This window comes from Burkholderia sp. NRF60-BP8 (genome assembly GCF_001522585.2).
GTDB lineage: Bacteria > Pseudomonadota > Gammaproteobacteria > Burkholderiales > Burkholderiaceae > Burkholderia.
The window spans coordinates 2,671,205-2,727,613 of record NZ_CP013373.1 but is presented as its reverse complement, the minus strand read 5'-3'; the positions used below and the strand labels follow the sequence as shown (position 1 = coordinate 2,727,613).

Annotated in this window: 54 protein-coding genes and 1 tRNA gene (2 of these 55 only partly in view); 33 read left to right on the top strand and 22 right to left on the bottom strand. The window is 66.8% G+C overall.

All coding sequences use genetic code 11. The features are described 5' to 3' along the window. Window positions 1-1,234, top strand: partial view of an NADP-dependent isocitrate dehydrogenase gene (icd, locus tag WS54_RS26185; protein WP_006478026.1) — the 3' portion only. Its footprint begins 23 nt before the window's first position; only the last 1,234 of its 1,257 coding nucleotides appear in the window; the start codon falls outside the window, past its left edge; its stop codon occupies window positions 1,232-1,234. Between the two features lie 283 nt (window positions 1,235-1,517). Then, complete coding sequence (locus WS54_RS26180) at window positions 1,518-3,746, top strand: NADP-dependent isocitrate dehydrogenase (protein ID WP_059782236.1); 2,229 nt, start codon at window positions 1,518-1,520, stop codon at window positions 3,744-3,746. A gap of 123 nt (window positions 3,747-3,869) precedes the next feature. Here the strand turns inward: WS54_RS26180 and WS54_RS26175 are convergent, their stop codons facing one another. Continuing rightward, on the bottom strand, window positions 3,870-4,094 hold the full coding sequence (locus tag WS54_RS26175) for a hypothetical protein (protein WP_034208193.1): 225 nt from the start codon (window positions 4,092-4,094) through the stop codon (window positions 3,870-3,872). Window positions 4,095-4,705: 611 nt separating this feature from the next. Between WS54_RS26175 and WS54_RS26170 the strand changes: the two genes are divergently transcribed. Further along, window positions 4,706-6,313 (top strand): multicopper oxidase family protein, encoded by a 1,608-nt coding sequence (locus WS54_RS26170; protein ID WP_059782336.1) that lies wholly within the window; start codon window positions 4,706-4,708, stop codon window positions 6,311-6,313. Window positions 6,314-6,494: 181 nt separating this feature from the next. Here the strand turns inward: WS54_RS26170 and WS54_RS26165 are convergent, their stop codons facing one another. Next, entirely contained in the window at window positions 6,495-6,698 is a 204-nt protein-coding gene (locus tag WS54_RS26165; protein ID WP_034208192.1) for a cold-shock protein, read from the bottom strand. Window positions 6,699-7,243: 545 nt separating this feature from the next. On the opposite strand from WS54_RS26165, the gene clpS reads away from it, so the two are divergent. From clpS to WS54_RS26140, 4 genes are all read left to right on the top strand, one after another. Beyond that, on the top strand, window positions 7,244-7,558 hold the full coding sequence (gene clpS / locus WS54_RS26155; protein WP_006398529.1) for an ATP-dependent Clp protease adapter ClpS: 315 nt from the start codon (window positions 7,244-7,246) through the stop codon (window positions 7,556-7,558). Next, window positions 7,555-9,855, top strand: a complete 2,301-nt coding sequence (gene clpA, locus WS54_RS26150; protein WP_059782238.1) for an ATP-dependent Clp protease ATP-binding subunit ClpA — start codon at window positions 7,555-7,557, stop codon at window positions 9,853-9,855. Before clpS ends, clpA begins: the two co-directional genes overlap by 4 nt. 103 nt (window positions 9,856-9,958) lie before the next feature. Next, the gene (locus WS54_RS26145) at window positions 9,959-11,338 is read left to right on the top strand and encodes an amino acid permease (RefSeq protein WP_059782339.1); all 1,380 of its coding nucleotides are present in this window, start codon (window positions 9,959-9,961) and stop codon (window positions 11,336-11,338) included. 136 nt (window positions 11,339-11,474) lie between these two features. Next, window positions 11,475-12,245: a COG4705 family protein gene (locus WS54_RS26140; RefSeq protein ID WP_059782240.1), complete on the top strand. Its 771-nt coding sequence runs from the start codon at window positions 11,475-11,477 to the stop codon at window positions 12,243-12,245. Window positions 12,246-12,297: 52 nt separating this feature from the next. Here the strand turns inward: WS54_RS26140 and dut are convergent, their stop codons facing one another. From dut to WS54_RS26115, 5 genes are all read right to left on the bottom strand, one after another. Then, window positions 12,298-12,744 carry a dUTP diphosphatase gene (dut, locus tag WS54_RS26135; protein WP_034208188.1) on the bottom strand — a complete coding sequence of 149 codons (447 nt, stop codon included), beginning with the start codon at window positions 12,742-12,744 and terminating at the stop codon, window positions 12,298-12,300. 54 nt (window positions 12,745-12,798) lie between these two features. Continuing rightward, the gene (gene coaBC, locus WS54_RS26130) at window positions 12,799-14,010 is read right to left on the bottom strand and encodes a bifunctional phosphopantothenoylcysteine decarboxylase/phosphopantothenate--cysteine ligase CoaBC (RefSeq protein ID WP_059782242.1); all 1,212 of its coding nucleotides are present in this window, start codon (window positions 14,008-14,010) and stop codon (window positions 12,799-12,801) included. 67 nt (window positions 14,011-14,077) lie between these two features. Further along, window positions 14,078-14,578 (bottom strand): signal peptidase II, encoded by a 501-nt coding sequence (gene lspA, locus WS54_RS26125; protein WP_059782243.1) that lies wholly within the window; start codon window positions 14,576-14,578, stop codon window positions 14,078-14,080. A 3-nt stretch (window positions 14,579-14,581) separates the two neighbouring features. Further along, a complete protein-coding gene (ileS, locus tag WS54_RS26120; RefSeq protein WP_059782245.1) occupies window positions 14,582-17,419 on the bottom strand; it encodes an isoleucine--tRNA ligase in 2,838 nt (945 codons plus the stop codon). A gap of 102 nt (window positions 17,420-17,521) precedes the next feature. Next, on the bottom strand, window positions 17,522-18,514 hold the full coding sequence (locus WS54_RS26115; protein ID WP_059782247.1) for a bifunctional riboflavin kinase/FAD synthetase: 993 nt from the start codon (window positions 18,512-18,514) through the stop codon (window positions 17,522-17,524). 123 nt (window positions 18,515-18,637) lie between these two features. Here WS54_RS26115 and purN point away from each other — a divergent pair, with 123 nt between their 5' ends. The 6 genes from purN (at window position 18,638) to nadC (ending at window position 25,781) form a co-directional block, all read left to right on the top strand. Next, the gene (gene purN, locus WS54_RS26110; RefSeq protein ID WP_034208183.1) at window positions 18,638-19,300 is read left to right on the top strand and encodes a phosphoribosylglycinamide formyltransferase; all 663 of its coding nucleotides are present in this window, start codon (window positions 18,638-18,640) and stop codon (window positions 19,298-19,300) included. Further along, on the top strand, window positions 19,297-20,562 hold the full coding sequence (locus WS54_RS26105) for an RsmB/NOP family class I SAM-dependent RNA methyltransferase (protein WP_059782249.1): 1,266 nt from the start codon (window positions 19,297-19,299) through the stop codon (window positions 20,560-20,562). Before purN ends, WS54_RS26105 begins: the two co-directional genes overlap by 4 nt. A gap of 17 nt (window positions 20,563-20,579) precedes the next feature. Further along, complete coding sequence (locus WS54_RS26100; RefSeq protein WP_059782251.1) at window positions 20,580-21,962, top strand: mechanosensitive ion channel family protein; 1,383 nt, start codon at window positions 20,580-20,582, stop codon at window positions 21,960-21,962. Between the two features lie 220 nt (window positions 21,963-22,182). Next, window positions 22,183-23,379, top strand: a complete 1,197-nt coding sequence (locus WS54_RS26095) for a DesA family fatty acid desaturase (protein WP_034208180.1) — start codon at window positions 22,183-22,185, stop codon at window positions 23,377-23,379. Window positions 23,380-23,682: 303 nt separating this feature from the next. Further along, window positions 23,683-24,819 (top strand): quinolinate synthase NadA, encoded by a 1,137-nt coding sequence (gene nadA, locus WS54_RS26090; RefSeq protein WP_034208752.1) that lies wholly within the window; start codon window positions 23,683-23,685, stop codon window positions 24,817-24,819. Then, window positions 24,819-25,781 carry a carboxylating nicotinate-nucleotide diphosphorylase gene (nadC, locus tag WS54_RS26085; RefSeq protein WP_236872775.1) on the top strand — a complete coding sequence of 321 codons (963 nt, stop codon included), beginning with the start codon at window positions 24,819-24,821 and terminating at the stop codon, window positions 25,779-25,781. Before nadA ends, nadC begins: the two co-directional genes overlap by 1 nt. 96 nt (window positions 25,782-25,877) lie before the next feature. On the opposite strand, the gene nadB is transcribed toward nadC, so the two are convergent. The 4 genes from nadB to radC all read right to left on the bottom strand — a co-directional run bounded on the left by nadB (window position 25,878) and on the right by radC (window position 29,057). Beyond that, a complete protein-coding gene (gene nadB / locus WS54_RS26080; protein WP_059782253.1) occupies window positions 25,878-27,464 on the bottom strand; it encodes an L-aspartate oxidase in 1,587 nt (528 codons plus the stop codon). A 163-nt stretch (window positions 27,465-27,627) separates the two neighbouring features. Next, window positions 27,628-27,795: a 50S ribosomal protein L33 gene (gene rpmG, locus WS54_RS26075; RefSeq protein ID WP_006478046.1), complete on the bottom strand. Its 168-nt coding sequence runs from the start codon at window positions 27,793-27,795 to the stop codon at window positions 27,628-27,630. 17 nt (window positions 27,796-27,812) lie between these two features. Beyond that, on the bottom strand, window positions 27,813-28,046 hold the full coding sequence (gene rpmB, locus WS54_RS26070; protein ID WP_004186391.1) for a 50S ribosomal protein L28: 234 nt from the start codon (window positions 28,044-28,046) through the stop codon (window positions 27,813-27,815). Between the two features lie 237 nt (window positions 28,047-28,283). After that, entirely contained in the window at window positions 28,284-29,057 is a 774-nt protein-coding gene (gene radC / locus WS54_RS26065; protein ID WP_059782254.1) for a RadC family protein, read from the bottom strand. Between the two features lie 135 nt (window positions 29,058-29,192). Here radC and WS54_RS26060 point away from each other — a divergent pair, with 135 nt between their 5' ends. The 8 genes from WS54_RS26060 to WS54_RS26025 all read left to right on the top strand — a co-directional run bounded on the left by WS54_RS26060 (window position 29,193) and on the right by WS54_RS26025 (window position 36,407). Then, window positions 29,193-29,648, top strand: a complete 456-nt coding sequence (locus WS54_RS26060; protein ID WP_034208176.1) for an FKBP-type peptidyl-prolyl cis-trans isomerase — start codon at window positions 29,193-29,195, stop codon at window positions 29,646-29,648. A gap of 2 nt (window positions 29,649-29,650) precedes the next feature. Then, window positions 29,651-30,631 carry a 4-hydroxy-3-methylbut-2-enyl diphosphate reductase gene (gene ispH, locus WS54_RS26055; RefSeq protein ID WP_034208175.1) on the top strand — a complete coding sequence of 327 codons (981 nt, stop codon included), beginning with the start codon at window positions 29,651-29,653 and terminating at the stop codon, window positions 30,629-30,631. 269 nt (window positions 30,632-30,900) lie between these two features. After that, entirely contained in the window at window positions 30,901-31,548 is a 648-nt protein-coding gene (locus WS54_RS26050) for a hypothetical protein (RefSeq protein ID WP_059782256.1), read from the top strand. Between the two features lie 211 nt (window positions 31,549-31,759). Then, window positions 31,760-32,710 carry a branched-chain amino acid ABC transporter permease gene (locus WS54_RS26045; protein ID WP_034208173.1) on the top strand — a complete coding sequence of 317 codons (951 nt, stop codon included), beginning with the start codon at window positions 31,760-31,762 and terminating at the stop codon, window positions 32,708-32,710. 19 nt (window positions 32,711-32,729) lie between these two features. Beyond that, on the top strand, window positions 32,730-33,899 hold the full coding sequence (locus WS54_RS26040; RefSeq protein ID WP_034208172.1) for an ABC transporter permease subunit: 1,170 nt from the start codon (window positions 32,730-32,732) through the stop codon (window positions 33,897-33,899). 23 nt (window positions 33,900-33,922) lie between these two features. Then, entirely contained in the window at window positions 33,923-34,699 is a 777-nt protein-coding gene (locus WS54_RS26035; protein ID WP_034178806.1) for an ABC transporter ATP-binding protein, read from the top strand. Further along, window positions 34,699-35,415, top strand: a complete 717-nt coding sequence (locus tag WS54_RS26030) for an ABC transporter ATP-binding protein (protein WP_006750046.1) — start codon at window positions 34,699-34,701, stop codon at window positions 35,413-35,415. Before WS54_RS26035 ends, WS54_RS26030 begins: the two co-directional genes overlap by 1 nt. Before the next feature lie 320 nt (window positions 35,416-35,735). Continuing rightward, window positions 35,736-36,407 carry a DUF2278 family protein gene (locus tag WS54_RS26025; RefSeq protein ID WP_034208171.1) on the top strand — a complete coding sequence of 224 codons (672 nt, stop codon included), beginning with the start codon at window positions 35,736-35,738 and terminating at the stop codon, window positions 36,405-36,407. Window positions 36,408-36,431: 24 nt separating this feature from the next. On the opposite strand, the gene WS54_RS26020 is transcribed toward WS54_RS26025, so the two are convergent. The 3 genes from WS54_RS26020 to WS54_RS26010 all read right to left on the bottom strand — a co-directional run bounded on the left by WS54_RS26020 (window position 36,432) and on the right by WS54_RS26010 (window position 39,409). Then, window positions 36,432-36,887, bottom strand: coding sequence for a GNAT family acetyltransferase (locus tag WS54_RS26020; protein WP_034208170.1), 456 nt, complete (start codon window positions 36,885-36,887; stop codon window positions 36,432-36,434). Window positions 36,888-36,900: 13 nt separating this feature from the next. Further along, window positions 36,901-38,085 (bottom strand): acetylornithine transaminase, encoded by a 1,185-nt coding sequence (locus WS54_RS26015; protein ID WP_059782258.1) that lies wholly within the window; start codon window positions 38,083-38,085, stop codon window positions 36,901-36,903. 292 nt (window positions 38,086-38,377) lie between these two features. Continuing rightward, window positions 38,378-39,409, bottom strand: coding sequence for a CDP-6-deoxy-delta-3,4-glucoseen reductase (locus tag WS54_RS26010; protein WP_034208168.1), 1,032 nt, complete (start codon window positions 39,407-39,409; stop codon window positions 38,378-38,380). Window positions 39,410-39,516: 107 nt separating this feature from the next. Here WS54_RS26010 and WS54_RS26005 point away from each other — a divergent pair, with 107 nt between their 5' ends. Continuing rightward, window positions 39,517-40,554, top strand: a complete 1,038-nt coding sequence (locus WS54_RS26005) for an NAD-dependent epimerase/dehydratase family protein (RefSeq protein ID WP_034208167.1) — start codon at window positions 39,517-39,519, stop codon at window positions 40,552-40,554. Here the strand turns inward: WS54_RS26005 and WS54_RS26000 are convergent. Further along, window positions 40,537-40,725, bottom strand: a complete 189-nt coding sequence (locus tag WS54_RS26000) for a hypothetical protein (RefSeq protein ID WP_059782261.1) — start codon at window positions 40,723-40,725, stop codon at window positions 40,537-40,539. The two genes, WS54_RS26005 and WS54_RS26000, sit on opposite strands and share 18 nt — an antisense overlap. A 106-nt stretch (window positions 40,726-40,831) precedes the next feature. Next, complete coding sequence (locus WS54_RS25995; protein WP_059782263.1) at window positions 40,832-41,548, bottom strand: 16S rRNA pseudouridine(516) synthase; 717 nt, start codon at window positions 41,546-41,548, stop codon at window positions 40,832-40,834. 114 nt (window positions 41,549-41,662) lie between these two features. On the opposite strand from WS54_RS25995, the gene copC reads away from it, so the two are divergent. From copC to WS54_RS25975, 4 genes are all read left to right on the top strand, one after another. Next, window positions 41,663-42,037 carry a copper homeostasis periplasmic binding protein CopC gene (copC, locus tag WS54_RS25990; RefSeq protein WP_059782265.1) on the top strand — a complete coding sequence of 125 codons (375 nt, stop codon included), beginning with the start codon at window positions 41,663-41,665 and terminating at the stop codon, window positions 42,035-42,037. Window positions 42,038-42,101: 64 nt separating this feature from the next. Further along, window positions 42,102-42,602: a DinB family protein gene (locus tag WS54_RS25985; RefSeq protein ID WP_059782267.1), complete on the top strand. Its 501-nt coding sequence runs from the start codon at window positions 42,102-42,104 to the stop codon at window positions 42,600-42,602. A 179-nt stretch (window positions 42,603-42,781) separates the two neighbouring features. Beyond that, window positions 42,782-43,555 (top strand): SDR family oxidoreductase, encoded by a 774-nt coding sequence (locus WS54_RS25980; RefSeq protein WP_059782269.1) that lies wholly within the window; start codon window positions 42,782-42,784, stop codon window positions 43,553-43,555. A gap of 186 nt (window positions 43,556-43,741) precedes the next feature. Then, a complete protein-coding gene (locus tag WS54_RS25975) occupies window positions 43,742-44,671 on the top strand; it encodes a LysR family transcriptional regulator (RefSeq protein WP_034208162.1) in 930 nt (309 codons plus the stop codon). A gap of 108 nt (window positions 44,672-44,779) precedes the next feature. Here WS54_RS25975 and WS54_RS25970 read toward each other — a convergent pair whose 3' ends face one another. Beyond that, window positions 44,780-45,667 carry a LysR substrate-binding domain-containing protein gene (locus WS54_RS25970; RefSeq protein WP_059782271.1) on the bottom strand — a complete coding sequence of 296 codons (888 nt, stop codon included), beginning with the start codon at window positions 45,665-45,667 and terminating at the stop codon, window positions 44,780-44,782. A gap of 112 nt (window positions 45,668-45,779) precedes the next feature. On the opposite strand from WS54_RS25970, the gene WS54_RS25965 reads away from it, so the two are divergent. Beyond that, window positions 45,780-46,670 (top strand): alpha/beta fold hydrolase, encoded by an 891-nt coding sequence (locus WS54_RS25965; RefSeq protein WP_059782343.1) that lies wholly within the window; start codon window positions 45,780-45,782, stop codon window positions 46,668-46,670. 30 nt (window positions 46,671-46,700) lie between these two features. Here WS54_RS25965 and WS54_RS25960 read toward each other — a convergent pair whose 3' ends face one another. Together WS54_RS25960 and WS54_RS25955 are read right to left on the bottom strand one after the other, a co-directional pair. Continuing rightward, window positions 46,701-47,600, bottom strand: coding sequence for an SDR family oxidoreductase (locus WS54_RS25960; protein ID WP_059782272.1), 900 nt, complete (start codon window positions 47,598-47,600; stop codon window positions 46,701-46,703). A 44-nt stretch (window positions 47,601-47,644) separates the two neighbouring features. After that, a complete protein-coding gene (locus WS54_RS25955) occupies window positions 47,645-48,382 on the bottom strand; it encodes an SDR family oxidoreductase (RefSeq protein WP_034208158.1) in 738 nt (245 codons plus the stop codon). 121 nt (window positions 48,383-48,503) lie between these two features. Here WS54_RS25955 and WS54_RS25950 point away from each other — a divergent pair, with 121 nt between their 5' ends. Next, window positions 48,504-49,406, top strand: coding sequence for a LysR family transcriptional regulator (locus tag WS54_RS25950; RefSeq protein ID WP_059782275.1), 903 nt, complete (start codon window positions 48,504-48,506; stop codon window positions 49,404-49,406). A 349-nt stretch (window positions 49,407-49,755) separates the two neighbouring features. On the opposite strand, the gene WS54_RS25945 is transcribed toward WS54_RS25950, so the two are convergent. The 3 genes from WS54_RS25945 to WS54_RS25935 all read right to left on the bottom strand — a co-directional run bounded on the left by WS54_RS25945 (window position 49,756) and on the right by WS54_RS25935 (window position 52,105). Next, a tRNA-Leu gene (locus WS54_RS25945) sits at window positions 49,756-49,840 on the bottom strand. Between the two features lie 95 nt (window positions 49,841-49,935). Beyond that, a complete protein-coding gene (locus WS54_RS25940; protein WP_059782277.1) occupies window positions 49,936-51,093 on the bottom strand; it encodes an ABC transporter substrate-binding protein in 1,158 nt (385 codons plus the stop codon). Between the two features lie 70 nt (window positions 51,094-51,163). Further along, entirely contained in the window at window positions 51,164-52,105 is a 942-nt protein-coding gene (locus WS54_RS25935) for a CysB family HTH-type transcriptional regulator (RefSeq protein ID WP_006478072.1), read from the bottom strand. 214 nt (window positions 52,106-52,319) lie between these two features. Between WS54_RS25935 and WS54_RS25930 the strand changes: the two genes are divergently transcribed. The 5 genes from WS54_RS25930 to WS54_RS25910 form a co-directional block, all read left to right on the top strand. Continuing rightward, on the top strand, window positions 52,320-53,999 hold the full coding sequence (locus WS54_RS25930) for a nitrite/sulfite reductase (protein ID WP_034208155.1): 1,680 nt from the start codon (window positions 52,320-52,322) through the stop codon (window positions 53,997-53,999). Window positions 54,000-54,024: 25 nt separating this feature from the next. Next, a complete protein-coding gene (locus WS54_RS25925) occupies window positions 54,025-54,567 on the top strand; it encodes a DUF934 domain-containing protein (RefSeq protein ID WP_059782278.1) in 543 nt (180 codons plus the stop codon). Next, window positions 54,564-55,316: a phosphoadenylyl-sulfate reductase gene (locus WS54_RS25920; RefSeq protein WP_034208153.1), complete on the top strand. Its 753-nt coding sequence runs from the start codon at window positions 54,564-54,566 to the stop codon at window positions 55,314-55,316. Before WS54_RS25925 ends, WS54_RS25920 begins: the two co-directional genes overlap by 4 nt. 75 nt (window positions 55,317-55,391) lie before the next feature. Then, on the top strand, window positions 55,392-56,354 hold the full coding sequence (gene cysD, locus WS54_RS25915; protein ID WP_006478076.1) for a sulfate adenylyltransferase subunit CysD: 963 nt from the start codon (window positions 55,392-55,394) through the stop codon (window positions 56,352-56,354). A gap of 22 nt (window positions 56,355-56,376) precedes the next feature. Next, window positions 56,377-56,409: the start of a sulfate adenylyltransferase subunit 1 gene (locus WS54_RS25910; RefSeq protein WP_034208152.1), read on the top strand. 1,284 nt of this gene lie beyond the right edge of the window; only the first 33 of its 1,317 coding nucleotides appear in the window; it begins with the start codon at window positions 56,377-56,379; the stop codon falls past the right edge of the window.

The following is a 56,409-nucleotide window of genomic DNA, read 5'->3' as shown; positions in this document are numbered from 1 at the left end:
TCCGGAGGGCGGTGACAAGATCACCGTCAACAAGGACTTCTCGCTCAACGTTTCCGATCAGCCGATCATTCCCTATATCGAAGGCGACGGTACGGGCTTCGATATCACGCCGGTCATGATCAAGGTCGTCGACGCGGCGGTCGCGCATGCCTACAAGGGCAAGCGCAAGATCCACTGGATGGAGATTTTCGCGGGCGAGAAGGCGACCAAGGTGTACGGTCCGGACGTGTGGCTGCCGGACGAAACGCTGCAGGTGCTGAAGGAATACGTGGTGTCGATCAAGGGGCCGCTCACGACCCCGGTCGGCGGCGGCATCCGTTCGCTGAACGTCGCGCTGCGCCAGGAGCTCGACCTGTACGTGTGCCTGCGCCCGGTCCAGTACTTCAAGGGCGTGCCGTCGCCGGTGCGCGAGCCGCAGAAGATCGACATGGTGATCTTCCGCGAGAACTCGGAAGACATCTACGCGGGCATCGAATGGGCCGCGGGCTCCGAGCAGGCGAAGAAGGTGATCAAGTTCCTGCAGGACGAGATGGGCGTGAAGAAGATCCGCTTCCCGGAAACCTCGGGGATCGGCGTCAAGCCCGTGTCGACCGAAGGCACCGAGCGCCTCGTGCGCAAGGCGATCCAGTACGCGATCGACAACGATCGCAAGTCGGTCACGCTGGTGCACAAGGGCAACATCATGAAGTTCACGGAAGGCCTGTTCCGTGATGCCGGCTACGCGCTCGCGCAAAAGGAATTCGGCGGCGAACTGATCGACGGCGGCCCGTGGATGCGCGTGAAGAACCCGAAGACGGGCAACGAGATCGTGATCAAGGATTCGATCGCCGACGCGTTCCTGCAGCAGATCCTGCTGCGCCCGGCCGAATACGACGTGATCGCGACGCTGAACCTGAACGGCGACTACATCTCCGACGCGCTGGCCGCGCAGGTCGGCGGCATCGGGATCGCGCCGGGCGCGAACCTGTCGGATTCGGTCGCGATGTTCGAGGCGACGCACGGCACGGCGCCGAAGTACGCGGGCAAGGATTACGTGAACCCGGGTTCCGAGATCCTGTCGGCGGAAATGATGCTGCGCCACCTCGGCTGGACGGAAGCAGCCGATACGATCATCGCCGCGATGGAGAAGTCGATCCTGCAGAAGCGCGTCACGTACGACTTCGCGCGCCTGATGGAAGGCGCGACGCAGGTGTCGTGCTCCGGTTTCGGCGAAGTGCTGATCGAGAACATGTAAGACCCCTTCCGGGGTGGGCCGGCAGGTTGCCGGCCGCCCCGGCGCTGACTGCCGGCGCCGGAGCGTTTCGTGGATGGCAGGTTTTGTTGGCAGGGCGGCCCGGCATGCGGGCCGCGGCGCCGCGATGCGGCCCGCAAGCCCTGCAAGGTAGACCATGACGGCCCTCGCAACACCACCGCCCGGCTGAACCGGCGCGCCCCTTTCGCGATCGACCCGGTCGCTCCCCGCCGGTTACCGCCGGCGCTCCTCAGTCCCATCATCACGTAGCAATGCTTTGACCACCATGTCCACTTCGCCCAAGATCATCTACACCCTCACCGACGAAGCGCCGGCGCTCGCGACCTATTCGCTGCTGCCGATCGTCAAGGCCTTCACGCGTTCGTCCGGCGTCGCCGTCGAAACGCGCGACATCTCGCTCGCCGGCCGCATCATCGCGGCATTCGCAGACGTCCTGCCGTCGGAGCAGAAGGGTTCCGACGATCTGGCCGAGCTGGGCCAGCTCACGCTGAAGCCGGAAGCGAACATCATCAAGTTGCCGAACATCAGCGCATCGGTGCCGCAACTGAAGGCCGCGATCGCCGAACTGCAGGCGCAGGGCTACGCGCTGCCGGCCTATCCGGAAGATCCGTCGACGGACGAAGAGAAGGCCGTCAAGGCGCGCTACGACAAGATCAAGGGCAGCGCGGTGAACCCGGTGCTGCGCGAAGGCAACTCCGACCGCCGCGCGCCGCTGTCGGTCAAGAACTACGCACGCAAGCATCCGCACAAGATGGGTGCGTGGAAGCCCACGTCGAAGGCCCACGTCGCGCACATGACCGAAGGCGACTTCTACGGCAGCGAGAAGTCGGCGCTGATCGCCGAGGCCGGCAGCGTGAAGATCGAACTCACGACCGCCGACGGCGCGAAGAAGGTGCTGAAGGAAAAGACGGCCGTGAAGGCCGGTGAAGTCATCGACGCGTCGGTGATGAGCCGCAACGCGCTGCGCAGCTTCATCGAGGCGCAGATCGCCGACGCGAAGGCGCAGGACGTGCTGTTCTCGGTGCACCTGAAGGCGACCATGATGAAGGTCTCGGACCCGATCCTGTTCGGTCACTTCGTATCGGTGTTCTACCGCGACGCGCTCGCGAAGCACGCGGACGTGCTGGCGAAGGTCGGCTTCAACCCGAACAACGGGATCGGCGATCTGTACGCGCGCCTGAAGGATCTGCCGGCCGACACGCGCGAAGCGATCGAAGCCGACGTCAAGGCCGAGTATGCGGTGCGCCCGCGTCTCGCGATGGTCAACTCGGACAAGGGCATCACGAACCTGCACGTGCCGAGCGACGTGATCGTCGACGCATCGATGCCGGCGATGATCCGCGATTCGGGCGGCATGTGGGGCCCGGACGGTCAACTGTACGACGCGAAGGCCGTGATTCCGGACCGCTGCTACGCGGGCGTCTACCAGGCCGTGATCGAGGACTGCAAGCAGCACGGCGCGTTCGATCCGGTCACGATGGGCAGCGTGCCGAACGTGGGCCTGATGGCGCAGGCGGCCGAAGAATACGGTTCGCACGACAAGACGTTCCAGATCCCGGCGGACGGCGTCGTGCGCGTCATCGACGAAGCCGGCAACGTGCTGCTCGAGCACGCGGTCGAGTCGGGCGACATCTGGCGCATGTGCCAGACGAAGGACGCGCCGGTGCAGGACTGGGTCAAGCTGGCGGTCAACCGCGCCCGCGCGACCGGCGCGCCGGCCGTGTTCTGGCTCGATCCGGCGCGTGCGCACGATGCGCAGATCATCGCGAAGGTCGAGCGCTACCTGAAGGATCACGACACGAACGGCCTCGACATCCGCATCATGACGCCCGTCGACGCGACGCGTTTCTCGCTCGAGCGCATCCGCGCGGGCAAGGACACGATTTCGGTCACCGGCAACGTGCTGCGCGACTACCTGACCGACCTGTTCCCGATCATGGAACTCGGCACCAGCGCGAAGATGCTGTCGATCGTGCCGCTGATGGCCGGCGGCGGGATGTTCGAAACGGGGGCGGGCGGCTCCGCACCGAAGCACGTGCAGCAGTTCGTCGAGGAAGGTTTCCTGCGCTGGGATTCGCTCGGCGAATTCCTCGCGCTGGCCGCGTCGCTCGAACATCTCGGCAACGCTTACCGGAACCCGAAGGCGCTCGTCCTCGCGAAGACGCTCGACCAGGCGACCGGCAAGTTCCTCGACGAGAACAAGTCGCCGGCGCGCAAGGTCGGCGGCCTCGACAACCGCGGCAGCCATTTCTACCTGTGCCTGTACTGGGCGCAGGCGCTGGCCGAGCAGACCGAGGACGCCGCGCTGAAGGCGCAGTTCGAAGGCGTGGCGAAGGCGCTGTCCGACAGCGAAGCGCGCATCCTGGAAGAGCTGGCGGCCGCGCAAGGCAAGCCGCAGGCGATCGGCGGCTACTACCGTCCGAACGTCGAGCTGACGAGCCAGGCCATGCGTCCGAGCGCGACGCTGAACGGCATCGTCGACGCGGTTGCCTGACGCCGGCCGCGCGATCGCGCGAGCCGATGCATGTGCGGGCGCGGCGCGTTGAACCGTTCGCCGCCCGGCACTCAAGAAAAACGCCCCGGTCGCCCGGGGCGTTTGTCGTTGCAGGCTTGCCATTCACACGTGAACGATTTCCCATTCGGCGATTTCGTCCGGCACTTCGAGCGTGGCCGTGTCCAGTTCGGACGGTTGCGCACAGTCGCCGCGGGAGATGTGGTCGGCCGCCGCTTCGGGGCACGAGAATGCGCCGAGCAGGGCGTTGCCGAACGTCGCTTCCCAGCCGCCGTTTGCCGGCAGGATGTAGAACGACCCGAGCGCTGAACCAAAGCGAAATCCCTTCATTTCCGTTCTCCCTTTCTGATCACGAGCGATTCTGTTGTGCCGCCTGCCGGCTCGGCCGGCTGTGGCCCGACTGGCTGCTTGCGCCGGGTTTCGTATCGAACGTCGCGGCGAAGCGTCAGTGCATGGAACAAAGTCTACGTCCGCGACCTGTTCGGATGGTGCAGGTAGAACGGCTTCTCCAAACAAAATTTTTCTTTTAAAAACAAATAATTATTTCTTTCTTTTTGTATTGCGGAACGTTTTTCGGCATCGCGAAACGGGAAATTTGTGCCCTGCACCACGAATTTTTATAACGCAGTGACTTGTTCCGCATCGTGAAAAATCGGCGGGTTTTCGGATCATCGATGCAGCGGGGGCAAGAGCGGGGCCGAGGCGGAAGGCGCCAAGCTCGTTTGCAGGCGGGTGCAAGGCACGGCTGGAGCGCAGCGGTGGTTGCCGAAGTGCCGCTCGGCGATGCCAAGCGTGGCGCCGTGTCCGGCCTTGTCGCGACGCTCTGCTGCGACGTATCGCCGCCCGCCCGGCGACGGCGCTTTTCGATGAAGGCCTGCGGTTATGATGACGCGACCGCCGCGGCTGTCGCGCGGCGCCGCATGAATAACGAGGATCGATTGATGAGACGGAGAACCTTCCTGTCGCACGCCGTCGGCGTCGCAGCCGCGTCGCTATGCGCACGCACTGCGTGGGCGCAGCATGCCGGGCACGCGGGCATGGCCGGCATGGATTCGATGAGCGACATGCCGGGCATGTCGGGTATGCCGGGGATGTCGGCGCACGCGCAGCACGGTCAGTCCGCGCCGGTCGCGCTCGCGGCAGCCGACGCGCTGCCGGCCGGCGCGCCGCTCGCGACGTTGCGTACGCTGGCCAACGAAAGTCGTGAGCCCGGCACGTTTCGCGCCACGTTGGTGGCGCAGCCCGTCGCGCGTCCGATGCTGCACGGTGCGCGGCCGACCCCCTTCTGGCAGTTCGGCGCGGGCACGCAAGGCCCCGTCGTCGGCCCGCTGATCGACGTGCGCGAGGGCGATACGGTCGAGATCCGGTTCGTGAACAAGCTGCCGCAGCCGTCGACGATCCACTGGCACGGCTTGCCCGTGCCGCCCGACCAGGACGGCAACCCGTCCGATCCCGTCGCGCCCGGCGCGTCGCGCGTATATCGCTTCACGCTGCCGAAGGGCAGCGCCGGCACCTACTGGTACCACCCGCATCCGCACATGATGACCGCCGAGCAGGTGTTCCGCGGGCTGGCCGGCCCGTTCGTCGTGCGCGCCGCCGACGATCCGCTTGCCGGCTGGCCCGAGCGCCACCTGTTCGTGTCGGACCTGAAGCTTGCGCGCGACGGCACAATTGCGCCGAACGACATGATGGACTGGATGAACGGCCGTGAAGGCCAGTTCGTGCTGATCAACGGCGCGCGTCGGCCGCACATCGACGTCGCGGGCGACGAACGCTGGCGTGTCTGGAACGCGTGCAGCGCACGCTACCTGCGTATCGCATTCGACGACGGCCGCGCGTTCGAGCACGTGGGCACCGACGGCGGGTTGTTCGACGCGCCGCGGCGCGCGACGTCGCTGCTGATTGCGCCGGGCGAGCGCGCGGAGCTGTTGGTGCGCGCCGGCGACCGCGCGTCGCGCGCGGTGCTGCAGGCGGCCGAGTACGACCGCCGCAAGATGGCTATGTCGCACGACGACGGCCACGGCAGCCTGCCGCCCGATCCGGCGCTGGCGCTGGCCGATGTCGCGTTTGCGCCCGCCGAGGCCCGTGCGGTGCCTGCCACGCTGCGCGCGGTGCGGCCGCTGGGCGAACCGGTGGCGCACAAGACGGTCGCGTTCGGCGAGGAAATGGACATGGACGCGATGATGAGCGGCGCGACGCACGGCCGCCCGGCCGGCATGCGCTTCACGATCAACGGCGACACCTACGCGCCGCACCGCGCGACGCTGACGAGCCGTCGCGGCGACGTCGAGCGCTGGGAGATCCGCAATACGACGGACATGGATCACCCGTTCCATCTGCACGGCACGCAGTTTCAGGTCATCGAGCGGGCGTCGGCCGGTTCGCGCACGAGCGAACCGTTCCGCGCGTGGCGCGATACCGTGAACGTGCGCAGCGGTGAAACCGTGTCGATTCTCGTCACGCAAGACATGCCTGGAGAGCGCATGTTTCACTGCCACATTCTCGAACACGAAGATCTCGGCATGATGGGTACGTTGAAGGTCGTGTAACGAAACCGCGAATGTGTTTCACGTGCGGATTCGACAGGCGATCCGCATGCGTGACGAGACAATGTGCGTTCAATTATCGGGATTGAACGAAAAGGCCGGCCAATCGATTATCGATGGGCCGGCCTCAAAAAAAGAAACCCGGCGCTGTGCGCCGGGTTTCTTCGTCCGATATCCGATGCCTTTATGCGGCCTGGATGTTCGACGCTTGCTTGCCCTTCGGCCCTTGAACGACGTCAAAGCTCACCTTCTGGCCTTCCTTCAGCGTCTTGAAACCATTCATGCTGATAGCCGAGAAGTGCGCAAACAGATCCTCACCGCCCTCGTCGGGAGTGATGAAGCCGAAGCCCTTCGCGTCGTTGAACCACTTAACGATACCAGTTGCCATTTTCCTACTTCCCCTGTCACACAGTCGCTGCTACTTACCACGAGCACGCTCGAAAAGCTAAACGACTGAAAATACAGCCGTTCCCCCCTCACAAGCTCACCTCGGCCTCTTTCGTTTCGCCAATCGGCGAATTGAAAAAAGTGCCAGCTTGATTGTTGGCGCTCTTTATTGGAGTGTCAAGTGGAATTTTTCGACGTTTAGAGGGTCGTTGTAAAGAACCCATTTTCAGGGTTTTTCCGGCTTTGCTTTGCAGCATGCGGCCAAGCGCGAGGGCTTGAAAAGCCGCATAATCGGCTCATATACCAGGCTCGAGTGACACGCGTTCGAGTCGTCCCGGCTTGTGGGATACTGGATGCGGACACGACGTTCCGGTGCGATTCCCCCTGACGGTTCGTGTTCCGCGCCATGCGTGAAAGCCGGCACCGCAGCCGGCTTTCGTATGGCGCGAGGGCGATCGCGTGTTCCGGGATACCGGGGAGGGCGCCGGCCGGTCGGTCGGGTAATGGCAGGATTGCGGGCCTGTCCGAGTTGTTTAGAATGGGTGTATGGCGATTATCCCGGACAAGCAGGACAGCACCGTCCTGGAACGCAAGCAGCAGAAGCTCAAGCCGCCTTCGATGTACAAGGTGGTGCTGCTGAACGACGATTTCACGCCGATGGAATTCGTCGTGATGGTGGTCCAGGAGTATTTCAAGAAGGATCGCGAGACGGCCACGCAGATCATGCTGAAGGTCCATCGCGAAGGGCGAGGGGTTTGTGGGGTCTATACGCGGGACATCGCGTCGACCAAGGTTGAGCAAGTCGTTACCCATGCGCGGCAGGCAGGGCATCCGCTGCAGTGCGTGATGGAGGAAGCATGATTGCCCAGGAATTGGAAGTCAGCCTGCACATGGCGTTCATGGAAGCACGCCAGGCGCGCCATGAGTTCATTACGGTCGAGCATCTGCTGCTGGCCCTGCTGGATAATCCGACGGCGGCCGAGGTGTTGCGCGCGTGCGCGGCAAACATCGAGGACCTGCGTCAGAACCTGCGCAATTTCATCCACGACAACACACCTACCGTCCCGGGCACCGACGATGTCGATACCCAGCCGACGCTCGGTTTCCAGCGCGTGATCCAGCGCGCGATCATGCACGTCCAGTCGACGTCGAACGGCAAGAAGGAAGTGACCGGCGCGAACGTGCTGGTCGCGATCTTCGGCGAGAAGGATTCGCACGCCGTTTACTACCTGCAGCAGCAGGGCGTCACGCGCCTCGACGTGGTGAACTTCATTTCGCACGGCATCGCGAAGACGAACAGCGGCGAAGCCGCGAAGTCGGCCGACGCGAATGCGGAAAGCGAAGACGCGAACGCGCAGAAGGAAACGCCGCTCGCGCAGTTCACGCAGAACCTGAACCAGATGGCGAAGGACGGCCGCATCGATCCGCTGATCGGTCGCGAGCCCGAGGTCGAGCGCGTCGTGCAGGTGCTGTGCCGCCGCCGCAAGAACAATCCGCTGCTCGTCGGCGAAGCCGGCGTCGGCAAGACCGCGATCGCGGAAGGGCTCGCGTATCGGATCACGCGCGGCGAGGTGCCGGACATCCTCGCGAACGCGCAGGTGTACTCGCTCGACATGGGCGCGTTGCTGGCAGGCACCAAGTATCGCGGCGATTTCGAGCAGCGTCTGAAGACGGTGCTGAAGGAGCTGAAGGAGCGCCCGCACGCGATCCTGTTCATCGACGAAATCCATACGCTGATCGGCGCGGGCGCCGCATCGGGCGGCACGCTCGACGCATCGAACCTGCTGAAGCCGGCGCTGTCGTCGGGCACGCTCAAGTGCATCGGCGCGACCACGTTCACCGAATATCGCGGGATCTTCGAGAAGGATGCGGCGCTGTCGCGGCGCTTCCAGAAGGTCGACGTGACGGAGCCGAGCGTCGAGCAGACGGTCGCGATCCTGCGCGGGCTGAAGTCGCGCTTCGAGGAGCACCACGGCGTCAAGTATTCGTCGGGCGCGCTGTCGGCCGCGGCCGAACTGTCGGCGCGCTTCATCACCGACCGTCACCTGCCGGACAAGGCGATCGACGTGATCGACGAAGCGGGCGCCGCGCAGCGCATCCTGCCGAAGTCGAAGCAGAAGAAGACGATCGGCAAGAGCGAGATCGAGGAAATCATCTCGAAGATCGCGCGCGTGCCGGCGCAAAGCGTGTCGCAGGACGACCGCAGCAAGCTGCAGACGCTCGATCGCGACCTGAAGAGCGTCGTGTTCGGCCAGGATCCGGCGATCGACGCGCTCGCGGCGTCGATCAAGATGGCGCGCGCGGGCCTCGGCAAGATGGACAAGCCGATCGGCGCGTTCCTGTTCTCCGGCCCGACGGGCGTCGGCAAGACCGAAGTGGCGCGTCAGCTCGCGTTCACGCTCGGCATCGAGCTGATCCGCTTCGACATGTCGGAATACATGGAGCGTCATGCGGTCAGCCGGCTGATCGGCGCGCCGCCTGGCTATGTCGGGTTCGACCAGGGCGGGCTCTTGACCGAAGCCGTCACGAAGAAGCCGCATTGCGTGCTGCTGCTCGACGAAATCGAGAAGGCGCATCCGGACATCTTCAACGTGCTGCTGCAGGTGATGGACCACGGCACGCTGACGGACAACAACGGCCGCAAGGCGGATTTCCGCAACGTCATCATCATCATGACGACGAATGCGGGCGCCGAATCGATGCAGAAGGCGACGATCGGCTTCACGACGCGCCGCGAAACCGGCGACGAGATGACGGACATCAAGCGGCTGTTCACGCCGGAGTTCCGCAACCGTCTGGATGCGATCATCAGCTTCCGCTCGCTCGATGAGGAAATCATCATGCGCGTGGTCGACAAGTTCCTGATCCAGCTCGAGGAACAGTTGCACGAGAAGAAGGTCGACGCGCTCTTCACCGACGCGTTGCGCAAGCATCTCGCGAAGCACGGTTTCGACCCGCTGATGGGTGCGCGGCCGATGCAGCGGCTGATCCAGGACACGATCCGGCGCGCGCTGGCCGACGAACTGCTGTTCGGCAAGCTGCTGAACGGCGGCCACGTGACGGTCGACGTCGACGAGGCCGACAAGGTGCAGTTGTCGTTCGACAAGCTGGCGAATCCGCCGCACAAGCCGAACGAAGAGACGGTCGAAGTCGAGTAAGCGATAATTTCGTTGTTCATGCGAACGGCGCGGGAAGTTCTCCGCGCCGTTTCGTTTTATCCGCGCCGGCGGCGCGATGGTGGTGCAGGGGAGTGGTGACGCAGTGACACAACAACAACGGTCGTTCGACGATATCGTCGCGCGCGAACAAGGGTTGCGCCATGCGCTGACGTCGGGGCAGATGGCGATGATCGCGATCGGCGGCGCGATCGGCACGGGGCTGTTCCTCGGCAGCGGGTTCGCGATCGGGCTCGCCGGCCCGAGCGTGCTGGTTTCCTATGCGATCGGCGCGCTGATCGCGTTGCTGCTGATGGGCGCGCTCGCGGAAATGACCGTCGCGCATCCGACGGCCGGCTCGTTCGGTGCGTACGCCGAGCACTACGTCGGCCCGCTCGCGGGTTTTCTCGTGCGTTATGCGTACTGGTTCGCGGTCGTGTTCGCGATCGGCACCGAGATCAGCGCGATCGCCGTGTTCATGAAGTACTGGTTCCCGGCCGTGCCCGGCTGGTACTGGGTGATCGGCTTCTCCGCGCTGCTGATCGCGGTGAACCTCGCGAGCGTGACGTTGTACGGGACGGTCGAATACGCGTTTTCGCTGCTGAAGATTGCGGCGATCGTCGTGTTCATCGTGCTGGGCGGCTATCTCGTCTGGTCGGCGCCGGCCGCAGCGGGCATCGGTTTCGCGAACTACACCGCGCACGGCGGCTTCATGCCGAAGGGGCCGTGGGGTACGTGGGTCGCGGTGATCGTCGCGATCTTCAGCTACATGAGCATCGAAGCCGTCGCGATCGCGGCCGGCGAGGCGCGCGATCCGCAGCACGCGGTCACGCGCGCATTTCGCTCGACCGTGTTCCGGCTCGTGCTGTTCTACCTGTTGACACTCGCGCTGATGCTCGCGATCGTGCCGTGGACGCAGGCCGGCACCGACGAAAGCCCGTTCGTGAAGGTGATGGCCGCGACGCACGTGCCGTACGCGGCGGGCGTGATCAATTTCGTGCTGCTGATCGCGGCGCTGTCGGCGATGAACAGTCAGCTGTACGTGACGACGCGGATGATGTTCAGCCTGTCGCGCGCGCGCCTCGCGCCCGCGGTGTTCGGCCGGCTCGGCGCGAACGGCGTACCGCGCGCGGCGCTGTGGATTTCGACGAGCGGCGTCGCGGTGGCGGCCGTGCTGGTCGCGCTGGCGCCCGACACCGCCTTCACGGTGATGATGGCGATCGCGATGTTCGGCGCGCTGTTCACATGGCTGATGATCTTCGTCACGCATCTGCGGTTCCGTTCGCGGTATCGCGGCCCCGCGCTCGCGTTCCGGATGTGGGGACACCCGTTCGGCAGCCTGCTCGGCGCGGGGCTCGTGGCCGCGATCCTGCTGACGACCGCTTTCACGCGCGAATTCCGGATGACGATGGTGGTCGGCGTCGTGTTCGTCGTGCTGCTGACGCTCGCCTACGCACTGCATTACCGGCACCAGCACGCGCGCTGACTGCGCGGGCGTGGCGGCCGATACCGTTCTTCACACTTGCTAAGGTTCCGTTAAGCGAACGGCGACTACATTCGATCCTGTCTGCACGGCGCGCGGGCCCGCATCGGCGCGCCATTTCCTGCAAAAAGGGGTTCGAATGAACAAACTTCCCGAAATCACGCTCGCGTTCTGGATCATGAAGATCTGCGCGACGACGCTTGGCGAAACGGGCGGCGACTTGCTGTCGATGACGCTGAACGTCGGCTACGCGGTGAGCTCGATCCTGCTGTTCGGTTTCTTCGTCGCGACGCTGGGCGCCCAGCTCAGGACGACGCGCTATCGCCCGGCGATCTACTGGGCCGTGATCGTCGCGACGAGCACGGCCGGCACGACGATGTCCGACTTCATGGATCGCACGCTCGGCCTCGGCTATGCGGCCGGCTCGTCGATTCTGGTCGCGATCCTGCTGGCGATCTTCGCGGTCTGGCGGCTCAGCGGCGAATCGCTGTCGGTCGACCTGATCCGTACGCGTAAGGTCGAGCTGCTGTACTGGATCGCGATCCTGTTCTCGAACACGCTCGGCACCGCGCTCGGCGACTTCCTCGCCGACAGCTCGGGGCTTGGCTTCGGCGGCGGCGCATTGCTGATCGGCGGCCTGCTGGCGGCGATCGTGCTCGCGCACTACTTCACGCGCATTTCCGGCGTGCTGCTGTTCTGGGCCGCGTTCGTGCTCACCCGTCCGTTCGGTGCGACGGTCGGCGACTTGCTGACGAAGCCGGTCGCAAAGGGCGGCCTTGCGCTCGGCACGGTCGGCTCGTCCGCCGTGCTGCTCGGCGTGCTGGTCGCGATGGTCGTCTATGCGAGCATCGCGCAGGCGCGGCGGCGTGAGCCGGCGCTCGCGCGAATCGCGCAACCGACCGGCAAGTGACGGCGCGTGAAAAGGAAAAGGGGCCGAGGCCCCTTTTTCCGTGCTGCGCGGCTCAGTGGCGGCCGGTGCTGCCGAAGCCGCCGGCGCCGCGATCGCTCGCGGTGAATTCGTCGACGATGTTGAACTGCGCCTGCACGACCGGCACGATCACGAGTTGTGCGAGCCGTTCGAACGGGTTCAGCACGAACTCGGTCTGGCCGCGGTTCCACGTCGAGACCATCAACTGGCCCTGGTAATCGGAGTCGATCAGGCCGACGAGGTTGCCGAGCACGATTCCGTGCTTGTGGCCGAGGCCCGAGCGCGGCAGGATCAGCGCCGCATAGCCGGGATCGGCGAGGTGGATTGCGAGGCCGGTCGGCACCAGCGTGGTTTCGCCCGGCTGCAGCGTGACCGGTGCGTCGAGGCAGGCGCGCAGGTCGAGGCCGGCGCTGCCGGTGGTCGCATAGGCGGGCAGGTAGTCGCGCATGCGCGCGTCGAGAATTTTCAGGTCGAGTTTCATGCGGTCGTCGAATCGGTCGGGAAGGGCGCGGCGGCACGGGCCGTCGCGCGGGGATCAGATCAGGCGGTTGTCGGGCAGGCGCTTCGCGATTTCCGCGACGAGCGCATGCGCGAGTTCGTCCTTGGGCGCGCGCGGCAGGCGTGTGAGGCCGGCGGCCTCGAACAGCACGACTTCGTTGTCGTCGCGGCCGAATGTCAGCGGGCCGAGGTTGCCGACGAGCAGCGGCACGTTCTTGCGCTTGCGCTTCTCGTCGCCGTGCACGTCGAGGTCGCCGCTTTCGGCCGCGAAGCCGACGCAGAACGGTGGATCGGGCAGCGCCGCGACCGACGCGAGGATGTCGGGGTTTTCGACGAACGCAAGCGCCGGCATCTTGCGGTCGGCCGTCTTCTTCATCTTGTGCTCGGCCGGCTGATCGACGCGCCAGTCGGCGACCGCAGCCACCGCGATGAAGATGTCGGCATCGGCGACCGCATGCATCACCGCGTCGTACATCTGCTGCGCGGTCTGCACGTCCTGACGGTAGACGCCCCACGGCGTGTCGAGCGCGACCGGCCCGGCGACGAGATGCACGTCGGCGCCGGCCTGCTGCGCGGCGCGGGCGAGCGCGAAGCCCATCTTGCCGCTGGAGCGGTTCGTCAGGCCGCGCACGGGGTCGAGCGGCTCGAACGTCGGCCCGGCCGTGATCAGCACGCGGCGGTGCGCGAGCACCTTCGGCGCGAAGTGCGCGACGATCGCTTCATAGATCGCCTCGGGCTCGAGCATGCGGCCGTCGCCGACTTCGCCGCATGCCTGCGCGCCCGAATCCGGGCCGAGCACCGACACGCCGTCGGCGCGCAGTTGCGCGGCATTGCGTTGCGTGGCCGGGTTCTGCCACATCTGGCGGTTCATCGCGGGGACGACGAGCAGCGGACAGTCGCGCGCGATGCACAGCGTCGACAGCAGATCGTCGGCGAACCCATGCGCGAGCTTGGCGAGGAAATCCGTCGACGCGGGCGCGATCACGATCGCGTCGGCTTCGCGCGACAGGTCGATGTGCGCCATGTTGTTGTCGATGCGCGCGTCCCACTGGCTCGTATAGACGGGCCGGCCCGACAGCGCCTGCATCGTGACGGGCGTGATGAACTGGGTGGCGGCGTCGGTCATCGCGACCTGCACGGTCGCGCCGGCCTTCACGAGCAGCCGCGTGAGCTCGGCGATCTTGTAGCAGGCGATGCCGCCCGTCAGGCCGAGAACGAGGTGTTTTCCTGCGAGTTCTGCGTGTGCCAACTCAGGCCTCCTGGGGTCAAACGGAACGGCCGGCGCGAAGCCGGCCGTCGACACGGAGTATGCGCGCTCAGCGCGAGCCGCGCACGCGCCGCAGCTCGTCGTAGATCAGCAGCACCGCACCGACCGTGATCGCGGAATCGGCGAGGTTGAACGCCGGGAAGTGCCACGTGCCGAGGTGGAAATCGAGGAAGTCGATCACGTGGCCGTAGACGAGCCGGTCGATCACGTTGCCGAGCGCGCCGCCGAGGATCAGCGCGAGCGACAGGCTGAAGAGCCGCTGTTGGCCGTGACGGCGCAGCAGAAAGCAGATCACGAGCGTCGCACCGACGCCGAGCGCGGTGAACGCCCAGCGCTGCCAGCCGCTCGCGGTCGACAGGAAGCCGAACGCGGCGCCACGGTTGTACACCAGCACGAGGTTGAAGAACGACGTCAGCGCATGCTGCGCGCCGTACGCGAACGTTTTCAGGATCGCGATCTTCGACAGTTGATCGAACAGAATCACGATCAGCGAAATGCCGAGCCAGGGCGCGAGCGCGCCGCTGGCCGGTTTCGACAGGGTTTTCGCCATGGTTTAAGCAGCGCTCCGGATTTCGCCGTTTTCAAACAGATTCGAGAAGCAGCGGCCGCACAGCGTCGGATGCTCGGCGTGCGCGCCGACGTCTTCGCGGTAGTGCCAGCAGCGCTCGCACTTCTGGTACTTCGACGCGACCACGTCGACGCTTTCCTGCGCTTCGTCGTCGACCTTGACGACCGTCGCGGCCGACGTGATCAGCACGAACTTCAGGTCGTCGCCGAGGCTCGCGAGCGCGTCGTAGCGCGCGCCGCTCGCATGCACGGCCACTTCGGCCTGCAGCGACGAACCGATGCGGTTCGCGGTGCGCGCTTCCTCGAGCGCCTTGGTCACGTTGCCGCGCACGTCGCGCAGCAGCGCCCACTTCTCGATCAGCGCGGCCGAGCCGGCGACTTCCGGATACGCATAGTAGGTTTCCGTGAAGATCGTGTCGCTGGCCGGCTGGAACACCTTCCACGCTTCTTCGGCCGTGAACGACAGGAACGGCGCGAGCACGCGCAGCAGGCCGTGCGTCAGGTGGTACAGCGCGGTCTGCGCGGAGCGGCGCGCGCGCGAATCGGCGGCGCTCGTGTACAGGCGGTCCTTCAGCACGTCGAGATAGAAGCCGCCGAGATCTTCCGAGCAGTACGTCTGCAGCTTCGCGACGACCGGGTGGAATTCGTACTTCTCGTAGTGGCCGAGCAGTTCCGTCTGCAGCTGGGCGGAGAACGCGACCGCGTAACGGTCGATCTCGAGCCATTCGTCGACCGGCACCGCGTGCTGCGCGAAGTCGAAGTCCGACAGGTTCGCGAGCAGGAAGCGCAGCGTGTTGCGGATGCGGCGATAGCCTTCGGTCACGCGCTTCAGGATTTCCTCGGAGATCGCGAGCTCGCCCGAGTAGTCGGTCGACGCGATCCACAGGCGGATGATTTCCGCGCCGAGGCGGTTCGCGACTTCGTGCGGGTCGATGCCGTTGCCGAGCGACTTGCTCATCTTGCGGCCTTCGCCGTCGACCGTGAAGCCGTGCGTGAGCAGGCCCTTGTACGGCGCGCGGCCGTCGAGCATCGATGCCGTCAGCAGCGACGAGTGGAACCAGCCGCGATGCTGGTCCGAGCCTTCGAGGTACAGATCGGCCGGGAACTGCAGCTGATCCTTGTGCGAGCCGCGCAGCACGTGCCAGTGCGTCGTGCCCGAGTCGAACCACACGTCGAGCGTGTCGCGGTTCTTTTCGTACAGGTTCGCGTCGTCGCCGATCAGCTCGCGCGGGTCGAGCGACTGCCACGCCTCGATGCCCGACTGCTCGACGCGCTTCGCGACTTCCTCGAGCAGCTCGAGCGTGCGCGGGTGCAGCTCGCCGGTTTCCTTGTGCACGAAGAACGCCATCGGCACGCCCCACTGGCGCTGGCGCGACAGCGTCCAGTCCGGACGGTTCGCGATCATGCTGAACAGACGCTGCTTGCCCCACGACGGGTAGAACGCGGTCGCGTCGACGCCTTCGAGCGCCGTCTCGCGCAGCGTCTTGCCGCCGTCGCGCGGCGTCGTGTCCATGCCGGCGAACCACTGCGACGTCGCGCGGTAGATGATCGGCGTCTTGTGGCGCCAGCAGTGCATGTAGCTGTGCGTGTACTTCTCGCTGCGCAGCAGCGAGCCGGCCGCGTTCAGCGCGTCGACGATCTTCGGGTTCGCGTCCCAGATCGACAGGCCGCCGAACAGCGGCAGCGATTCGATATAGCGGCCGTCGCCCATCACCGGGTTGATGATGTCCGAGTCGGTCATCCCGTGCGCCTTGCACGACACGAAGTCCTCGATACCGTACGCGGGCGACGAGTGCACGACGCCGGTACCCGTGTCGGTCGTCACGTAGTCGCCGAGGTAGACGGGCGCGGTGCGCTTGTAGCCGGGGTGCGCAGACGCGAGCGGGTGGTGGAAGCGCAGGTTCGCGAGCTTCACGCCGGGCGCGGTCGCGACGACGCGGCCGGTCAGCTTGAAGTCGGTCATGCAGGCTTCGACGCGCTCTTCCGCGATGATCAGCAGCCCGCGCTCGGTGTCGACCAGCGCGTAGACGATTTCCGGATGGAGGTTCAGCGCCTGGTTGGCGGGAATCGTCCACGGCGTGGTCGTCCAGATCACGATGCCGCCGTCGGCGCGCGGCAGCGCCGGCAGGCCGAACGCCTGCGCGGTCTTTTCGGGTTCCGCGAACGCGAACATCACGTCGATCGTCGGGTCGGTGCGGTCCTTGTACTCGACTTCCGCTTCCGCGAGCGCCGAGCCGCAGTCGAAGCACCAGTTCACCGGCTTCAGCCCGCGATACACGAAGCCCTTCTCGATGATCTTGCCGAGCGCGCGGATTTCTTCCGCCTCGTTCACGAAGTTCATCGTCTTGTACGGGTTGGCCCAGTCGCCGAGCACGCCGAGACGCTTGAAGCCGACCTTCTGCTTCTCGATCTGCTCGGTCGCGTACGCGCGCGCCTTGCTCATCACTTCGGCTGCAGGCAGCGACTTGCCGAACTGCTTCTCGATCTGGATCTCGATCGGCATCCCGTGGCAATCCCAGCCCGGCACGTACGGCGCGTCGAAGCCGGCCATGTTGCGCGACTTGACGACGATGTCCTTCAGGATCTTGTTGACCGCGTGGCCGAGGTGGATGTCGCCGTTCGCGTACGGCGGGCCGTCGTGCAGGATGAACTTCGGCCGGCCCTGGCTGGCCGCGCGGATCTTGTCGTAGATGCCGCGCTCTTCCCACTCCTTGACCCACTGCGGTTCGCGCTTGGGCAGGTCGCCGCGCATCGGGAACGGCGTGTCGAGCAGGTTGACCGGATACTTGGCCTGCGGTTTCGAATCGGCTTTCTTGTTGCTCATGATGGGATCGCTATCTAAATCGGGGGACGCTCTGGCGTCGTGAATCGGGTAGGCGCGCGAGAAGGCGGCGCGAGGGTGCGGCGCGAGGCGCCGCCGTCCGGATCAGCTAATTCGGTCGGTCGCCGACGTCGCGAAGCCGGTCGCGCGGCTGCCCGGCGCGCGGTCGCGCTCGACGAAGTACGCGCGCGCATTCGCGACGTCGAGCGCGATCGCCCGCGACAGCGCCTCGAGATCGTCGAACTTCGCCTCGTCGCGCAGCTTCTTCAGGAATTCGACACGGATCAGTTTGCCGTATGCGTCGCCGTGCCAGTCGAGCAGATGGACTTCGAGCAGCGTGCGGCCGGAATCGTCGACCGTCGGGCGCAGCCCGAGGCTCGCGACGCCCGGCAGCGGGGTGGGGCCGAGGCCGTGCACCTGCACGACGAAGATGCCCTGGAGCGCCGGCCGTTTGTGCGCGATCGGCAGGTTCAGCGTCGGGAAGCCGAGATCGCGGCCGAGCTTCAGCCCGTGCGCGACGTGGCCGCTGATCAGATAGCCGTGGCCGAGCGCCTGCGCGGCCGCGTCGAGATCGCCCGCGGCGAGCGCCGCGCGCACGCCGGAACTCGAGATGCGCGTGCCGTCGCTGCCGGCGACCGTGCCCATCTGCTCGACCTCGAAGCCGTACTGCTCGCCGGCCGCCTTCAGCGTGTCGAACGTGCCCGCGCGCTTCGCGCCGTAGCAGAAATCGTCGCCGACCATCATCCAGCGCGTGTGCAGCCCGTTCACCAGCGTGCGCTCGACGAACGCCTGCGGCGACTGGCTCGCGAACGTGTGATTGAAGTGCTCGACGACGACGCGGTCGACCCCGTGGTCGCGCAGCGCCTCGAGCTTGTCGCGCAGCATCGCGATGCGCGGCGGCGCGCCGGCCGGATTGAAGAATTCGCGCGGGTGCGGCTCGAACGTCATCACGCACACGGGCAGGCCGCGCGCGTCCGCTGCCGCGCGCACGCGCGCGAGCAAGGCCTGGTGGCCGCGATGGACACCGTCGAAGTTGCCGATCGTCAGCGCGCACGGGGCGCGACTCTCGGCGTTGGGCAGGCCGCGGAAGACTTTCACGATAGCGGATGCAGCGTCGGGGGAATGGGCGGTGGGATGCCGCAAAGCAGAAGATTATAAACGTTCGGGCGGGCCGGCGGCCGAGAAGGCGGGAAACGCGGGGGCGAATGGTAAAATTCGCGGATGAAAAAACTCGTGATCCTGATTTCCGGTCGCGGCAGCAACATGGAGGCCATCGTCCGCGCATGCGCGCAGGAACGCTGGCCGGCCGAGGTCGCCGCCGTGATCGCCAACCGGCCCGACGCGGCCGGCCTGGCTTTTGCCGCGTCGCACGGGGTGGCGACGGCGGTGGTCGACCACCGGTCGTTCGACGGCCGCGACAGCTTCGACGCGGCGCTCGCCGCGGAGATCGACCGTTTCTCGCCCGATCTCGTCGTCCTCGCCGGCTTCATGCGCATCCTCACGCCCGCTTTCGTCAGACGTTACGAGGGCCGGCTGCTGAATATCCATCCGTCGCTGCTGCCGAGCTTCAAGGGCATCCACACGCACCAGCAGGCGCTGGATGCCGGCGTCGCGCTGCATGGCGCAAGCGTGCATTTCGTCATCCCCGAGCTCGACAGCGGCGCGATCGTCGCGCAGGGCGCGGTGCCCGTGCGCGCCGGCGACGACGCGGCCGCGCTCGCGCGGCGCGTGCTGGCGGTCGAGCACGTGCTGTATCCGCGCGCGGTGCGCTGGTTCGTCGACGGCCGGTTGCGTCTCGAGAACGGCCGTGCAGTGGTGGCGCCCGACGAGGCGCGCTGGATTTTCGCGGATGAACCGCATACCGAAACGAGTGAGGGCGTATGAAGCTGCACGGATTCCTGATCGGCCAGACCGAGACTTTGCTGGCCGAGGTGCTGAAGTTCGCCGGCCCCGCCGACGCGACGACGAGCCGGTTCTTCCGCGCGCACCCGAAGCTCGGGCATGCCGAGCGCGGCGTGATCGCCGAGGCCGTGTTCGCGGTGCTGCGCCGGAAGATGGAGTTTTCGCATCTGGCCGAGAGCGGCACGGGCACGCCCGCGCGACGCCTCACGCTGCTCGGCCTGATGCAGACGGTCGGTCGCAATGCGTTGAAGCCGTTCCTGTCCGACACCGAGTCCGCATGGCTCGAGCACGTGTCGAAGATCGATCCGGCGAGCCTGCCGGTGCGCATTCGCACGAATCTGCCCGACTGGATTCACCAGGCGCTGTCGGCCCGTTTCGACGCCGACGAGCTCGCGCAACTCGCCGCCGCGCTGAACTACCCGGCGCCGCTCGACCTGCGTGCCAACGCGCAGAAGGCGAGCCGCGACCAGGTGATCGAAGCGCTGCGTGTGAGCGGCATCGACGCGGGCGCGACGCCGTTCGCGCCGTTCGGGGTGCGCGTGGTCGGCAAGCCGGCGCTGACGCGCCTGAAGCTGTTTGAGGAAGGGGCGATCGAGGTGCAGGACGAAGGCAGCCAGCTGCTGTGCTCGCTGGTGGCGCCGCGGCGCGGCGAGATGGTCGTCGATTTCTGCGCGGGCGCGGGCGGCAAGACGCTCGCGCTCGGCGCGATGATGCGCTCGACCGGGCGCCTGTATGCGTTCGACGTCTCGGAAAAGCGCCTCGCCAAGCTGAAGCCGCGCCTCGCGCGCAGCGGGCTGTCGAACGTGAACCCGGTGCTGATCGACAGCGAGCACGACGCGAAGATCAAACGGCTCGCCGGCAAGATCGACCGCGTGCTGGTCGACGCGCCGTGTAGCGGCCTCGGCACGCTGCGCCGCAATCCGGACCTGAAGTGGCGGCAGACGCGCACGGCGATCGACGAGCTGACGCCCAAGCAGGCGTCGATCCTCGCGAGCGCCGCGCGGCTCGTGAAGAAGGGCGGCCGGCTCGTCTACGCGACCTGCAGCGTGCTCGACGCCGAGAACGAGCGCATCGTCGAACAGTTCCTGGCCGATCACCCCGACTTCGTGCTGGTGCCGGCGCAGCAGGTGCTGGCCGACCAGCGCATCGCGCTCGAGACGGGCGATTACCTGTCGCTGTGGCCGCACCGTCACGCGACCGACGGCTTCTTCGCCGCGGTGCTCGAACGCCGCGCCGCGCAGTAACGACGCCCGGACGGACGATGGAGACTCTGCAGAGCCGCCTGCTGTCGCACCGGCTGGCGTCGGTGATTCGCGATTTCCACCAGCCGGTGATGATCTGGCAGGCGGCGATCCTCGTCGGGGCACTGTGTTTCGCGTGGGTGGCCGCGCGCTTCGTGCACGGCCGGATCGACGCGCGGCGCCGGGCCGCCGGACGCGCGCCGGGCGCGGGCGCGCAAAGCCTGAAGCGTGCGCTGTTTCCGCTGTTCGGCAGCGTGTTCGTCGGCGGCGCGCAGCTCGCGTTCGACCCGTTCATGTCGACGTCGCTGCTGGCGCTCGCGCTCGTGCCGCTGTTCGGCATCGGGCTGATCTACGTGCTGTTCTTCTTCGCGCGGCGCGTGTTCGCGCGCGACGGCCACACGCACGCATGGCTGTCGATCGTCGAGAAGATCGTGTCGACCGTCGTGTGGGCCGCGATGGTGATGACCGTGCTCGGCATCCAGCGCGACGTGCTCGGCTGGCTCGACAGCGTGCAGTTCCGGGTCGCGACCGCGCACCTCACGCTGCTGTCGGTGATTTCCGGCGCGCTGTGGGTCTGCGTGACGCTGATGGTCGCGATGTGGCTCGGTTCGGTGCTCGAGGATCGCCTGTCGCGCGCGAGCACGCTCGACGCGAACCTGAAGGTCGTGCTGTCGCGGGTCGGCCGCGCGCTGCTCGTGTTCGCGGCGATCCTGATCGGGCTGTCGCTCGTCGGCATCGACGTGACGGTGCTCGGCGTGTTCGGCGGCGCGGTGGGCGTCGGCCTCGGTTTCGGGTTGCAGAAGATCGCGAGCAACTACGTGTCGGGCTTCATCATCCTGCTCGACCGCTCGCTGCGGCTCGGCGATGCGATCAGCGTCGGCGGGCTGCAGGGCGTCGTCACGCAGATCCGCACGCGCTACACGGTCGTGCGCGGCCTCGACGGCAACGAGACGCTGATCCCGAACGAGAAGCTGATCACCGACGTCGTGCAGAACCAGTCGTCGTACCTGACGCGCGGCTATGCGAAAGTCGCGGTGCAGGTCGCGTACACGAGCGACGTCGAGCGGGCGCTCGCGTTGCTCGCCGACGCCGCGAAGGACGTGCCGCGCGTGCTGGCCGAGCCGGCGCCGACCCCGTATCTCGTGAGTTTCGGCGCGGACGGGATCGACCTGGAGCTCGGCTTCTGGATCGAGGATGCGGCGAAAGGCACGTCGGGCGTGCGCTCGAGCGTGAACCGCAACATCTGGCGGCTGTTCGGCGAGCACGGGATTTCGATTCCGTTCCCGCAGCGCGAAGTGCGCGTGGTCGGGCTGCCGGACGGCTTTCCCGCGCCGGGCGTGGCGGCCGGGCCCGATCCGGCGGCCGCCGACGGTGCGCGGGACGCGCGCACGCCGGCGGCGTAGCGGGCGGGCGCGGTCAATCGTACCGATTCCGCGGTCGAAACCGGATCGCGGGGCTTTCGCAGTCCGCCCATGGACTGGACGGATTGCGTCAGGGCAAGAAAATGTTCATTTTTTACAAAGACTTGGAACGGTTGAAGTAAAATTCTGGTCTACACGCGGTATGCTTTCATTTTTCTGACGCTGGCATGAGCCGGCGTCGCTCTCATCACAGGTAACTGCCTTGTTGAATTCCCTGCTCGATTTTCTTTCCCACGGGCTTCTGCATTTTTCGTGGTGGCAGGTCGCGCTGTTCGCGCTCGCCGTCACGCACGTCACGATCATCGGCGTCACGGTCTACCTGCACCGCTGCCAGGCGCACCGCGCGCTGGAGCTGCATCCGATCGCGAGCCATTTCTTCCGTTTCTGGCTGTGGATGACGACCGGGATGCTGACCGGCCAGTGGGCCGCGATCCATCGCAAGCACCACGCGAAGTGCGAAACCGAGGAAGATCCGCACAGCCCGCAGACGCGCGGCATCTGGAAGGTGTTCCTCGAGGGCGCCGAGCTGTACCGCGCGGAAGCGAAGAACGAGGAGACGATGCGCAAGTTCAGCCACGGCACGCCGAACGACTGGCTCGAGCGCAATCTCTACTCGAAGTACCCGATCCTCGGCATCAGCATGATGATGGTGATCGACGTCGCGCTGTTCGGCGTGCTCGGCCTGACCGTGTGGGCCGTGCAGATGGTGTGGATCCCGTTCTGGGCGGCGGGCGTCGTCAACGGCTTCGGGCACTTCTGGGGCTATCGCAACTTCAACTCGGCCGACGCGAGCACGAACCTGTTCCCGTGGGGCATCGTGATAGGCGGCGAAGAGCTGCACAACAACCACCACACGTTCGCGACGTCGGCGAAGCTGTCGAACAAGTGGTACGAGTTCGACATCGGCTGGATGTACATCCGGATCATGTCGGCATTCGGTCTCGCCAAGGTGAAGAAGGTTGCGCCCACGCCGCGCCTGAACAAGCCGAAGACGGTGCTCGACCAGGAAACGCTGCAGGCCGTGCTGTCGAACCGCTACGAAGTGATGGCGCGCTACGGCAAGGCCGTGAAGCGTGCGTACCGCCAGGAGCTCGCGCACCTGAAGGAGCTCGGTTCGAGCGAGAAGTACCAATTGATGCGTAGCGCGCGCAAGTGGTTCCACAAGGATGCCGACGGCCTCGACGAGCCGCAGAAAAAGCTGCTGCCGGAGATCTTCGCGAACAGCCAGAAGCTGCATACGTACTTCCAGCTGCGCCAGGATCTCGCCGCGATCTGGGATCGTTCGACCGCGTCGCGCGAACAGCTGCTCGCGCAATTGCAGGATTGGTGCCATCGCGCAGAACAAAGCGGCATCAAGGCGCTGCAGGAATTCGCGACGCGCCTGCGTCGCTACGCCTGATTCGAAATCGATTAGAATCTCAGGACGTCACAAACCCCGCGTTGGCGGGGTTTTTTCATTTGGGCCGCTGGTTTTTGACGGATCGGCAGCGCCTGAATGGGTATGAGGCTTGGGGCGGTGGCAAGTGGGCGCCCCGGGCGAGTGCAAGGGATGGGATCGGGGCAGGGCGCCGAAGCGCCCACGCTGATCGACCGCGAAGCATGGGATCGGAGTAAGCGCTAAAGCACTAACTCTGATCGACCGCGAAGCATGGGATCGGAGTAAGCGCTAAAGCGCTAACTCCGATCGACAGGAGATATGGAGATGCAATCGACGATCAAACCCGTCGAGTACGACCGGCCCGTCGCCGCAGGGACCGTATGCGGCGTGGGACAGGCGTGGGCCAAGGTGCCCGAGGCGCCGTCCGCCGAGGAGCGCGCTGCGCTGAAGGCGCGCATCAAGGCGTTGCTCGCCCGTGAAAAGGCCGTGCTGGTCGCCCACTACTACGTGGATGCCGAACTGCAGGAACTCGCCGACGAAACCGGCGGTTGTGTGGCCGATTCGCTCGAAATGGCCCGCTTCGGCCGCGATCACGACGCGCAGACGCTGGTCGTCGCCGGCGTGCGCTTCATGGGCGAAACCGCGAAGATCCTGAGCCCGAACAAACGGATCCTGATGCCCGATCTCGACGCGACCTGTTCGCTCGACCTCGGCTGCCCGGTCGACGAATTCTCGGCCTTCTGCGATGCGCATCCGGACCGTACCGTCGTCGTCTACGCGAACACCAGTGCGGCCGTGAAGGCGCGCGCGGACTGGATGGTCACGTCGTCGATCGGCCTCGAGATCGTGGCCGACCTGCACGCGCGCGGCGAAAAGATCATCTGGGCCCCCGATCGCCATCTGGGCAGCTATATCCAGAAGAAGACCGGCGCGGACATGCTGCTGTGGCAGGGCTCGTGTCTGGTTCACGACGAGTTCAAGGGCATCGAGCTCGACCTGCTGCGCGCCGAATATCCGGACGCGAAGGTGCTCGTCCATCCCGAGTCGCCGGAAAACGTCGTGGCGCAGGCCGATGTCGTCGGTTCGACCACGCAACTGATCGACGCGGCCGTCAAGTTCGACGCGAAGCGCTTCATCGTCGCGACCGATCTCGGCATCCTGCACAAGATGCAGCTTGCGGCGCCCGGCAAGACCTTCATCGCGGCGCCGACGGCCGGCAACAGCGCGACCTGCAAGAGCTGCGCGCACTGCCCGTGGATGGCGATGAACGGCCTCGCGAACCTGGCTGACGTGCTCGAACGCGGCCACAACGAGATTTTCGTCGATCCCGCGATCGGCGAGCGCGCGCGTTTGCCGATCGACCGGATGCTCGAATTCGCGGCCGCGCACAAGAAGCGCGTGCAGGCGAGCGGCGATTTGCAGCGCGACCAGCAACTGTTTGCGAACGTGGGGGCAGCGTAATGAACGGCCCTCACGCTGACATTCGTTCGCTGTCGACCGAGGGGGCGGCCGCCTCCCCCGGGGGCGGCCCGGCGGAAGGCGCCGCGACTGCGGTCTCGCCGCTGTTCGAAGCCGTCCGCGCGCAATACGGCGCGGCATTCGACGCAGCGATCGCGCGCAACGTGGCCGATGCGATCGCCGAAGACGTCGGCACCGGCGACCAGACCGGGCGGCTCGTGCCGGCCGGCGAGCGCCGCCGGGCGCGGATCATCGTGCGCGAGGAAGCCGTGCTGTGCGGCGTCCCGTGGTTCGACGCCGTGATCGCCCGGATCGATCCGTCGATCGTCGTGCAATGGCGCTATCGCGAAGGCGACCGGATGACGGCGGATTCGACCGTGTGCGAACTCGAAGGGCCGGCGCGCGCGCTGCTGACGGCCGAGCGCAACGGGCTGAACTTCCTGCAACTGCTGTCGGGTGTCGCGACCGCGACGCGACGTTACGTCGATCGCGTCGAAGGCACGCGCGCGAAGATCCTCGATACGCGCAAGACGCTGCCGGGGCTGCGGCTCGCGCAGAAGTACGCCGTGCGCGTGGGCGGCGGCGAGAACCAGCGTCTCGCGCTGTACGACGGCATCCTGATCAAGGAAAACCACATCGCGGCGGCTGGCGGTGTCGGCGAGGCGCTCGATGCGGCGTTCGCGCTGGAGTCGGGCGTGCCCGTGCAGGTCGAAGTCGAGACGCTCGCGCAACTCGACACGGCGCTCGCGCATGGCGCGCAGTCGGTGCTGCTCGACAACTTCACGCTCGACATGATGCGCGAAGCGGTGCGTGTGGCGGATGGCAAGGCCGTGCTCGAAGTATCGGGCGGCGTCAATTTCGATACGGTGCGCACGTTCGCGGAGACGGGCGTCGATCGCATCTCGATCGGCGCGCTGACGAAGGACGTGCGGGCGACGGACTATTCGATGCGGATCGTCGACTGATCGAATGTCGTCCAAACAGACAAAAGCCGTTGGCGCGCAAACGCCAGCGGCTTTTTTCTTGTGCTGCGGACGCAGCGGGGAAGGGCGGCGCGCCGCTCAGCGGCGCACGCGCGGCGTGAGCACGCTCGGCAATGCCTTCGGCAGCGTATGCGGCCAGTCGCGGCTGTAGTGCAGCCCGCGGCTTTCGCGGCGCGAGTGCGCGCTCTTCACGATCAGCGTGGCCACGTCGACGAGGTTGCGCAGTTCGAGCAGATCGCGCGTCACGCGGAAATTCGCGTAGTACTCGTGGATTTCGTCGCGCAGCAGCGACAGCCGGTGCTTCGCGCGCTCGAGGCGCTTGTCGGTGCGCACGATGCCGACGTAGTTCCACATCAGGCGGCGCAGTTCGTCCCAGTTGTGTGCAACGACGACTTCCTCGTCCGCATCCGACACGCGGCTTTCGTCCCAGGCGGGCAGCGTGGCGGGCGCGTCGGCGTCGAAACCGGCCGCCTCGATCGCCCCGGCCGCCGCGCGGCCGATCACGAGGCATTCGAGCAGCGAGTTGCTCGCGAGCCGGTTCGCGCCGTGCAACCCCGTGTACGACGTTTCGCCGACCGCATACAGGCCGGCGAGATCGGTGCGGCCGGCGAGATCGGTGACGACGCCGCCGCACGTATAGTGCGCGGCCGGCACGACGGGAATCGGCTGTTTCGCGATGTCGATGCCGAATTCGAGGCAGCGCGCATGGATCGTCGGGAAATGTTCGCGCAGGAACGCTTCCGGCTGGTGGCTGATGTCGAGATACACGCAGTCGATCCCGCGCTTCTTGATCTCGAAGTCGATCGCGCGGGCGACGATGTCGCGCGGCGCGAGTTCGGCGCGCGGATCGTGCGCGGGCATGAAGCGCGTGCCGTCGGGCAGCTTCAGGAGGCCGCCTTCGCCGCGCACGGCTTCCGAAATCAGGAACGACTTCGCGTACGGATGGAACAGGCAGGTCGGGTGGAACTGGATGAATTCCATGTTCGACACGCGGCAGCCGGCACGCCACGCCATCGCGATGCCGTCGCCGGTCGCGGTGTCGGGATTCGTCGTGTACAGGTAGACCTTGCCGGCGCCGCCGGTGGCGAGCACCGTATGCGGCGCCTCGATCGTGATCGTCCGGTCGTTGTCGACGTCGAGCGCATACAGGCCGTGACAGCGGCGGCCGGGCAGGCCGAGCCGGTCCGACGTGATCAGGTCGATCGCATGGTGGTTTTCGAAGAACGTGATGTTCGGATGCTGGCGCGCGCGCGCCGACAGCGTCGCCAGCACCGCATGGCCGGTCGCATCGGCCGCATGGATGATCCGGCGGTGGCTGTGGCCACCTTCGCGCGTCAGGTGAAAGCCGAGTTCGGCCGCGTCGTCCTTCGTGAACGGCACGCCTTGCGAGATCAGCCATTCGATCGCTTCGCGGCCGTGCTCGACGATGTAGCGCGTCGCGCCTTCGTCGCACAAGCCGCCACCGGCGACCAGCGTGTCGTCGACGTGGTTCTCGATGCTGTCCGCCGAGTCGAGGACCGCCGCGATGCCGCCCTGCGCGTTATCGCTCGCCCCCTCCATCATCGAACGTTTCGCGATCAGCGCGACACGCCGCGTGCTGGCCAGGTTGAGTGCGACCGACAGCCCTGCCAGGCCGCTGCCGACGATCGCCACGTCGAATTTCATGCTGCATCTCCATCGTTACGCTTTTGATCTTGTGCGTTCCGGCGGCCGCGGCCGCGGAAAGGGGAGAGCATACCGCGTCGGGAGCCTGAGCGTGCGCGCCAAAACAAAAAGCCCCGCAGGTGCGGGGCTTTTCGGTCGCCGTCAGGCTGGCAGAAACCGGAGATTACTTGATCTTGGTTTCTTTGTATTCCACATGCTTGCGGACGACGGGATCGAACTTCTTGATCGCCATCTTTTCCGGCATGTTGCGCTTGTTCTTCGTGGTCGTGTAGAAGTGACCCGTACCAGCGGTCGACTCGAGCTTGATCTTGTCGCGGGCGCCTTTTGCCATGATTGTGCTCCTTGGGCTTAGGCTTCGCCGCGTGCGCGCAGGTCAGCGAGCACGGAATCGATGCCGTTCTTGTCGATCAGGCGCAGGCCGGCGTTCGAGACGCGCAGGCGCACCCAGCGGTTTTCGCTCTCTACCCAGAACCGGCGGTTTTGCAGGTTCGGCAGGAAGCGACGCTTCGTCTTGTTGTTGGCGTGGGAAACGTTGTTGCCGCTCATCGGCGCTTTCCCAGTTACTTGGCATACGCGTGCCATGAGAGCACTCCTAATACGCTAAATTCGGGGTTCGATCGCCGGTGAAGGTTCCATCGCACCGCCACGTGATCCATGGCTGCACTCAGAACGCCGTAGCCCTTACAGACAAGGCCCTTCGATGGCTAGAACTGGTTGGAAAAAAGACAGACGGCGATTCTAGCAGAAAAAGCTCAGAAAAATCAAACCTAATTTCGCTTCGCCGTTGCGGCGCCTCGGGACGGGCCGCCGCGCCACAGTCTACAGCCAACCGGCCCGCGCGAACGAAAAAGTATCGCTGACGCCGACGACGATGTGATCGAGCAGCCGCACGTCGACGAGCTCGAGCGCGTCTTTCAGCACGCGGGTCAGGCGGCGGTCTTCCGCGCTCGGCTGCACCGCGCCCGACGGATGGTTGTGCGCGACGATCAGCGCCGCGGCGTTCCGTTTCATCGCGCGGCGCACGATCTCGCGCGGATAGACGGCCATGCGCGTGAGCGAGCCGCGCGCGATTTCCTCCATGTCGATCAGGCAGTTGCGCGCGTCGAGATAGACCGCCATGAATACTTCGTACTGGCGCGTGCCGATCTTCAGTCGCAGGCAATCCTCGACGGCGCCGGGCGAGTCGATTTGCATCCGTTCTTCCGCTTTCTCCACCAGCATGCGCCGCGCGATCTCGGTGACCGCGACGAGCCGCGCGGAGCGTGCGGGGCCGATGCCGGGGTGCGCCTCGAAATCGTCGGTGGTCGCTTCGAGCAGCCCGTGCAACGTGCCGAACTGCTCGACCAGCCTGCGGGCGGTGACGAATACGTCGTGACCGGGCTTGCCGGTGCCGAGCAGCAGCGCGATCAGCTCGTCGTCGGTCAGCGCGGCCGGCCCGCGTTCCACCAGCCGTTCGCGCGGCCGCTCGGGCCGCCAGTCGCCCGAGCGGCGCCTGCGGCGGTTGATCGGGATGACGCGGCCGGGCGGATCGGCCGGCGCGTCGGCGGTGTCGCGGCATTCGGCCGACGGCGCGATGAGGCGGGGTGACGGCATGATCGGAACTCCATTGGCGGCGGGCGGCGGGTGCAACGTCGTCGCACTTTCCGCCTTGCACGCTCAGGTGACTTACAATATTGGTTTTGCGCCGGGCCATTCGGCCGTATCGGGCGCCGACTGAACGAGTAATTCATGAGCCTCATCGATTTATCCGAAGTGAAGCCCGGTTCCCACGTCACGTTGCATTACCGGCTGGCACTGGCCGACGGCGCCGACATCGTCAACACCTTCTCGGACAAGCCGGCCACGCTGTTGCTGGGCGCGGGGCAACTGGCGCCGTCGCTGGAACAGATTCTGCTCGGGCTCCGGGTCGGCGACCACTCGACTTTTCAGCTAGCCCCCGATCAGGGGTTCGGTCCCCGCAATCCCGACATGCTCCAGCGCGTGACGCTGTCGACGCTGCGCGAGAACGGAATGGTCGGCGACGATTTCACGCCGGGCGAACTCATCGAGTTCAATGCACCGGATGGCGGTCGCTACGCGGGGGTGCTGAAGGAGGTCGGCGAGACCTCGGCGCTGTTCGACTTCAATCATCCGCTCGCGGGCCAGGCGCTCACGTTCGAAGTGAAAATCATCGGAATCCTGTAATCATGAGTACCACCGATACGCTGTCCGGACAGACCGTCGCCGCCGACGCCGAAATCCTGCTGGCCCAGCCGCGCGGCTTCTGCGCGGGCGTCGACCGCGCGATCGAGATCGTCGAGCGCGCCATCGCGATGCACGGCGCGCCGATCTACGTGCGTCACGAAATCGTCCACAACAAGTACGTGGTCGAGGATCTGAAGAAGAAGGGCGCGATCTTCGTCGAGGAACTCGAGGAAGTGCCGGCCGGCAACACCGTGATCTTCAGTGCGCACGGCGTGTCGAAAGCCGTGCGCGACGAGGCCGACGTGCGCGGGTTGCGCATTTACGACGCCACCTGCCCGCTCGTCACGAAGGTGCACGTCGAGGTCGCGAAGATGCGCCAGGACGGCGTCGACATCGTCATGATCGGGCACAAGGGCCATCCCGAAGTCGAAGGCACGATGGGCCAGGTCGAGCGCGGCATGCACCTCGTCGAAAGCGTCGAGGACGTGCACAAGCTCGAGCTCGCCGATCCCGAACGCATCGCGCTCGTCACGCAGACGACGCTGTCCGTCGACGACGCGGCCGAGATCATCGGCGCGCTGAAGGCGAAGTATCCGAAGATCCGCGAACCGAAGAAGCAGGACATCTGCTACGCGACGCAGAACCGCCAGGACGCGGTGAAGTTCATGGCGCCGCAATGCGACGTCGTGATCGTGGTCGGCAGCCCGAACAGTTCGAACTCGAGCCGGCTGCGCGAAGTGGCGGAAAAGCGCGGCGTGGCCGCGTACATGGTCGATGCGCCCGACCAGATCGATCCGGCATGGGTCGCCGGCAAGCGCCGCATCGGCGTGACGGCCGGCGCGTCGGCGCCCGAGGTGCTCGCCCAGGCCGTGATCGCACGGCTGCGCGAACTCGGCGTGCGCAACGTCCGCGCACTCGACGGCATCGAGGAAAACGTGTCGTTTCCGCTGCCGCGCGGGTTGAACCTGCCGCCCGCCGCCTGATTGCCGCATCGCACCCGCGGAACACCGAAGCGCGCCTCCCGGCGCGCTTTTTTTCGTGCGTCGAAATTGCGATCGCAACCATGATTCCCGATCGTGGTGCAACCCGGTTGCTCCGGCCGCGTCCAATCGTGTCTCAAAATTGGTTGCAATGCAGGAAAACCCCATCGAATCAGGAATATTGGCGTCCTATAAATGGAGTTACAATGCGCCCGTTTTCAAGCCGGAATGGCTTTGAAATCGGGTTTTGGCAAGGCGCGGGAGACCATTCAATGCATGTGAAGTTGGCTTACGCCGTGTCCGTCGCCGCACCGGTTGCAATCCTTGCCGGCTGCAGCAAAAAGAGCGACGACGGGGCGGGCAGGGAGGCTGCGGGGTTCGCGGCACCACCATCGGCCAGCGGCGGGCGCGTCGCCGGAAGCGGACGGGGAGCGCCATCGGCGCGCCGTCTCGCGCAACTGGGCAGGGACACGGAATACGGGGCACGTTTGACGATCGATGAAATCCACGCGCTTGGCCCGACGAACGGGCCGGCAGCGGGCATGCAGGCTGCGTCGCGGCAAGCGGCCGGTCGACGGATGCCGGACGATCGCGGCGTTGCCGGCAGCGTGCCGAGGCCACTGTCCCCCCGTCGATTCGATTCGACGAAACGGCGTGCCGCCGCAACCGCCCGTGTCGGGGCGCGCAGCCTGGTTCGTACGATGGATTCCGATGCAGTCCTGACGGAAGTCGGGCGCGATTGCCGCAACGCCTTGCCGGGCGACGCGGCGCGGAATCCGCTCCGTCCGGGCGCGATGCTTGCGTGGCATCGGACGGGCCAAGGCACGGAGGCCGGGCAACCGGACGACGGCCGTCTCGGCATGCTGCCCCACGACTTCAAGGAGGCCACGAACACCGTCCTCGATGTCGTGACGATTTAGCGACGGGACTCATGACGGCACCGAAACAGTGCGGTGCCGTTTTTGTATCCGCTCCGGCGGCAGGCCCGGCCGTACAGGCCGGGCGGCGCGCGCCGGGACGATCCACCCTTACCGGTATCGACTAGTACCCGCAGTGTCGCCGAGAAGGCGCGATTCCTCGCTTACCCGCGGGGCGCAACGTCCTCCGGCAGCATGGGCCAAGGAGCTTTAAATGGATATTTTCGTCCAGCAGGTTCTCAACGGGCTGGTGCTCGGCAGTGTGTACGCCATCATCGCGTTGGGATACACGATGGTGTACGGCATTCTCGGCATCATCAACTTCGCGCACGGCGACGTGCTGATGATCGGCGCGATGGTCGCGCTGTCGGCCATCACCGTGCTGCAGAACCACTTTCCCGGACTCGGCAACGTCGCGACGCTGACGATCGGCCTGGGCATCGCCGCGGTCGTCTGTGCGTTCGTCGGCTTCACGATCGAGCGCGTCGCGTACCGGCCGCTGCGCCGCGCGCCGCGTCTCGCGCCGCTGATCACCGCGATCGGCGTGTCGATCCTGCTGCAGACGGCCGCGATGATCATCTGGTCGCGCAACCCTCTGCCGTTCCCGCAATTGCTGCCGACCGACCCGATCAACGTGATCAAGGCGACCGACACGACGCCCGGCGCCGTGATCTCGGTCACCGAAATCGTGATCATCGCCGTCGCGTTCATCGTGATGGGCGGCCTGCTGCTGCTCGTGCACAAGACCAAGCTCGGCCGCGCGATGCGCGCGATCGCCGAAAGCCCGAACACCGCGAGCCTGATGGGCGTGAACCCGAACTTCGTGATCTCGGCAACCTTCATGATCGGCTCCGCGCTCGCCGCGCTGGCCGGCGTGATGATCGCGTCCGAATACGGCAACGTGCACTTCTACATGGGCTTCATCCCCGGCATGAAGGCGTTCACCGCGGCGGTGCTCGGCGGGATCGGCAACCTCGGCGGCGCGATGGTCGGCGGCGTGCTGCTCGGCCTGATCGAGCAGCTCGGGGCCGGCTACATCGGCAACCTCACGGGCGGCGTATTCGGCAGCAACTACCAGGACGTGTTCGCCTTCATCGTGCTGATCGTCGTGCTGGTGTTCCGCCCGTCGGGCCTGCTGGGCGAACGGGTCGCGGATCGCGCGTAACGGAAGGGGAGCAAACAACATGACATCCATTCAACCGATCGAATCGTCGACGTCGCTCGTCGAAGAGCGCAACACCGCCAAGACCGTCGTCATCGGCCTTCTCACCGCGGTCCTCGTGATCGCCGCGCCGATCGTGATCGGCTCGGCCGGCGGCAACTACTGGGTCCGCGTGCTCGACTTCGCGATGCTGTACGTGATGCTCGCGCTGGGCCTGAACGTGGTGGTCGGCTTCGCCGGCCTGCTCGACCTCGGCTACATCGCGTTCTACGCGGTGGGCGCGTACACGGCGGCACTGCTGAGCTCGCCGCACCTGACCTCGCAGTTCGAGTGGATCGCGGCGCTTGCGCCGAACGGCCTGCACGTGCCGTTCCTGATCATCGTGCCGATCGCGATGGCGCTCGCGGCGACCTTCGGGATCCTGCTCGGCGCGCCGACGCTGCGCCTGCGCGGCGACTATCTGGCGATCGTGACGCTCGGCTTCGGTGAAATCGTCCGGATCTTCATGAACAACCTCGACCGTCCGGTGAACATCACCAACGGCCCGAAGGGGATCACGGGCATCGACCCGGTGCACGTCGGCGGCTTCAACCTGTCGCAGACGCATACGCTGTTCGGCTTCCAGCTGCCGTCGGTCTACATGTACTACTACCTGTTCGTGCTCTGCTCGCTGCTGGTGATCTGGGTGTGTACGCGTCTGCAGCACTCGCGTATCGGCCGTGCGTGGGCAGCGATCCGCGAAGACGAGATCGCGGCGAAGGCGATGGGCATCAACACCCGTAACGTGAAGCTGCTCGCGTTCGCGATGGGCGCGTCGTTCGGCGGCCTGTCGGGCTCGATGTTCGGCGCGTTCCAGGGCTTCGTGTCGCCCGAGTCGTTCACGTTCTGGGAATCGATCGTCGTGCTCGCCTGCGTGGTGCTCGGCGGCATGGGCCATATCCCGGGCGTGATCCTGGGTGCGGTGCTGCTCGCGATCTTCCCGGAATTCCTGCGCTCGACGATGAGCCCGCTGCAGCATGCGCTGTTCGGTCATGACGTCGTCGATACCGAAGTGATCCGTCAGGCGCTGTACGGCCTCGCGATGGTGATCATCATGCTGTACCGCTCGGAAGGCCTGTGGCCCGCGCCGAAGCATGAGGACAAGATCGCGAAACTGGCGAAGCGCAACGGCAAGAAGCCGGTGCGCGCTTAACCGACGGACAAGGGGATACACACATGAGCGACAAGCAAATCCGACTGTCCGTGCAGGGCGTGAACAAGCGTTTCGGCGGCCTGCAGGCGCTGTCCGACGTCGGCCTGCAGATCAAGGAAGGCGAGATCTACGGCCTGATCGGCCCGAACGGCGCCGGCAAGACGACGTTCTTCAACGTGATCACGGGCCTCTACACGCCGGACTCCGGCGACTTCAAGCTGGACGGCCAGAACTACACGCCGACGGCCGTGCACCAGGTGGCCAAGGCCGGCATCGCGCGCACGTTCCAGAACATCCGCCTGTTCGGCGGGATGACGGCGCTCGAGAACGTGATGGTGGGCCGCCACGTGCGCACCAAGCACGGGCTGCTCGGCGCGGTGTTCCAGACGCCGGCCGAACGTCAGGAAGAGCGCGAGATCAAGGAGCGCGCGATCGAGCTGCTCGAATACGTCGGCGTGCTGCAGTACGCCGACTACACGTCGCGCAACCTGTCGTACGGTCACCAGCGTCGTCTGGAAATCGCACGGGCCCTCGCGACCGATCCGAAGCTGCTCGCGCTCGACGAGCCGGCCGCCGGGATGAACGCGACCGAGAAGGTCGAACTCACGCGCCTGCTCGACAAGATCCGCTCGGACGGCCGCACGATCCTGCTGATCGAGCACGACGTGAAGCTCGTGATGGGGCTGTGCAACCGGATGACGGTGCTCGATTACGGCAAGGTGATCGCCGAGGGTCTGCCGCAGGACGTGCAGAAGAATCCGAAGGTGATTGAGGCATATCTCGGCGCAGGGGTGCACTGATGGCAGCGGCAATGTTGAAAATCAAGGGCTTGCAGGTCAACTACGGCGGCATCCAGGCCGTCAAGGGCGTCGACATGGAAGTCCGTCAGGGCGAGCTCGTGACGCTGATCGGTGCGAACGGCGCCGGCAAGACCACGACGATGAAGGCGATCACCGGCCTGAAGCCGTATTCGGCGGGCGACATCGAGTACGACGGCAAGTCGATCAAGGGCGTGCCGTCGCACGAACTGCTCAAGCGCGGCCTCGCGATGGTGCCGGAAGGCCGCGGGATCTTCGCGCGGATGTCGATCATCGAGAACATGCAGATGGGCGCGTACCTGCGCAACGACAACGAGCAGATCAAGAAGGACGTCGACCGGATGTTCGGCTTCTTCCCGCGCCTGAAGGAACGGGCGACGCAGCTCGCGGGCACGCTGTCGGGCGGCGAGCAGCAGATGCTGGCGATGTCGCGCGCGATTCTCTCCAAGCCGAAGCTGCTGCTGCTCGACGAGCCGTCGATGGGCCTGTCGCCGATCATGGTCGAGAAGATCTTCGAAGTGGTGCGCGAGATCTCGAAGGAAGGCATCACGGTGCTGCTGGTCGAGCAGAATGCACGCCTCGCGCTGCAGGCGGCCGACCGCGGCTACGTGATGGATTCGGGCACGGTCACGATGGAAGGCGACGCGAAGCAGATGCTCGACGATCCGAAGGTGCGGGCTGCGTATCTCGGCGAATGAATGAGCGGGCCCGGTGCGGCGGCGGATGCTGGCGCGTCGCGCAAGGGCTGTCGAAAGGCTGTCACGGGATGCCGTGACGGCCTTTTTTTTCGTCCGGCGTGTCCGGCGGCGAACTGTGCATCGCAGATGCGACTCCATTCATCGGGTAGCGAGGCCGGCGACGCGGTGCGGGACACGGCAGCGTGTCGGTTTGCCGGCAGCCGTCCGCTACCGGCCATCCGCAACCGGCCGTCCGCTACCGGCCGTCCGCGACCGGCCGTCCGCAAACCGACACGCGGGCGGCGTAGCATGGTCGATCCATCGCGATACGGAGAGCACGCATGAGTCTGGACTACGGTTTCGTGAAGGCGAAGGTGACGTCGGTGGCGCAGCTGAAGGGCTCGCCGCACGGCAGCGAGATCCAGTATCACATCCACCTGACGCTCGCGTTGCCGAGCGGCGACTGGGATGTCGCGATCAACGTCGGCACCAACGATGCGGACGACCTGCTGAACTACAAGCTCGTCTACGATTTCCATCATCCGATCACGGCGACGCTGGCGGCCGCAGCCGAAGGCTATACGGACCTCACCGGGCACACCGCGCTACCTGCGCTCGACTATCTGCGCAGCGACATCCTGAACGAGACGGGGGCATGGCGCGCGAGCGCCGTGATGGACGGCACCGAGCACGCGGAGCCGATCCCGTCGCTGCTGCGGCTCGTCAATGCCGCCCAGTCGCAAGGGCTCGACGTGGTCGTGTTCGGCCGCACGTATGCGCAAGGCAACGGCATCCACGACACGCACATGAACCAGGGCTCGACCGGCTCGAACTACCTGCACCGTGCGGGCGACGACCGCAACGACCACAACGACGTGTGGCAGGACGGCGCGCTGATCGTGCGCGTGAGCGATACGCAGTGGGCCGCGTATTTCGCGGCGTTCGAGCAGCAGGCCGTGCCGACCGACGCGCTCGGCAATCCGCTGCCGGGCGCGGGGCCGATCACGCGCTGAGCCGTGCCGCGGCCGGCGGCCGCGTTACGCGGCGGGCAGCGTCTTGCCGAACGAGATGCGCTCCTCGACGCGATAGCCGAGCGCCGCGTAGAAGCGGCATGCATCGTCGTTGCCGGGCAGCACCTGCAGGTTGATCTTCAGGCAGCCGCGCGCGGCGAGCGCGCGTTCCGCATGTGCGATCAGCGCGCGGCCGACACCGAGCCGGCGTACGTCGTTCGCGACGCCGAACGAATAGAGCCAGCCGCGATGTCCGTCGAACCCGGCCATCAGCGTGCCGACGACGCGCGCCCCGCTGGTCGCGACGAAGAACAGCTCCGGCTGCGTCGCGAGCTTCAGCTCGATCGATCGCAGCGGATCGCGGTGCGGCGGCGCACCGGCTTCGTCGTACTGCGGGAACGCGTCGCGCCATACCGCGAGGACGGCATCGGTGTCGGCGCGTTCGAACGGGCGGATCACGACGGCATCGGCGGCGGCATCCATCGCGGCGGTCTCCTTACAGCGTGTCGAGGATCGACCGCAGCATCGCCATCATCCGGTCGATTTCTTCGGTCGTCACGTTCAGCGCGGGCATGAAGCGCAGCAGGTTCGGCCGCGCGGCATTCAGCAGCAGGCCGTCGGGCTGCATGTCGCGCGCCTTCTCGACGATCTGCGGGCCGATGTCCTTGCCGAGCAGCAGCGCGCGCAGCAGGCCTTCGCCGCGTTCGCCCTCGAAGCCGCGCTCCTCCGACAGCTCGAGCAGCTTGCGCTTCAGGTATTCGCCGCGCTCGCGCACGCCTTCGAGGAAGCCGGGCGCGACGAGCTGCGAGATGACCGAATGACCGGCCGCCGTCATCAGCGGGTTGCCGTTGTACGTGCCGCCCTGGTCGCCGGCCTCGAACACCGCGACATCGGCCTTCGACAGCAGCGCCGCGAGCGGCACGCCGCTGCCGATGCCCTTGCCGAGCGTCATGACGTCCGGCTCGATATCGGCGAGTTCGTACGCGAACAGCGTACCCGCGCGACCGCAGCCGCTCTGCACTTCGTCGACGATCAGCAGCAGGTTGTGCTGCTTCGTCAGCGCGCGCAGCTCGCGCATGAATTCGCGCGTGGCCGGAATCACGCCGCCTTCGCCCTGGATCGGTTCGAGCATCACCGCGACGGTCTTGTCGGTGATCAGCTTCTCGACCGAGTTGATGTTGTTCAGTTCGGCTTTCGGGAAGCCCGGCACCTGCGGCGCGTAGATCGTGTCCCAGCCCGGCTTGCCGCTGGCCGACATCGTCGCGAGCGTGCGGCCGTGGAAGCTGTGATCGAACGTGATGATCTCGTACGCGCCGTTCCTGAACTTGCGGCCCCACTTGCGCGCGAGCTTGATCGCGCCTTCGTTCGCTTCCGCGCCGCTGTTCGTGAAGAACACCTTGTCGAACACGCTGTGCTGCGTGAGGAGGCCCGCGAGCTTCGCCATCGGCTCGTTGTAGAACGCCGGCGACGGGTTCAGCAGCTTGTCGGCCTGCGTTTTCAGTGCTTCGACGACACCGTCGTTGCAGTGGCCGAGGCTGTTGACGGCCCAGCCCTGGATGAAGTCCAGATAGCGCTTGCCCGTGTGATCGTAGAGCCACGAACCCTTGCCGTGCGTAAACACGATGTCGGGGCGGTTCGTGATGTACATCAGCGAGTCGATCGGATAATCGTTCAGGGGCATGGCGGCAGACTCCAGCGGGCGTTGAAAGGAAAGGGGCAATAAAAAAGCCACGGAAGGCCGTGGCTGGTGGGTCGAACAGCTTGTGCGTAACCGGTGAAGCGGAGGAGGGTTACGCGCGAGTCCGTGACGAGCCGGCGGCATCCGGGCGGAGCGGCGAGCGGCGACGTCGGGGAGCGGACAGGAAGCGGTTCATGTGCGCAAGCATAAGGCATCCCGCGCCCCACTGTAAACCGCCGCGATGCCACGAATGTGACACGGGCGGCGCGCAGCGGGGCGAGGGCGCGCCCGGCGCTCAGACCGGATGCGCGAGATCGGCGGCGCTCGTGAACGAGTCCGCGTAGAACTCGTCGGCCGGCAGCGCGTGGTGCTGCGTGAAGTCGCGCTGCGCGGATTCGACCATCACCGGCGCGCCGCACGCGTACACCTGGTGGCCCGACAGATCGGGCAGGTCCTCGATCACCGCGCGATGGACGAAGCCCGTGCGGCCCGTCCACTGGTCGGCATCGTCCGGCTCGGAGAGCACCGGCACGTACTTGAAGTTCGGGATGTCGCGCGCCCACTGCTCGGCGAGTTCGGCGAGGTAGATGTCCTTCTTGCGGCGCGCGCCCCAGTAGAGCGTCATCGGGCGCGTGATGCCCGCGTGCTTCACGTGCTCGATGATCGCCTTGATCGGCGCGAAGCCGGTGCCCGACGCGAGCAGCACGATCGGCTTGTCGGAATCCTCGCGCAGGAAGAACGTGCCGAGCGGGCCTTCGAAGCGCAGGATGTCGCGCTCCTTCATCGCACCGAACACGTGGTCGGTGAACTTGCCGCCCGGCATGTGGCGGATGTGCAGCTCGATCGGGCCTTCCTCGTGCGGCGCGTTCGCCATCGAGTAGCTGCGGCGCGAGCCGTCCTTCAGGATGAATTCGACGTACTGGCCCGCGAGGTACTGCAGGCGTTCGTTGGCCGGCAACTGCAGCTTCACGACCATCACGTCGTCCGCCTTGCGTTCGAGCGCGGCGATCCGGCACGGCAGCTTCTTGACCTGCACGCCGTCGACGCCGGCGATCTCGCGCACGTCGATCTCGAGATCGCATTGCGCCTTCGAGCAGCACAGCAGCGCGAGGCCGCGCGTGCGTTCGTCGTTGGACAGCGCCGACGCGGCATGCGGACCCTGTTCGATCTGGCCCGACACGATCTGGCCCTTGCAGGAGCCGCACGCGCCGTTCTTGCAGCCGTACGGCAGATGGACGTTCTGGCGCAGCGCGGCCGCCAGCACGGTTTCGTCCGACTCGACCTGGAACTGCCGGCCGCTTTGCTTGAGAGTGACGTTGAATGCCATAGAACCAAACTAGAACAAAATGGGGGGACCGTGCGTGTCGCGCACGGCAGCTACAATGCAAAACCGTTGCGCGTCGCGCAACGGCGGCTACTGATTTCGCAACCAACATGATCGCGACACGAATCCTGCGCCGGCCGCGCGTACTGATCGTCGGCTGCGGCGACGTCGGCATGCGCTGCGTCGCGCAATGGCGTGACGCGCGCCGCAATCTGCGCATCTTCGCGCTGACGAGCCACCCGGCTCGCCGCGACGAACTGCGCGCCGTAGGCGCGACGCCGATCGTCGGCGATCTCGATCGCCCGGCGACGCTCGGCCGCCTCGCGGGCCTCGCCCGCACGATCCTGCATCTCGCGCCGCCGCAATCCGACGGCCGCGACGACCGGCGCACGCGTGCGCTGATCGCCGCAACGTCCATGCCCGCGCGTCGGCCGGCGGCGCCGCCGGCACCGGCGGCCGGCCGGCTCCGAACGCTGCGCAGCGCGGCGCGACAGGCCGGCGCGCCCGTTCGGGCAGCGCGTATTGTACCCGACGGTCTTCGCGCGCCGAGGCTCGTCTACGCCAGTACGACGGGCGTCTACGGCGATTGCGGCGGCGCGCGCATCGACGAAACGCAACCCCTGCGCCCCGCGAACCCGCGCGCGTTCCGGCGCGTGTCGGCCGAGCGGCAACTGCGCGCGGCGACGGTGCGCGGCGCGTTGTCGGCGCGCATCGTGCGCATTCCCGGCATCTATGCGGCGAACCGCCTGCCGCTCGCGCGGCTCGAGCGCGGCACGCCGGCGCTCGAGCCGGCCGACGACGTGTACACGAACCACATCCACGCGGACGATCTCGCGGCGATCCTGCGCCGTGCGGCCGAGCGCGGCAAGCCGGCGCGCGTCGTGCACGCGTCGGACGACACCGAACTGCGGATGGGGGAGTATTTCGACCGGGTCGCGCAGGCGCTCGGCCTGCCGAGGCCGCCGCGCGTCAGCCGCGCGGACGCGGAGCGCCTGCTCGAGCCGACGCTGCTGTCGTTCATGCGCGAGTCGCGGCGCCTGTCCAACGCACGGCTCAAGGCCGAATTGTGCGTGACGTTGCGCTATCCGACCGTAGACGATTTCCTTCAAACGCTCGCGCCGGGCAGCGCGTCAGGTGAGCGCCGGTAACGCCTCGATCAGCAGGAAGCACAGCAGCGCACCGATCAGCGCGCCGATCAGGTTCGGATGATATTTGTGCTTCAGATGCATCGTGGCCAGCAGGCCGCCGATCGCGACGACGCCGATGACCGCGAACGCGATCATCACCGACGACAGTTCGAAAGAATGGTTGATGTTCATGATGTCCCCCCCTGCATCGCTGCTCTTGCAGCTTGTGATTTCAGTATAGCGGGGGAACCTGCGGCGCAGGGGCGGCCGGATGCCGAACGGTCGTGCGGATTTTCCCTTACAGGGTTTCGACGGGATTGCGCAGCGCGGCAAGGTCGGCTTCGTCGAGCCACCGCCACGCGCCGGGTGCGAGATCGTCCGGCAGCGCGAAGCCGCCGATGCTTTCGCGATGCAGCGACTCGACGCGGTTGCTCGCCGCCGCGACCATCCGCTTGACCTGGTGGTACTTGCCTTCGAGCACGGTCAGCGCGAGCGCGTGCGTGTCGCGGGCGGCGGCGGCGACGGCCGCGATCGGCTTCGGCTCGCCATGCAATTGCACGCCGGTGCGCAGTGCCTGCAGTTGCGTGTCGTCGAGCGGGTGGCGTACGGTCGCGACGTAGGTCTTCGGCACCTTGCGCTTCGGCGACGTGTACGCGTGCACGAACTGGCCGTCGTCGGACAGCAGCAGCAGGCCGGTCGTGTCCTGGTCGAGCCGGCCGACGCACTGCACGCCGCGTGCGACGAGCGGCGCGGGCAACAGGCTGAACACGCTCGCATGGTGCTGCGGATCGCGCGAACACTCGTAGCCGGCCGGCTTGTTGAGCGCGAGATACGCGCGCGCATGGAACGGCCATGCCGTATCGTCGACCGAGAACACGAGGCCGTCGGTATCGAAGGTGGTGTCCGGGTCGGTCGCGGCCGCGCCGGCGACGGCGACGCGGCCTGCTTCGATCAGGCCGCGGCACTGGCGGCGCGAGCCGAAGCCCTGGGTGTAGAGAATGCTTTCGAGATCCATAGCGCGCGCATTCTATCAAGCGCCGGCGCAGGGCCGGCATGGACGCGCATGCGCTGGTAAGCTGCCGGAACGCTGCGCGGCGCGCGGCGCTCGTTCATTCTTCACGGAAAGCTCATGCCTTTCGATTCATTTCCGTTCGGCCGCCATGCTGCCGCCGTCATCGTCGCCGCGACCGTTTCGTCGACCGCGTTCGCGCATGCGCATCTCGCGAAGAGCGATCCGCCGGCGGGCGCCGCGCTGGCAGTTGCACCGGCGGCCGTCACGATCGACTTCACCGAGCCGCTGGAGCCGGCGTTCAGTTCGATCGTCGTCGTCGACGGCGACGGCAAGACGGTGTCGAACGGCCGCGCGCGCATCGACGCGTCGAACCGCAAGCGGATGACGGTGCCGCTCGCGGCGCTCGGCACGGGCGCGTACACGGTGAAGTGGGTGGCCGTCGCGACCGACGGGCATCGCACGCAGGGCGCGTACGGCTTCGGCGTGAAGTGACGCAACGGCGGCGGCAAGCCCGTGCCAGGATTGCCGCCGCCCTTATCCGACAGGAGTCTCCGGCATGAATCCGACGACGCTCGACGCACTCGCCGATTTCCCCCGCCAGCTCGAAGCGCATTTCGCGGCCGTCCCCGACGGCTATGCGCGCTGGACACCCGACGACTGGGCCGGCATTCCGAGCGAGCATTTCTCGCCGCTCGGGCAGCTCTGCCACGTGCGCGACATCGAGATCGACGGTTATCACGTGCGGCTGCGCTGCATGCTCGACGAAGACCGGCCGCTGCTCGTCTCGATCGACGGCGACGCGCTCGCGATCGAGCGGCGCTACAACGACGCGTATGCGTCCGACGTGCTCGCGGCGATTCGCGACGCGCGGCGCGAGACGCTGGAGCTGCTGTCGCGCCTCACGCCCGAACAGTTCGAGCGTACCGGCGAGTTCGAGGGCTACGGTGCGCTGACCGTGCGTGGGCTCGTCCATTACCTGTGCAGCCACGATCAGCAGCATCTGGCGGGCATGCAGTGGCTGCTCGGCAAGATCGACGCGGCGCTGTACGCACGCTGAGCCGACCGGCGGCCGTGCGATCGACCGCGCAATCCGGCGCTCTTGTCGGTGCGGCAGGCCGCCTTGCATTGCTTCGATTGGATCGATTTTCTGGATAATCCATCCAGCCGCGGCCGGCTGACCGGCGGCTCGCGCATGCCTACACTCCAAGCTTCGTTCACCGAAAAAAGGAGTCAACCGTGGCAACTCATACGCTCGCAGACAAGGTCGTCCTGATCGCAGGCGGCGCAAAGAATCTCGGCGGCCTGATCGCCCGGGACCTGGCTGGCCACGGCGCGAAGGCGGTGGCGATTCACTACAACAGCGCGGCATCGCAGGCGCAGGCCGAGGAGACGGCCGCCGCGGTGCGCGCGGCCGGCGCGCAAGCCGCGACGTTCCAGGCGGACCTGACGACCGCTGCCGCGGTCGAGAAGCTGTTCGACGACGCGAAGCAGCACTTCGGCAAGATCGACATCGCGATCAACACGGTCGGCAAGGTGCTGAAGAAGCCGTTCGCCGAGATCAGCGAGGCCGAGTACGACGAGATGTTCGCGGTCAACAGCAAGTCGGCGTTCTTCTTCATCAAGGAAGCCGGGCGGCACCTCGAGGATCACGGCAAGCTCGTCACGCTCGTGACGTCGCTGCTCGGCGCGTTCACGCCGTTCTACGCGGCGTACGAAGGGTCGAAGGCGCCGGTCGAGCACTTCACGCGCGCGGCGTCGAAGGAATACGGCGCGCGCGGCATCTCGGTGACGGCCGTCGGGCCGGGCCCGATGGACACGCCGTTCTTCTATCCGGCCGAAGGCGCCGATGCGGTCGCGTACCACAAGACGGCCGCCGCGCTGTCGCCGTTCAGCAAGACGGGCCTGACCGACATCGAGGACGTCGTGCCGTTCATCCGCCATCTCGTGACCGACGGGTGGTGGATCACGGGCCAGACGATCCTGATCAACGGCGGCTATACGACCAAGTAACCGGGCCGCTCACGGGCCGTGCGGGCGGCCGTCGCGGCAGCGGCGCACCGCAATGGCGCGTTTGCGTGGACAATGGACGGGCGCGCGGTCACGAGGCCGCGCGCCCGTTTTTCTTTGTGTCGCCGAAGCCGGCCGCGATGCGCGGCAGCCGGCGGCCGCGACCGTTCGAACCCGGGTTTCCCGCCGATGGACAAGCTGGATCAGGTCAGGATCTTCCTGCAGGTTGCCGAGATGGGCAGCTTCATCAAGGCCGCGCATGCGCTCGACGTGCCGCGCGCGACCGTGTCGGCGGCCGTCCAGCAGCTCGAGACGGCGCTCGGCACGCGCCTGTTGCATCGCACGACGCGCCAGGTGCAGCTGACCGCCGACGGCGCACTGCTGCTCGAACGCGGCCGGCGCCTGCTCGCGGAAGCCGACGAACTCGACCGCCTGTTTCGGCGCCGCGACCGCGACGTGGTCGGGCGGCTGAACGTCGACGTGCCGAGCCGGATCGCGCGCCGCGTCGTGGCGCCCGCGCTGCCGTCGCTGTTTCGCCGCCACCCGAAGCTGCAACTGTCCCTCGGCTCGACGGACCGCACGATCGACCTCGTGCAGGAGGGGGTCGATTGCGCGATCCGCGTCGGGCGGCTCGCGGACAGCAGCCTCGTCGTGCGGCCGCTCGGGCAGTTCGCGCTGATCAACTGCGCGAGCCCCGACTACCTGCGCGAATGCGGCGTGCCCGAGCATCCGGATGCGCTCGCGCACGGGCACTGGGCGATCGGCTATGCGTCGCCGACGACGGGGCGCGAGCTCGGCTGGGAATACTGCGCGGACGGGCAGCGGCACGCGCTGACGCTGCCGAGCCGCGTGATCGTCAACAACGCCGAAACCTATATCGCCAGCTGCATCGCGGGAATGGGGCTGATCCAGATTCCGCGCTTCGACGTCGAGCATCTGCTGGCAAGCGGCGCACTCGTCGACGTGATGCCCGGCCACCGCGCCGAGCCGATGGACGTGGCGGCCGTGTATCCGCACCGCCGGCATCGCTCGAGGCGGCTCAACGCGTTCATCGAGTGGTTCGGCGAGTTGATGGCCGATGCGTTGAACGACGCGGGCGCGAGCGGCAGCGGCGACTGAAGGCGGCATCGTGCCGGTATCCGCGGGCCGTTCCGCCGTTCGCCGGCTCGGGATGCGGCCGATCGGCACCGGTGCGCTGCGGCCGTGCGGCGACCGCGCCGCGCATGCTCAAGCGGCGAACTGCCGGGTGCGCCCGGTGGCGCGTACCGCGTCGATCAGCGCGGCGCCGACGCCCGCGGGTTTCGACGCGAATGCGTAAAAGCGTGCGGCCGGCAGCGCCGGCAGGCCGTCGTGCGGCCCGCACTCGCGCAGGCCGTCGCGCAACTGGCTGCGCGCGAGCGCCGTGACCGCGAAACCGGCGAGCGCGGCCGACATGCAGCCGGCCATGCTCCCGCTTTCGAACAGCACGCGAAACGGCCGCAGCGCCGCGGCGAGCGCGGACACCGCGGCTTGCCGATACACGCACGGCTCCGGAAACAGCGCGAGCGGCACGCCTTCGTCGGCGTCGAGCGCCGTATCGGCCGCGAATGCCCACACGAGCGGCTCCTCCCACAGCAGTTCGCCGGGCGTGTCGACCTGTCGGCACTGCTTGCCGAACACGACGTCGAGCCGGCCCAGCGATTGCTCCCGCAACAGCGACGCGGTGATGCCGACCTTCAGTTCGATCGAGGTGCGCGGATGGCTGTCGCGGAACGTGCGCAGCACCTGCGGCAGCCACGTGCCCGCGAAATCCTCCGACGCGCCGACCCGCAGCGGCCCGTGCGCCGGCGCGCCGCGCAGCCGCGCGCGCACTTCGCGTTCCATGTCGACGATGTTGCGCGCGTACGCGTACAGCGTGTCGCCGGCCGGCGTCAGCGCGATACGGCGTGTCGTGCGCGCGAGCAGCACGGTGCCGGCCGCCTGTTCCAGCCGCTTGATGTGGCCGCTGACGGCGGACGGCGTCAGCGCGAGGCGCTCGGCGGCCGGCGCGAACCCGCGACTGTCGACCACTTCGAGAAAAGTGCGCAGCAGCGCGATGTCGAGCGCGGTCGATGCGGGGTCGGTCGATGGTTCCATGGATCGATTCAACGCAATATTTGAAGAGTAAGTCATGATACTCCGCGAATCGTGATGAAAGGCCGGCCTACCATCGTACGTTCATGCTGACCTCGACCTGATGGAGGACCCGATGACGACCTATGCGCATGCGACGACCGCGTCGCTCGACATTGCCTATCTCGAATGGAACCCGCGCGGCGAACGCGTCGCCGTGCTGCTGCACGGCTGGCCGGACAGTCCGGTCGGCTGGGAAGCGGTGGCAGCGGCACTCGCCGCACGCGGCTACCGCGTGCTCGCGCCCGCATTGCGCGGTTTTGCGCCGACGCGCTTTCGCGATGCGTCCGTGCCGCGCAGCGGCCAGCTCGCGGCGCTCGGGCGCGACCTGCTCGAATTCGTCGACGCGCTCGGTATCGCGCGGCCCGTGCTGGTCGGGCACGACTGGGGCGCCCGCGCGGCCGCGAACGCCTGCGGGCTGCGCGGCGGGGCCGCATCGCATCTCGTGATGCTGTCGGTCGGGTACGGCACCAACGATCCCGCTCAGCCGCTGTCGCTGCAGCAGGCGCGCAACTACTGGTACCACTGGTTCATGGCGACGCCGCGCGGCGAGCAGGCGCTGCGCGACGACCGCCGTGCGTTCGCGCGCCTGATGTGGGATACGTGGTCGCCGCCGGGCTGGTATCGCGACGGCGATTTCGACGCGGCGGCCGTCGCGTTCGACGGACCCGACTGGATCGACGTCGTGCTGCATTCGTACCGGCAGCGCTGGGGCTTCGCGCCGGGCACGCCGGCCTATGCGGACGACGACGCGCGGCTGAACCCGGCGCCCGTGCTGGCGGTGCCGACGCTCGTGCTGCATGGCGGCGCGGACACCTGCAATCATCCGGACAGCTCGGCCGGGCGCGAGCGGTTCTTCGCCGGACGGTACGAGCGGCAGGTGCTCGACGGCGTCGGGCACTTCCCGCAGCGCGAATCCGCGGCGGCGGTCGCGGACGCGATTCTCGGGTTCTGCGAGCGGGGGTGACGCGCGCCGGCCGGCCCGGCGTGGGAAGGATCAATCGTGCACGCGCGGCGCGAGCAGGTCGGCGAGCCCGATGTTTCTGAACATCTCGCGGCGGATGCGATCGCCGACGCGGAACACTTCCTCGGCGCCGTCCTGCGACGGGTCGACGAACACGCGGTAAGGGCGCTTGCCGGCCGGCGCCGCGACGAGCGCGGCAATCGCCGTGGCGACGGCGCCCGCATCGGCGTTAGCCGGCTCGAGCGCGGCGAGGCCCTTCAATGCCTGATCGGCGACGCCCGCGTACGGTCCGCTGTCGTAGGCGGCCTGCACGACGGTATCGGCCGGCTTGCCCGCATGGAGGAAGTGATTCGTGCCCCGGGTGAACGCGCCCGGCACGACGATCGACGTTTCGATGCCCCAGCGCGCGAGTTCGGCCGCGTAGGACACCGCGAGCGAGTCCATCGCGGCTTTCGCGGCGAAGTAGGGCGCGAGGAACGGCGGGGTGCCGCCGCGCGCCGACGAGGACGACACCCAGACGAGCAGGCCGCGGCCTTGGCGGCGCAGGTGCGGCAGCGCCGCGCGGTTCACGCGCTGGGTCGACACGACGTTGACGTCGTAAAGCTGCGCGAGCTGTTCGGGCGTGAACGCTTCGGCCGGCCCGAACACCATGTGGCCGGCATTGTGGACGACGACGTCCAGACGGCCGTCGTCGGCGATCACGCGATCGATTGCGGCGTCGACCGACGCATCGTCGCCGACGTCGAGCTCGAGGCTGCGCAGGTCGACGCCGTGTTCTTGCGCATAGGCGGTGACGGCGGCGACGCGCGGCGCGTTGCGCCCGGTGCTCTCGCGCATCGATGCGTAGACCGTGTGACCGGCGCGGGCGAGCGCCTGGGCCGTCAGCAGGCCGAAGCCGCTGGACGCGCCGGTGACGAGGATGACTTCCTTCATGAGCGATCTCCTGGCGGAAAGACGAGTGGGTAGCGGGCGGTCCGTCAGCACATGCCGCCGTTGGCGCGCAGGATCTGGCCGTTGATCCACGCGCCGTCCGGGCCGGCGAGGAACGCGACGACGCGCGCGATGTCGTCGGGCTGGCCGAGCCGCTCGAGCGGGTTCAGCTTCGCGAGCCGATCGACGAGTTCGGCGCTCTTGCCCTGCAGGAACAACTCGGTCGCGACCGGTCCCGGCGCGACGGCGTTCACGCGGACGCCGCGCCCGCGCATTTCCTGCGCGAGCACCTGCGTGAGGCTTTCGACCGCCGCCTTGCTTGCGACGTACACGCCGTAAGTCGGCATGCGCATGCCGATCACGCTGGTCGACAGGTTGATGATGCGTCCGCCGTCACGCACCCGTTTCGCCGCTTCGCGGCATACGTTGAACGTGCCTTTCACGTTGATGGCGATCGTTTCGTCGAACAGCGCGTCGTCGCAGTCGGCGATCGCGGCCAGCTTCATCACGCCCGCCGAATTGACCACCACGTCGATGCCGCCGAATGCGTCGCGGGCGGCGTCGAACAGCGCGGCCACGGCCGCGGGGTCGGCGACGTTCGCCTGCACCGCGACGGCACGGCCGCCGTCGGCGACGATCGCATCGACCACGTCGCGGGCCGGGCCGGCGCTGCCGGCATAGTTGACGACGACCCGGAAACCGTCCCGGGCGAGCTGACGGGCGATTTCCGCGCCGATGCCGCGCGACGAACCCGTGACGAGGGCGACCTGTTCCGATGTGCTCATGTCCTGCTCCTTGGTGAAGGGATGAATGCCGTTCGATCCGGCGACAGGACTACTGTAGGCTTCCTCGATCAATAAAAATAATGAATAATGATCAGTCAATGAATGACTAAAAGTATGTCTCATGGGGTTCGACAGCAGGCTGCTCAGCGGTATCGGAGTGCTCTCCGCGGTGATCGAGGCCGGCACCTTCGCGCGCGCGGGCGAGGCGATGGGGCTGACTCAACCGGCGGTGAGCCGCGCCGTCGCCCGGCTGGAACAGCGCGTCGGCATCCGGATCTTCAACCGGACGGCGCGCGCGATCACGCTGACCGACGAAGGGCGGCGCTTTTACGAGGCGGTCGCGCCGCTGCTGGCCGGCATCGAGGAGGCGGCGCTCGACGCCGGCCGGTCGAAGGCGCGCGTGAGGGGGCGGCTGCGCGTGAACGTGGACGGCACGTTCGGTCACTACGTGCTCGCGCCGCGGATGGCGGAATTTCTCGACCGCTTTCCCGACCTGTCCGTCGAGATCAGCGTGCGCGACCGGATGGGCGACCTCGTCGCCGACGGCTTCGACGTGGCCGTGCGCTTCGGCATCCCGGAGCCGTCGTCATATCGTGCGCGCCTGCTGGTCGAGACGCGCGTGCTGACCTGCGCGTCGGCGGCCTATGTCGCGCGTCATGGCGAACCGCGGCACCCGCGGGATCTCGCGGACGGTCACCGGTGCGTGCTGATCCGCAATCCGGTGACGGGGCGGCCGTACGAATGGGAATTTCATCGCGGCAAGGAAGTCGTGCCGGTCGACGCCGCCGGCAGGCTGACGGTCAACGATACGGGCGGGCTGCTCGGCGCGTGCCTGGGCGGCGTCGGCATTGCGCAACTGCTGGAACTCTATGCGCGGGACGTCCTGGCCGACGGTCGGTTGGTGCAGTTGTTGCCCGAGTGGGCGGACGAGACTTTCCCGCTTTACGCGTATCACCACGCGTCGAATCTCGTGTCGGCGAAGGTGAGGGTGTTTCTCGACTTCGTCCGCGAACTGATGGCCTGAGTCAAGTGGCTGCACGACGAAGGCTGCCGTCAGGTCATTCGGTGCGATGGTGAAGGGTGTCCGGGAATGGATACGGCGCATGCGGCCCGGGCCAGTCGGGTACGGGCGGCGCGCTTAGTATGTCGCAACCGCCGAGCGCGAGCGCCAGCACGGTGGCGAGCACGGCGCGGCAGACCCGGCATGAAATCCTGCGCATGGACATGGGCGGCCTCCGTGGTCGGCATCTCCCCGATGCTTGGACTGCCGGGCGGGACGTCCGTCGCGGCGATGCGGCGCAAAAACAAAAAACCCGCGAAGCGGCGAGCTTGCGCGGGTTTCGAGCGTTGCAGCGGATGACGCTGCGAAAGACTGGTGCCCAGGGCCGGAATCGAACCGGCACGCCTTGCGGCGGGGGATTTTGAGTCCCCTGCGTCTACCAATTTCACCACCTGGGCGTGATTCTGGCCGCGCATGCGGTGGTGCGCGGCGAAACGCGGATTATGGCGGAAATCCGGACGGCGGGCAAGCTACCCGGCATCCGGCGTACGAGTCACTGGCTCAGATAGACGAAGCGACCCTGTTTCACGATCCCCATCACGCTCGCGCGCTGGTCGAGCCCCACGTGATCCTTGTCGCTCGTGTTGACGACGCCGTTCGGCACGACGAGCTCGTGCGCGCGCTCGAGTTCGCGCCGCAGCGCCGCGCGGAACGCGGGCGTGCCGGGCTGCGCGGCCTTCAGCGCGCGGCCGACCGCGTCGGCGAGGCGCGGATAGACGCCCGCCGCATCGCCCGCGAACTGCGTGACGGTGCCGGCGCCGTATTTCGTTTCATACGCGTCGACGAATGCCAACGCGGCCTTGCGCGCCGGATGGTCGGCAGGCAGCGTGCGCGCGACGACCACCGGCTGGGTCGGGAACAGCGTGCCGTCGACGTCCTTGCCGCCGAGCTTGATGAATTCCGGCGTCGCGATCCCGTGGGTCTGGTAGATCGCGCCCTTGTAGCCGCGCTCGATCAGCGTGCGCTGCGGCAGCACGGCCGGCGTGCCTGAGCCCGCGATCAGGATCGCATCGGGTTTCGCCGCGATCAGCTTCAGCGCCTGGCCGGTGACGCTCGCGTCGGTGCGGTTGAAGCGCTCGGTCGCGACCACGCGGATCTTGCGCAGGTCCGCGAAGCGCGTGAATTCGTTGAGCCAGCTGTCGCCGTAGCTGTCCGCGAAGCCGATGAAGCCGACCGTCTTCACGCCGTGATTGGCCATGTAGCGCGTCATCACGTCGGCCATCGCGCGGTCGCTCTGCGCCATCTTGAACGCCCAGGTCCGCGCGCCTTCCTGCGGCTCGACGATCGCGCCCGAGCCGACCAGCGTGATCATCGCCGTCTGCGCGGCCGCCACCGCGTCGAGCGCCGCGAGCGCGGCCGGCGTGATGTTCGGCCCGACCACGACGTCGACGTGATCCTCGTCCACCAGCTTGCGGATGTTGCGCACCGCGGTGCCCGGGTCGGAGGCGTCGTCGAGCACCGTGACCTGCACCGGTTGCCCGGCGATCGTCTTCGGCCACATCAGGATCGCGTTCTTGCTCGTGATGCCGATCGCGGCGGCCGGACCGGTCGACGACAGGTCGACGCCGACCTTCAGGTCGGCATGCGCGACCGCGCAGGCGAGCACGAGGGCGGCGCCGGCGGCGCGGCGCAACAGGGCGGGAAGCGTCATGCGGGAATCTCCATGTCCGTCGGGCAACGAAAAGGGGCGCAATGTGCGCCCCCCGGTTCATACCTGTCCGTCAAAGTTCGTACGATTCGGCTTCGCCCTTGAGCGCCTGCTCGATCAGCTTGCGGTTCAGCGTCGGCGACAGCAGTTCGACGAGCGTATACACATAGCTGCGCAGGTAGGCGCCCTGCTTGAGCGCGACGCGCGTCACGTTGCTGCCGAACAGATGGCCGACCGGGATCAGCCGCAAGCCGCGATCGCGCTCGGGATTGAACGCGATGTCGGCCATGATGCCGACGCCCAGGCCGAGTTCGACATAGGTCTTGATCACGTCGGCGTCGATCGCCTCGAGCACGATGTCCGGCGACAGTCCGCGCAGCGCGAACGCATGATTGATCTTCTTGCGGCCCGCGAACGCGTCGTCGTACGTGATCAGCGGGTATTGCGCGAGATCGTCCAGCGTGACCGGCTTGCGTTCGAGCAGCGGATGGTCGGCCGGCACGACGGCCGCGTGATGCCACTGGAAGCAGGGCAGCGACACGAGTTCCTTGTAGTCGGAGATCGCCTCGGTCGCGATCGCGAGATCGGCCTGGTCGTGGATCACCATCTCGGCCACCTGCGTCGGGCTGCCCTGCAGGATCGACAGGTGCACCTTCGGGAAGCGCTTCTTGAACTCGGCGATCGCCGCCGGCAGCGAGTAGCGGGCCTGCGTGTGGGTCGCCGCGATGGTCAGGTTGCCCTGGTCCTGCGCCGCATAATCTTTCCCGACCCTCTTTAAACTTTCAACTTCCTGAAGAATCCGCTCGACCGATGCGAGGATGATCCGGCCCGGTTCGGTGAGCGAGCGTACGCGCTTGCCGTGCCGCGTGAAGATCTCGACGCCCAGCTCGTCCTCGAGCTCGATGATCGCCTTCGATACCCCCGGTTGCGACGTGTAGAGCGCCTTGGCGGCCTCGGTGAGGTTGAAATTCTGCCGGACGGCCTCGCGCACGAAGCGAAATTGGTGCAGGTTCATTTATAACCCTTCCGCATATCAACAGAATTTTTTAGTCGTTTGAAATATAAGGCGAGTTTATTACGATTCACCGGAGTTTTTCAAATATGGATATCTGTTTTCGTCATTAGCAATCCAGCCGGCAGCGGATGGCGGCGGTGACGACGGAACGGAGATTCGGGCGCGACGTGGCTAGGACGTCGCGCGGTCAACACGAAAACCCTGGGGTCCCCGAATGTATCAGTACGACCAATACGACCAGACGATCGTCGACGAGCGAGTCGCGCAGTACCGCGATCAGGTGCGCCGCCGGCTGTCGGGCGAGTTGAGCGAAGACGAATTCCGTCCGCTGCGTCTGCAGAACGGCCTGTACATGCAGCGCCACGCGTACATGCACCGCATCGCGATTCCGTACGGCAACCTGCGCAGCGACCAGCTCCGGATGCTGGCGCGCATCGCGCGCGAACACGACCGCGGCTACGGCCATTTCTCGACCCGCTCGAACATCCAGTTCAACTGGATCGAACTGGAAGAGACGCCCGAGATTCTCGCGAAGCTCGCGTCGGTGCAGATGCATGGCATCCAGACGTCGGGCAACTGCATCCGCAACATCACGGCCGACCAGTTCGCCGGCGTCGCGCAGGACGAAGAGATCGATCCGCGCCCGTGGGCCGAGATCCTGCGCCAGTGGTCGACGTTCCATCCCGAATTCGCGTGGCTGCCGCGCAAGTTCAAGATCGCGGTGTCGGGCTCGAAGCACGACCGCGCGGCCGTGCAGATCCACGACCTCGGCGTGTACCTGAAGAAGAACGCGCAGGGCGAGGTGGTCGCGAGCATCCTCGCGGGCGGCGGCCTCGGCCGTACGCCGATCGTCGGCGCGGTGATCAAGGAAGACCTGCCGTGGCAGCACCTGCTCACGTACTGCGAGGCCGTGCTGCGCGTGTACAACCGCTACGGCCGCCGCGACAACCTGTACAAGGCGCGGATCAAGATCCTCGTGAAGGCGCTGTCGCCGGCGAAGTTCGCGCAGCAGGTCGAGGAAGAATGGCAGCACCTGAAGGACGGCCCGTCGACGCTCACGCAGGCCGAAATCGACCGCGTGTCGCAGTACTTCCAGCCGCCGGTCTACGAAAAGCTCGCCGACACCGACGCGTCGTTCGAACAGCATCTGCTCGAGAACAAGGCATTCGCGCGCTGGGTCGAGCGTAACGTCGCGCCGCACAAGGTGCCGGGCTATGCCGCCGTCACGCTGTCGCTGAAGGATCACCGCGTGGCCCCGGGCGACGCGACCGACGCGCAGATGGACCTGGTCGCCGACTGGGCCGACGCCTACTCGCTCGGCGAACTGCGCGTGTCGCACGAGCAGAACCTGATTCTCGCGAACGTGAAGAAGCGCGACCTGTTCGCGTTGTGGGAAAAGGCCAAGGCGGCCGGTTTCGCGACGCCGAACGTCGGCCTGCTGACCGACATCATCGCGTGCCCGGGCGGCGACTTCTGCTCGCTCGCGAACGCGAAGTCGATCCCGATCGCGCTGGCGATCCAGCAGCGTTTCGACGATCTGGACTACGTGTACGACCTCGGCGACCTGTCGCTGAACATTTCCGGTTGCATGAACTCGTGCGGCCATCACCACGTCGGCAATATCGGCATCCTCGGCGTCGACAAGGATGGCGCCGAGTGGTATCAGGTGTCGCTCGGCGGCGAGCAGGGCACGGGCCGCAACGGCGCGCGCCTCGGCCGCGTGATCGGCCCGTCGTTCTCCGCGCAAGAAGTGCCGGACGTGATCGCGACGCTGATCGACACGTTCGTCGAAGCGCGCATCGACGGCGAGCGCTTCATCGACACGTACGACCGCATCGGCATCGCGCCGTTCAAGGAGCGCGTGTATGCGGCGCGCCAGGCCGTGAACGCGTAATCAACCGGGTAGAAGGAATTTGCAGATGGCTTCGATTATCAAGAACCGCGCAGTGATCGACGATGCATGGCAGGTCGTGCGCGCGGCGGAAGACGGCGCGCTGCCCGCGGTCGACGCGTTGCCGGCCGGCAAGGTGCTGGTGCCGTTCGCGTTGTGGCAGGCCGAGCGTGCGGCGCTCGTCGCCGCGAAGACGAAGGACGAACTCGGCGTGTGGCTCGCGCCGGACAGCGAACCGGCCGATCTCGTGGCCGATTTCGGCGCGATCTCGCTGGTCGCCGTCAATTTCCCGCGCTTCGCGGACGGCCGCGGCTACAGCATCGCGCGCCTGCTGCGCGAACGCCACGGCTGGACGGGCGAGCTGCGCGCGATCGGCGACGTGCTGCGCGATCAACTGCTGTACATGTCGCGCTGCGGCTTCGACGCGTTCGCGGTGCGCGCCGACAAGGACATCCACGACGCGCTGAATGCGTTCACGGAATTCACGCAGCGTTACCAGGGCGCATTCGACGAGCCGGCGCCGCTGTTCCGCCGCCGCGAGGCCGCGGCCGACACCAAGGTGAGCGCATGAGCACCGCGACCGCCACCGAGCTGACGCCGGAACTCGCCGCGAAGGTCGAGCGCCTCGACGCGCTGCTCGCGCGGATCGGCGCCCGTCACGACAAGGTGAAATTCGCGAGCAGCCTTGCCGCGGAGGACATGCTGCTCACGCACGCGATCCTGTCGAAGGGCGTGCCGATCGGCATCTTCTCGCTGAACACGGGCCGCCTGCATGCGGAAACGCTCGGCATGATCGACCGCGTGCGCGAGCGCTACGGCTACGAGATCGAGCAGTTCCACCCGCAGCAGGACGCGGTGGACCAGTACGTCGCCGAGCACGGCCTGAACGCGTTCTACGAGAGCGTCGAGCTGCGCAAGGCGTGCTGCCACATCCGCAAGGTCGAGCCGCTGAACCGCGCGCTGGCCGACGTCGGCGCGTGGGTGACGGGCCAGCGCCGCGAGCAGTCGGTCACGCGCGCGGAACTGCACGAGGAAGAACAGGACGAAGCGCGCGGGATCGCGAAGTACAACCCGCTCGCCGACTGGACGGAAGCCGACGTGTGGGCGTACCTTAACGCGTTCGACGTGCCGGTCAACCCGCTGCATGCGCGCGGCTACCCGAGCATCGGCTGCGAGCCGTGCACGCGCGCGATCCGTCCCGGCGAGGACAGCCGCGCGGGCCGCTGGTGGTGGGAGTCGCGCGACACGAAGGAGTGCGGGCTGCACATCACGACGATCACGCCGATTCCCGCGAATGCCGACGCCGGCGCCGCGCATTGAAAACCGACAAGAAACTGAATATTGCGCCGCCTGCGACAGCGGGCGGCACGAACCCGGAAGAGAAGGACTGAAATCATGAGCACGACGCTCGAGCAATCCGCCTTTGCCCCGCCCACCGGCGCCGACAGCCGCATGGGCCACCTCGACTGGCTCGAAGCCGAGTCGATCCACATCCTGCGCGAACTCGTTGCCGAGTGCAGCAAGCCGGCGCTGTTGTTCTCGGGCGGCAAGGATTCGGTCGTCGTGCTGCATCTGGCGCTGAAGGCGTTCGGCCTCGGCGCGAACCGCAAGACGACGCTGCCATTCCCGCTCGTGCATATCGACACGGGCCACAACTACGAGGAAGTGATCGACTTCCGCGACCGCCGCGCGCAGGAGCTCGGCGCCGAGCTGGTGGTCGGCCACGTCGAGGATTCGATCAAGCGCGGCACGGTCGTGCTGCGCCGCGAAACCGATTCGCGTAACGCCGCGCAGGCCGTCACGCTGCTCGAGACGATCGAACAGCACGGCTATACGGCGCTGATCGGCGGCGCGCGCCGCGACGAAGAGAAGGCGCGCGCGAAGGAGCGCATCTTCTCGTTCCGCGACGAATTCGGCCAGTGGGACCCGAAGGCGCAGCGCCCGGAACTGTGGAGCCTGTACAACGCCCGCCTGCACAAGGGCGAGCATCTGCGCGTGTTCCCGATCTCGAACTGGACCGAGCTCGACGTGTGGCAGTACATCGCGCGCGAGAACCTCGAACTGCCGTCGATCTATTACGCGCACCAGCGCGAGATCGTGCGCCGCAACGGGCTGCTCGTGCCGGTCACGCCGCTCACGCCGATGCGTGACGGCGAGACGAGCGAGCTGGCGCAGGTGCGCTTCCGCACGGTCGGCGACATCAGCTGCACGTGCCCGGTCGAAAGCGACGCGGACGACGTCGAGAAGATCATCGCCGAGACGGCGGTGACCGAGATCACCGAGCGCGGCGCGACCCGGATGGACGACCAGGCGTCCGAAGCCGCGATGGAACAGCGCAAGAAGCAAGGTTATTTCTGAAGCACACGAGGACATTCACATCATGAGCATCATCGAGAACACCGAAGACCTCGGC

Coding starts and splice junctions, on each gene's coding strand:
- WS54_RS25930 (WP_034208155.1), top strand. CDS start 52,320: ATGTATCAGTACGACCAATACGACCAGACGATCGTCGACGAGCGAGTC.
- WS54_RS25975 (WP_034208162.1), top strand. CDS start 43,742: ATGGACAAGCTGGATCAGGTCAGGATCTTCCTGCAGGTTGCCGAGATG.
- WS54_RS26060 (WP_034208176.1), top strand. CDS start 29,193: ATGAGCCTCATCGATTTATCCGAAGTGAAGCCCGGTTCCCACGTCACG.
- WS54_RS25965 (WP_059782343.1), top strand. CDS start 45,780: ATGACGACCTATGCGCATGCGACGACCGCGTCGCTCGACATTGCCTAT.
- dut (WP_034208188.1), bottom strand. CDS start 12,744: ATGAAACTCGACCTGAAAATTCTCGACGCGCGCATGCGCGACTACCTG.
- WS54_RS26040 (WP_034208172.1), top strand. CDS start 32,730: ATGACATCCATTCAACCGATCGAATCGTCGACGTCGCTCGTCGAAGAG.
- copC (WP_059782265.1), top strand. CDS start 41,663: ATGCCTTTCGATTCATTTCCGTTCGGCCGCCATGCTGCCGCCGTCATC.
- WS54_RS25920 (WP_034208153.1), top strand. CDS start 54,564: ATGAGCACCGCGACCGCCACCGAGCTGACGCCGGAACTCGCCGCGAAG.
- WS54_RS26020 (WP_034208170.1), bottom strand. CDS start 36,887: ATGGATGCCGCCGCCGATGCCGTCGTGATCCGCCCGTTCGAACGCGCC.
- WS54_RS26045 (WP_034208173.1), top strand. CDS start 31,760: ATGGATATTTTCGTCCAGCAGGTTCTCAACGGGCTGGTGCTCGGCAGT.
- WS54_RS26170 (WP_059782336.1), top strand. CDS start 4,706: ATGAGACGGAGAACCTTCCTGTCGCACGCCGTCGGCGTCGCAGCCGCG.
- WS54_RS26025 (WP_034208171.1), top strand. CDS start 35,736: ATGAGTCTGGACTACGGTTTCGTGAAGGCGAAGGTGACGTCGGTGGCG.
- nadA (WP_034208752.1), top strand. CDS start 23,683: ATGCAATCGACGATCAAACCCGTCGAGTACGACCGGCCCGTCGCCGCA.
- nadB (WP_059782253.1), bottom strand. CDS start 27,464: ATGAAATTCGACGTGGCGATCGTCGGCAGCGGCCTGGCAGGGCTGTCG.
- clpS (WP_006398529.1), top strand. CDS start 7,244: ATGGCGATTATCCCGGACAAGCAGGACAGCACCGTCCTGGAACGCAAG.
- WS54_RS26140 (WP_059782240.1), top strand. CDS start 11,475: ATGAACAAACTTCCCGAAATCACGCTCGCGTTCTGGATCATGAAGATC.
- WS54_RS26005 (WP_034208167.1), top strand. CDS start 39,517: ATGATCGCGACACGAATCCTGCGCCGGCCGCGCGTACTGATCGTCGGC.
- WS54_RS26175 (WP_034208193.1), bottom strand. CDS start 4,094: ATGAAGGGATTTCGCTTTGGTTCAGCGCTCGGGTCGTTCTACATCCTG.
- WS54_RS26180 (WP_059782236.1), top strand. CDS start 1,518: ATGTCCACTTCGCCCAAGATCATCTACACCCTCACCGACGAAGCGCCG.
- rpmB (WP_004186391.1), bottom strand. CDS start 28,046: ATGGCACGCGTATGCCAAGTAACTGGGAAAGCGCCGATGAGCGGCAAC.
- radC (WP_059782254.1), bottom strand. CDS start 29,057: ATGCCGTCACCCCGCCTCATCGCGCCGTCGGCCGAATGCCGCGACACC.
- WS54_RS26035 (WP_034178806.1), top strand. CDS start 33,923: ATGAGCGACAAGCAAATCCGACTGTCCGTGCAGGGCGTGAACAAGCGT.
- WS54_RS25995 (WP_059782263.1), bottom strand. CDS start 41,548: ATGGATCTCGAAAGCATTCTCTACACCCAGGGCTTCGGCTCGCGCCGC.
- WS54_RS26100 (WP_059782251.1), top strand. CDS start 20,580: ATGGAGACTCTGCAGAGCCGCCTGCTGTCGCACCGGCTGGCGTCGGTG.
- cysD (WP_006478076.1), top strand. CDS start 55,392: ATGAGCACGACGCTCGAGCAATCCGCCTTTGCCCCGCCCACCGGCGCC.
- WS54_RS25985 (WP_059782267.1), top strand. CDS start 42,102: ATGAATCCGACGACGCTCGACGCACTCGCCGATTTCCCCCGCCAGCTC.
- WS54_RS26165 (WP_034208192.1), bottom strand. CDS start 6,698: ATGGCAACTGGTATCGTTAAGTGGTTCAACGACGCGAAGGGCTTCGGC.
- nadC (WP_236872775.1), top strand. CDS start 24,819: ATGAACGGCCCTCACGCTGACATTCGTTCGCTGTCGACCGAGGGGGCG.
- lspA (WP_059782243.1), bottom strand. CDS start 14,578: ATGGCGAAAACCCTGTCGAAACCGGCCAGCGGCGCGCTCGCGCCCTGG.
- purN (WP_034208183.1), top strand. CDS start 18,638: ATGAAAAAACTCGTGATCCTGATTTCCGGTCGCGGCAGCAACATGGAG.
- ispH (WP_034208175.1), top strand. CDS start 29,651: ATGAGTACCACCGATACGCTGTCCGGACAGACCGTCGCCGCCGACGCC.
- ileS (WP_059782245.1), bottom strand. CDS start 17,419: ATGAGCAACAAGAAAGCCGATTCGAAACCGCAGGCCAAGTATCCGGTC.
- WS54_RS25970 (WP_059782271.1), bottom strand. CDS start 45,667: ATGGAACCATCGACCGACCCCGCATCGACCGCGCTCGACATCGCGCTG.
- WS54_RS25950 (WP_059782275.1), top strand. CDS start 48,504: ATGGGGTTCGACAGCAGGCTGCTCAGCGGTATCGGAGTGCTCTCCGCG.
- WS54_RS26105 (WP_059782249.1), top strand. CDS start 19,297: ATGAAGCTGCACGGATTCCTGATCGGCCAGACCGAGACTTTGCTGGCC.
- WS54_RS25940 (WP_059782277.1), bottom strand. CDS start 51,093: ATGACGCTTCCCGCCCTGTTGCGCCGCGCCGCCGGCGCCGCCCTCGTG.
- WS54_RS25960 (WP_059782272.1), bottom strand. CDS start 47,600: ATGAAGGAAGTCATCCTCGTCACCGGCGCGTCCAGCGGCTTCGGCCTG.
- WS54_RS26000 (WP_059782261.1), bottom strand. CDS start 40,725: ATGAACATCAACCATTCTTTCGAACTGTCGTCGGTGATGATCGCGTTC.
- WS54_RS25935 (WP_006478072.1), bottom strand. CDS start 52,105: ATGAACCTGCACCAATTTCGCTTCGTGCGCGAGGCCGTCCGGCAGAAT.
- WS54_RS26010 (WP_034208168.1), bottom strand. CDS start 39,409: ATGGCATTCAACGTCACTCTCAAGCAAAGCGGCCGGCAGTTCCAGGTC.
- WS54_RS26030 (WP_006750046.1), top strand. CDS start 34,699: ATGGCAGCGGCAATGTTGAAAATCAAGGGCTTGCAGGTCAACTACGGC.
- clpA (WP_059782238.1), top strand. CDS start 7,555: ATGATTGCCCAGGAATTGGAAGTCAGCCTGCACATGGCGTTCATGGAA.
- WS54_RS26050 (WP_059782256.1), top strand. CDS start 30,901: ATGCATGTGAAGTTGGCTTACGCCGTGTCCGTCGCCGCACCGGTTGCA.
- rpmG (WP_006478046.1), bottom strand. CDS start 27,795: ATGGCAAAAGGCGCCCGCGACAAGATCAAGCTCGAGTCGACCGCTGGT.
- WS54_RS25925 (WP_059782278.1), top strand. CDS start 54,025: ATGGCTTCGATTATCAAGAACCGCGCAGTGATCGACGATGCATGGCAG.
- WS54_RS25955 (WP_034208158.1), bottom strand. CDS start 48,382: ATGAGCACATCGGAACAGGTCGCCCTCGTCACGGGTTCGTCGCGCGGC.
- WS54_RS26015 (WP_059782258.1), bottom strand. CDS start 38,085: ATGCCCCTGAACGATTATCCGATCGACTCGCTGATGTACATCACGAAC.